A 57,671-nucleotide genomic window follows, 5' to 3' on the forward strand; every position below is an offset into this window, starting at 1 on the left:
GCCCGGCCGGGGTCGGCGCGGCGCCAGTGCGGGTCCCCCCCGCGCCGGCCCCCCGGGCGGTGCCCCCCCAGGTGGTGCCGACGCGCCCCGGGGGGGCCCCCCCCCCCGCCCCCGGGGGGGGGGCCGCCCCCGTTTTCCGTGCCCGAGCGGCCGCTAGGCGGCGACGGGAGCCTTCGCCTTGGGCTTGGCGGTGGTGGTGGCGTTGGTGAACGCCTCGTACTCCTTGAGGACGTCCTCGGTCGGCCCGTCCATCCGCAGCTCGCCGCGCTCCAGCCACAGCACCCGGTCGCAGGTGTCGCGGATGGACTTGTTGCTGTGGCTGACGAGGAAGACGGTGCCCGCGCGCTTGCGCAGCTCCTTGATGCGCTGCTCGGACCGCTTCTGGAAGGCCCGGTCGCCGGTCGCCAGCGCCTCATCGATCAACAGCACGTCATGTTCCTTCGCGACGGCGATGGAGAACCTCAGCCGAGCGGCCATGCCCGACGAATACGTCCGCATCGGCAGCGTCACGAAGTCGCCCTTCTCGTTGATCCCGGAGAAGTCGACGATCTCGTCGTAACGGTCCCGCACCTGCTCGCGCGACATGCCCATCGCGAGGCCGCCGAGCCGCACGTTGCGCTCGCCGGTGAGGTCGTTCATGAGGGCCGCGTTCACGCCGAGCAGGGAGGGCTGGCCGTCGGTGTAGATGTGCCCGTTCTCGGTGGGCAGCAGCCCGGCGACGGCCTTCAACAGGGTTGATTTACCCGACCCGTTGGTCCCGATCAGCCCGATTGCCTCACCTCGGTAGGCGGTGAAGGACACGTTCTTCACGGCGTGCACCTTCCGCACCCCCGCCCGCTTCTCGGCCTTCTTCCGGCCGCCGAGGATGCGGCTCAGGGCGGCGGTCGCGGCGCCACGGCCCGCGCCGGTCCCGTTGACGCGGTAGACGATGTCGACGCCGTCGGCGATGACGGTGGGAATCCGCTGGTCGTTGATGTGCTCAGCCACGTCCGTACGTCTCCTCGGCCTTCCAGAAGTAGATGAACCCGCCGACCCCGACGAGCAGTGCCCAGCCGGCCGCCAACGCCCAGATGTGCGGCGGCAGTTGATCCGCGGTGAAGCTGTCGATGAGCGCGAAGCGCATCAGGTCGATGTAGGCGGCGGCCGGGTTGAGCTGGAGCAGCGTCCGTACGAACGACGGGATGTCCTGCCCCTCCGTCAGCCGCGTCAGGCTCCACATCACGCCGGACGTGTACATCCACGTACGCAGCAGGAACGGCATCAGCTGCGCGAGGTCCGGGGTCTTCGAACCCATCCGCGCCATGATCAGCGCGAGCCCCGTGTTGAACACGAACTGAAGCGTGAGAGCGGGCACCACGAGCAGCCAGGACGGCGCCGGCGGCACGCCCGTCGCCAGCAGGATGACCACGAGCGCGCACATCGAGAACAGCAGCTGCTGGAGCTGTTGCAGGCAGAACGAGACCGGGAGCGAGGCCCGCGGGAAGTGCAGGGCCCGGACGAGCCCGAGGTTCCCGGAGATCGCCCGCGTCCCCGCCATCACCGACGACTGCGTGAACGTCCACACGAACACGCCCGTGACCAGGAACGGGATGTAGTCCGGCACGCCCCTGCTGGTGCCCATGAGCTTGCCGAAGATGAAGTAGTACACCGCCGCGTTCAGCAACGGCGTCAGCACCTGCCAGAGCTGCCCGAGCTTCGCCCGGCTGTACTGGGCGGTGAGCTTGGCGGTCGAGAAGGACGAGATGAAGTGCCTGCGCTGCCACAGCTGGCGTACGTACGCGGACAGCGAGGGCCGCGCGCCGCTGACGCTCAGCCCGTACCGGGCGGCGAGGGCCGCCGGATCCTCGGGGGTGGACCGCGGTGCCTCCTGCGGGGGAGGCGTGTCCAGGACCTGGCTCACATCCGCTGCTTTCGGTCGGGGGCGGGGCGACGGCCGGCGTTCACCCGCCGTTTACGTCGGGACGGGTCCGTATCGTCGTGACGTGAGCGTAGGGCGGAGCGACGTCGGAACGCAACCGTTTCGTCGTCGCGCGCCTATGCTTTGCCATATGACGACCAACGCCGACTCCCCCAAGCCGACGCGCCGCAGGGCCCCCGCCGGCGCGGCCGTGCTGCGCGAGGACGTGACGGAAGCCATCCGCGCGGCCGTCTTCGAGGAGCTGGCCTCGGTCGGCTACGCGCGCATGTCCATCGAGGGCATCGCGCGCCGCGCGGGCGTCGGCAAGACGGCGGTCTACCGCCGCTGGAAGTCCAAGCTCCACCTGGTCCTCGACCTGGTCTCGGCGATCGCCGTACAGGGCCTGCCCGCCCCGGACACGGGCTCCCTGGAGGCCGACCTCCGCCTCCTCTACGAGGTCACGTCACGCGCGCTGCGCCACCCGGTGGCCGGCCAGATCATCCCGGACCTCCAGGCGGAGGCGGCCCGCAACCCGGAGATCGCGGAGGCTTTGCAGAAGGCGCTGCGCGAGGGGCAGCACGGGGTGGCGAGCGGGATCGTACGGGCGGCGGTGGAGCGCGGGGAGCTGAGCTCCGGGCTCGACGAGGAGCTCGCGCTGGACCTCATCTCGGGCCCGCTGTACTGGCGCACGCTGGTGGTGCGCACGCCGAAGCTGCCGAAGGGGCATCTGAAGAAGCTGTCGGTGGCGACGGCGGCGGCGCTGAAGGCGCTGTGAGGAAGGCGCTCTGAGGAGCGGCGCGAAACTCTTAAGTCGTTTAAGTGTGATGTCCGTTACGCTCCATTTGTATGCCTTCGAGGACCCGTCCCGCCGCCACCTTCGACCGCGCCGACCCCTGGCTGACCAAAGCGCTGCCCCGGCTGCGTGGCATCGAGCCGACCAGAAGTTACGGGTACGGCGGCGAGCTGCTGCACGACGACGGGCGGGCCGACATGGAGGCCTACGGCGCCCGCGTCGCCGAGCTCGCGACGCGGCTCGGGGAGGCGCTCCTGTCGTACGGGGCTTCTGCCGAGGAGGCGGTCGCCGGGATGCTGGTCGTCGCCGAGACGTACGGGCTCAGCTACTGCGAGCCGGGCGTCACGCTCGCCTCCGTGTCGCTGTCCGCGCACGCGCCCGGTGAGCTCACGCCGCTGCACGCGAACCGGGTGATCCGTAAGCACGCCACCGACTTCCGTACGTTGGGGCGCATTCACGCCCTCGTCGAGCGGATCAGTGCCGGGCAGCTCGGGCTCGATGAGGCGCGGGCCGCGATCGCGCGGATCCTCGACGTGCCGGCGGAGCGCGGGCGGTGGGCGGTGTGGCGGGTGCCGGTGCAGACCGGGTTCGTGGCCGCGGGCGGTGGAATCGCGTTCGGTGGTGGTGCGCTCGCGTCGGTGTGCGCGTTCTTCGCCGGGCTGCTCGGGGCGCTGCTGAGCGGCTGGTTGGGGCGCAACGGCGTGCCCGCGTTCTACCGGTCGGCCGTCGCCGCGATGCCGACCGCCGTGCTGGCCGTCGCGATCAGTCACGGCGCGCCGCCGACGACCGTGCAGTCGGTCGTGGTCGCCGGGGTGCTGGGGCTGCTGCCGACCGTGACCTTCGTCAGTGCCGTGCAGGACGCGCTCACCGGGCACTATCTGACCGCGCTCGGGCGGCTCTTCGACGCGTTGCTGGTGTTCGCCGCGGTGGTCACGGGCGTGGTGGCCGTGCTCGGTGTGGGGCGGCTCGTCGGGTTCGAGGCGCCGGTCGTGCCGACGGCGGAGCGGGCCGAGTATCTGGGGGCGCCCGTCGTGGGTGCCGCGGTGTTCTCGGTGGCCGTGGCGGCGCGGGCGCGGACGCCGCGGCGGGACTGGTTGCCCGCGGGGCTGCTCGGGCTCGTCGGGTTCGTGGTGGCGGCCGAGTTCGCGGTCCTCGGGCTTCCCTCGCTCGTCGGTACGGCGGTGGTGGCGGCCGGGGTCGGGTGCGCCGCGCATGCCGTGGCCCGGCGGAGGCGGGAGTCGGCGCTGCCGATGGTCGTCCCTGGGATCGCCCCGTTGCTGCCGGGCAGTGCGTTGTACGTGGCGTTGGCCGCGCTTGCCTCCGGGCGGACCATGACGGGGATCGGGGGGCTTGTGCACGCGGCGGCGGTGACGCTGGCGATCGCGGTGGGGGTGGGGTTGGCGGGTGAGGCTGCGCAGCTGGGGCGGAGGGTTCGGGGGGCGGGTGGTTCTCGTGCGCCGCGACGGGGGCCACGTCACGGGGCTCCGCCCCGGGCCCCGCGCCTCAATCGCCGGCGGGGCTTGAGTTCGCCCACCCGTCCAGCGCGCTCGTCAAGTGCTCCAGCCGTTTCCTCAGGCTTTCGATCTCCTCCAGGTCGAAGCCTGTTGCGGCCGCGATCCGGCGCGGGACCTCGGCCGCGCGGTCCTTCAGGGCCGCGCCGGAGGGCGTGAGGGCGATGGTCACCGAGCGTTCGTCCGTGGCGCTGCGTTCGCGGCGGACGAGGCCGTTCGCCTCCAGGCGCTTGAGGAGCGGGGAGAGGGTGCCGGAGTCGAGGCGGAGGCGTTCGCCCAGGCGCTTGACCGGGAGCGGGCCCTCCTCGGGGGCGGCCTCCCAGAGCACCAGCATGACCAGGTACTGCGGATAGGTGAGGCCCAGGTCCTTGAGCAGCACCCGGTAGACGCCGCCGAAGGCGCGCGACGCCGCGTTGAGCGAGAAGCAGATCTGGCGGTCGAGCCGGAGGTACTCGTCGGTGCTGGGAGTGCTGGGGGTGCTGGGCGTGGCCATGGCTCCAGGGTAGCGCTCGCGCGATTGAGTTGTGCGCAATTGAATTGTGTGCTCTATTGGTGGAGTACAGAGACAGTCGCGAAGAGATTCACGTAAACGAGAGGCAGGTCCTTCCATGGACGCCATCTACACCGCCGTCGCCACCGCCACCCACGGCCGCGACGGGCGTGCCGTCTCCTCGGACGGCGTGATCGACCTTCAGCTCGGCATCCCGACGGAGATGGGCGGCAACGGCCAGGGCTCCAACCCGGAGCAGCTCTTCGCCGCCGGTTACGCGGCCTGCTTCGGCAGCGCGCTCGGGCTCGTCGGCCGCGGCGCCAAGGTGGACGTCGCCGACGCCGCCGTCACCGCCGAGGTCTCCATCGGCAAGCAGGGCGAGGGCTTCGGGCTCGCCGTCGTGCTCCGCGTCGAGCTGCCCGAGTCGGTCGACGCCGAGACGGGCCGCAAGCTGGTCGAGCAGGCGCACCAGGTGTGCCCGTACTCGAACGCGACGCGCGGCAACATCGACGTGCAGATCGTCGTCGAGTAGGCATCGATCGGGCCTGCGTCAATCAGGCCTGGACGTACCCCCGTTGATCCGCGCGAGCGCCTCGCCCGTCCGCGGGCTCCACGCCACCAGGACCGCCTCCGGCGGCAGCCGCTCGCCCCGGTCGAGCAGCAGCCAGCGGACGCGGTAGCGGTCGGCGACGGCCTCCCGTTCCGCGCGGGTGGACGTGGGGGAGAGGTAGGCGCGCACCGCCGCCCGGCGCCGGTCCCAGTCGGCCCTGTCGACGACCGGGTCGGGGCGGGCGGGCGCGACCAGCGTCGGGCCGTAGCCCGGCAGCGCCCGGATCGGACGGTGGCCGCTGGTGAGGACCGTGTCGCCGGGTGGAATGTGCTGCGCCGCCCAGGTGTACGCGGGCCAGCTCGGTGGCGGGTCGAGGGCCGTGGCCAGGAAGCCGAGCGCCGCGCCCGTCGCCGCCAGCGCGCCGAGCGCCCGGCGCCGTCGTGGCCAGGGGCGGGGCGCCGCGAGGGCGATCGCCAGCGCGAGCTGGAGCGGCACCACCGTGAGGACCATGGCCGCGCCGTACGCGGAGGGGTGGACCACTGCGGCGTACGCGAGGGCCGCGATGCCCGCCGCGCACAGCAGTACGAGCGGGTCCCTGCGGTCGAGGCGCCATCGCAGCCACAGTGGCGGGAGGCCGATCAGCGCGAGCCACGGGACGTGCGGCTGCGCGTGGTCCGCGTCCGGCCACAGCCATACGAGTCCCACCGCCGCGACCCCCGCCACGGCCCAGCGCACGCCTTCTCGCCGCAGTCGCCACGCGCCCGCCCACACCCACAGGGCGATCCCGATCGCGAACGTCGACGGGTAGCCGAGGTCGATCATCAGGGAGCGCAGCGCGAGCGGTTCGGTCCGCCAGTCCGTGCTCGTTCCCCAGAGCAGCGTCAGCGTCAACAGGGCGACAACCGGGGCCCATTGGCGTGATGTGAGGGTGCGGACAAAGCGGTTCAGGCCCGTCAGCAGAACCAGCAGGTTGGCGGGGCCCGCGAGCTTCATGACCTCCCAACCTGTCAGTCCCGTTGCCCGCGCGAACGCTCCCTCCGCCATCGCGTACGGGGACGAGACGTACGGGTTGCCCGCGCCCGGCAGGTCGACCAGCGGGTGGCGCGGGTGCAGCAGGCTCACCTTCAGGCGTTCGATCACCGCCGCGTGCAGCCCGTAGTCGTAGGCCATCGGCACCCACCAGTACGCGAGCGTCAGCAGCAGCCAGCACAGGCCGCCGAAGACGAAGAACGGGGTCGGGCGCCAGAAGTGGCCGCCGTGCAGCGCCGTCGCGCCGCGCGCCGCTCCCCGGGCGAGTGCGGTGGTCGTCAGATACGGCATGGGGCATGCGTGCCCCGCCGGAGCGGCCCGCCCCGCCTTTCGTGGGCCGTGCGGGTGAGCGCCACGGTCCACGAAGGGCGGGGCCGGGGTCCGGGACTCCGGCAGGATCCGCCGGAAAGGCCCTGGGCCGTCAGCGGCCCAGCAGGGAGCGCAGCAGGCCCTTCGGGCGCGGGCCCTGCGTGGGCACGGCCGAGGCGGTCGACTCGTAGCGCGACACCGGCTGGGCCGGGCGCTTCGCCTTCTTGCCGTCGATGCGGATCATCGAGTGCCCGGCGACCTCCTCCGCGCCGTGCCAGAAGTCCTTGCGTCCCGCGAGCATCGCGCCCAGCTCGGTGCGCACCGGCTCGAACGAGCCCCACGTCCCGTAGAACTTGGTCGCCGTGATGCACAGCGGCTTCAGCCCTGTCGTGGCGACGGCGCCCCACGTCGCGGCCGCGACCCCCGGGCAGTGCTCGGCGCGGAAGTCGTCGAGCACGACGATGCCGTCCTCGCCGAGGAGTTCGCGGGAGGCCTCGATGTCGCCGTGCACGTGCTCGTACAGATGCGAGGCGTCGACATGCACGAAGCGGCAGCTGCCGGGGGCGACCAGGGACGTGATCACGTGCGAGGGGCCCTGCACCACCTCGGGCAACTCGTCATGGAACGCTTGGTAGTTGGCCTCGAAGGCGGTTCGCGTGAGGGTGCTGTAGGACTTGTTCATCTCCTTGTCATTCGCCATGTCGTCGGCGGGTGAGTCGAACAGGTCGCAGACCGTGAAGGTCTCCTTCTCCTCCAGGTACTGGCCCATGAAGATGGCGCTCTTGCCCATGTAGACGCCGAGTTCGAGGAGATCCCCGTCCTGGCCGAGCGCGCGCTGCCGGCTCAGGAACCAGTCGAAGAGCACCTGGTCGATGTTGTGGAACCAGCCTTTGACGTCGTCGAGCGCGGCCGGGCGGGGCAGTTCGGCGGGCGCGGTGCGGGACTCGTGCTGCATGTCAGCTCCAGTACGGATGACGTGGGTGCGGGGCCGGCGGACGACGCGCTCGCCGGCCGGCCCCGGGAGGCCATCAGCTCTGGGTAGGTGCACGGGGTGTCCGCGCAGTGGCCGGGAGGGAACGAAAGGCCTTCTCGCTCGACAAATCCCGGTTGTAAGGCTAATTCCGATCTTCCTACTTCACGGCGCCCGCCATCACGCCGGACACGAACTGACGCTGGAACGCGAAGAACACGGCCAGCGGGACGACCATCGAGATGAACGCGCCGGGACCGAGCACATCGATGTTGTTGCCGAACTGCCGTACCTGGGTCTGAAGGGCGACCGTGATCGGCTGGCTGTCGGTGTCCGTGAAGATGAGCGCGACCAGCATGTCGTTCCACACCCACAGGAACTGGAAGATGCCGAGCGAGGCGATCGCGGGAGCGCCGAGCGGCAGCACGACCCGCAGGAACAGGCGCAGTTCACCCGCGCCGTCCAGGCGGGCCGCCTCCAGGAGTTCGCGCGGGATCTCCGCGAAGAAGTTCCGCAGCAGGAACACCGCGAACGGCAGCCCGAACCCGACATGGAAGAGGATCACGCCGAAGATCGAGCCGAAGATGCCGAGGTCTCCGAAGAGGCGGGCGATCGGCACGAGCGCGACCTGCACGGGAACCACGAGCAGCCCGACCACGATCAGGAACCACCAGTCGCGGCCCGGGAACTCCATCCACGCGAACGCGTAGCCGGCCAGCGAGCCGACCACGATCACGAGCAGGGTCGCGGGCACCGTGATCAGGGCCGTGTTGACCAGGGAACGCGTGATGTCCGAGTTCTCCAGGAGGCTGCTGTAGCTCTCGAAGGTCAGCTGCGCCGGCTTGCTGAACACCGTCCACCAGCCGCTGTCCGCCATGTCCTCGGGCGAACGCAGCGAGGAGAACAGCAGGCCGATCGTCGGCACCAGCCACAGCACACCGATCAGCAGCAGCACGAACTGGACGAACCCGCCGCTGACCCGGTCGCCGATCCGGCGCGCGAGCGAGCGCGGTGCCTTGACGGTCTCGTGGAGAGTGGTCATCGCCTTGTCTCCCGCCGCAGCCGCCGCATGTTGAACCACATCACCGGGATCACGAGCAGCAGGAGCAGCACCGCGATCGCGCTGGCCAGGCCCTCGTTGCCCTCGCTGAACGCCGAGCTGTACAGCTGCAGGGCCAGCACGTTTGCGTCGTCCTGCGAGGATCCCGGCGCGATGATGAAGATCAGGTCGAAGATCTTCAGTACGTTGATCATCAGCGTGACGAGGACGACCGCGAGCACGGGCGCCAGGAGCGGCACCGTGACCCGGCGGAAGACCTGCCACTCGGAGGCGCCGTCCACGCGGGCGGCTTCGAGGAGTTCGCGGGGGATGCCGGCGAGGCCCGCCCCGATGAGCACCATCGCGAACCCGGCCCACATCCATACGTACGCGACCATGATCGAGGTCGTCACGATGTTGAGGTACAGATCGAATCCGCCGAGGTGGATCGTGAAGAACTTCTTGTCGCCGAGCCAGTCGGCGCCGTTGTACGGCTCCTTGAAGTTGGCTGCGGGCAGCCGGAGTTGGGCGCCGTCGGCCTTGGCCGGAAGCGCGAACGTGCCGTCGGCGGCGGCCGTCGTGGAGGCCACGACCTTGCCGCCCTTGACGGCCTCGACGCGCATGCCGGGGTAGCCGACCTCGGTCGCGTCGACCTTGTTCAGGCCGCCCGCGCCCTTGCCGAGGGTGAAGTCCTGCCACACCGTGCCGGTGACCCCGGCCTTCCCGGCGGCGGGCTCCTTCGCGGGTTTGGCGCCCTCGGGCATCTGGTCGGCGGCGACGCCAACCAGTGGCAGCAGCACGGGAGTTCCGGCCTGCACCGGTTCCTTGGTGAGGAACGGTCCGCCGCTCTTCCCTTCGAGCTCGCCGTTCCCGCGCGGATGCGCCTTCGGGAACGCGGAGGAGTCGGCGAACGTGTCGTGCACCCCGACCATGACCGCGTTCACCGCGCCCTTCTCCGGGTCCTGGTCGTAGACGAGCCGGAAGATGATGCCCGCGGCCAGCATGGAGATGGCCATCGGCATGAAGACCACCAGCTTGAACGCGGTGGCCCAGCGGATCCGCTCGGTGAGCACGGCGAAGATCAGGCCGAGCGCCGTGGCGACCGTCGGGGCCAGCACCACCCACCAGATGTTGTTGTTGATCGCGGCCTTGGTGTCCTCGCGCGTGAACAGCGTCTCGTAGTTGTCGAACCCGATGAACGAGCCGCCCGAGGCGTTGAAGAAGCTGCGGAAGAGCGAGTAGCCGATCGGGTACACGACCAGGGCGCCGAGCAGGATCAGCGAGGGCAGCAGGAAGAGCCCGGCGACGGACTTGCGGGTGCCGGTGACGCTCTTGCGGTTGCGTGGCGGCGTCGCGGCGGCAGCCCCGGGATCCGGGGTGCCGCCGCCGGTGGCGGTGGTCATCGCCGCGTCAGTCCTTGAACGCCTTGGCCGCTTCGGCCTCCAGGGTCTTCTGGGTGCCCGCGATGTCCTTGGGGTTCATCAGGAAGTCCTGCAGCGCCTTCCACTCGCCCTTGCCGGGCGTACCGCCGAAGGCCTGTGGCATCTGGTCCGACATGTCGAAGCGGAAGTCGTTTCCGGCCCCCACGAGCGCCGTGGCGATCTCGCGCTGCACCGCGTTCGGGTACGAGGCGAGGTCCACGTTCTTGTTGGGGGAGAGGTAGCCGCCCAGCTTGGCCTGGATGGTCGCCGCCTCCGGCGAGGCCAGCCACGTCACCAGCGCCTGCGACGCCTCGGAGTCCTTCAGGATCACCGCGGCGTCACCGCCACTGACCACCGGCTTGTCACCGGAGCCGACCGCGGGGAACGGGAACACCTTCGCGTCCGTGCCGACCTTCGCCTTGGTCTGCTGGATGTTCACCTGCGCGAAGTCGCCCTCGTAGACCATGGCGCCCTTGGGCTGATCGCCGCCGGTGAAGGTCTGCTCGACCGACTTCGTGAACTCGGTCCCGACGGCCCCCTTGTTGCCGCCGGCGAGGAAGTCGCTCTTGCCCCACAGCTGGGCGAGCGTGGTGAGCGCGTCCTTCACGGACGGATCGGTCCACTTGATCTCGTGCTTGGCGAGCTGGTCGTACTTCTCGGGGCCCGCCTGCGACAGATAGATGTTCTCGAACCAGTCGGTCAGCGGCCAGCCGTCGGCCCCGCCGACGGAGAACGGCGTGACACCGGAGTCGTAGATCGCCTGTGAGGTGGCGAGCAGTTCCTTCCAGGTCTTCGCTTCCTTGGCGGCCGCGTTCTCGAAGACCTTGGCGTTGTACCAGACCAGGGACTTGTTGGCCGCCTTGTAGTACGCGCCGTACTGCTTGCCGTCGACCTTGCCGAGGTCCTGCCAGCCCTGGGAGTAGTTCTTGGCGAGCTGCGCCTCGGCGTCCTCGCCCAGCGGTTTGGCCCACTTCTTGTCGACGGCCTGCTTGATGGCGCCGGGCTGCGGCAGCATCGCGACGTCCGGCGGGGCGCCGCCGGCGACCTTCGAGCCGAGGAAGTTGATGATCGGGTCCTGGGCGGGGACGAAGGTGACCTTCGCGCCCGTCCGCTTCTCGAACTCCGTGAGCACCTGCTTGAAGTTCTTCTGCTCCTCGCCGGTCCATACGGCGGCTATCTCCACCGACTTCCCGTTCAGCTTCGGCAGCTTGACCGAGGACGCGGGCGTCTTGTCGCCGTTCCCGTCGGACGTGCCGTTGTCGTCATCGCCTCCACAGGCGGTGAGCGTGAGCGCGAGGGAGCCGATGGCTATGCCCACGAGGGTCGTGCGGAAGGTGTGGGTGCCGCGGGTCCTGCGGGTGCTGGGGGTGCGTGTACGAAAAGTGCTGCGAGTGCTGCCCATCACTGCCCCGTTCTCGTCCTGAACGCTGAACGTACGTACTGAGCGCTGTCCCGTGCGCACTGGTCTACGCCCGGCCAGGGAGAACCGGCAAGGGTGCCCGTGCTGTAAACCGGGTGATCGTGACGGGGTCGTGATACGTCAACTCCTCAAGCCCCTGCGGCGATTGAGCAGCGGCGGGGCTTGATGTGGTCACAGGAGGGACGGGACCTCGGTTGCTGAGACGGAGCGGGCCGCGCGTTCCAGGGCGCTGGCGAGGAGGGCCAGGTCCGTCGGGCCGTTGCCCAGTTCGCGGACCGGGCGGCGGTCCGGCGGGTCGCCCATGCGGGCCCACTCGAGCGCCACCACGGTGGGCCGCTGCGTCGCCGTACGCGGGATGCGCCCGGTCACCCGCCCCGCCTGCACCTCCACGTCACGCCCGTCCGCCCCGTGCAGCACCCCGCGCCCCGGCGCCGGATCCTCGCTCCCGGTCCCCGGCGCGTCGAGCACGACTCGCGGCCGGGCCGCCCACCCCTCGGCCCCGCCGGAGGCGAACGCCGCGACGAGGTGCACCCCGAGCCGCTCCCCGTCCCGCACCACAGCCTCCAGGGCCCGCACCACCGACCCGGCGGCCGGCCGCCCCGGCGAACCGAGCGGCGGCGAGAGCAACGCGTCCAGGTCGTCCACGACCACTACGAGCCGCGGCAACGGAGGCCCGGCCTCCGCCCGCTCCCGCGTCGCACCGGGACGGAGCCGCATCGTCGAACTCGGCGGCACGTCCACATCCCCGGCGCTCTCGGCGGACGGCGCGCCGCGCTGCGACACGACCCGCCCCGCCACGGCCCGCTGCGTGTGCCACTCCGAGAAGTGCGTACGCCCTATGAGCTCGGCCCGCCGCTTCAGCTCGGTGCTCAGCGCCTGGGCGAACTCCCGCATCCGTACCGGGTCGTTGGCGGCGAGGTGCGTCGTGACGTGCGGCAGGTCCGTGCAGACCCGCAGCCCCTCCGCGCGCTCCCCGCCCGACGTCCCGTCGACCAGCACCATCCCGAGCCGGTCGGGACGCTCGGCCGCGGCGAGCGACGCGGCGACCGAACGCAGCAGCTCCGTCCGGCCACTGCCCGCCGGCCCCTCGACCAGCAGATGCGGCCCTTCGGCGGCCAGGTCCACGGTCAACGGACCGCGAGGACCGGCCCCGAGCACCGCCCACACCCGCCCGCCGAGCGAGTCCGGATCGTCCCCGGCCGCAGCCCAACGCGCCATCAGGGACGCCGGGGTGGCACGCGCGAGCCCCAACTCGTCCAGAAGGCGGGAGGTTTGAGGAAGCGGCGCCGACACACGCGAGCCCGGCCGGTCATCGGAACCGCCCACCGCGTCCGTGCGCAACGGCGCGAGCGCCCGCGCGAACCGCTCCGCCCAGGCCAGCGACACCGCGTCGGCCGTGCCGACCGTCCCGTGCCCGACGAGCTGTCCCTGCGCCGCCCGGTGCAACCGCAGCGTCGTCGCCACATCACCGCTGAGCAGCGCCACGGCCCCGCACGCGCGGAACGCCGGGCTCTCCGCGCACGCCGCCTCGTAGCTCTGCGTGGCCGGGGAGGCGGGCGAGGCGGCGGGCGCCTCGGCCAGGCACACGACGTGGATCCCGGCCGCGGCCCCTTCGGCGGCGAGCCGCACCGTGGCCTCCCGCAGCGAGGCGCTTCCGGGGTCGCCGTCGACCACGACGACCGTGGCGGCGAGGGGCTCGTCGGGTGCCTGCGCCGAGGGCCTGAGCCCCGCCGCGTGGTCGTCGAGGCGGCGCAGCAGCTCGTTCGTACGCGCCGCCGCCTGCTCCCGGTCGTACGCGAGCAGCAGCCGGCAGTCCTGGCCGTGGGCGGGCCGCACCTGGGGCAGCCAGCCGAGCCAGGACCAGTCGGCGACCCGCTCCTCCAGGGAGCGCGCCCGGTCGGTCGAGATCAGTACGAGTTCCAGGCTCTCCGGCGCGTGCAGCGTCGTGAGCTGGGCGACGGCGCAGCGCGCCAGACCCGCGAGCCGCGCGCGCGGCCCCGCGAGCCCCAGCGCCCCGGCCTCTGCGAGGCCCACGGTCACCGGCACAGCGGGCAGCAGCCCCACCCCGCCGGGGCCCGGCCGGTCGACGCTGCCGAGCCGCACCGCGAGCGCCTCCGGGTGGCCGGGACCGCGCTCCCACAGCCGCGGCCCGGGGCCGAGCGCGGTGAGGAGCAGCGCGGCCGCGTCGGGCCATGTCTCGGCGGCGCCGGCGACGGGCCTCGGCTCCTCCTCGTAAGCGGGGGCCGCAGGGGGCGCGGCCGGTCCCGCGACGGGCTCGGAGCGCTGTGGGGTCCGCAGTACGTGCGGCTCATGGATCTCGTGGTGCTGGTCGTCCATGTCGAAGCCGTCGCGCTCGTCGCGCTTGCCGCGGCGCAGCAGCCGGGAGAGCCCGCCGCGCTTGCGCGGGGCGCGTGGCAGCGCGGTGCCGCGCGCGGGGGTGCCCACACGCGTGTCGTCCGCCTCTTCGTCCGCCTCCGGCTCGGGCACCAGTGACCGCGCGCCCCCTTGAGCGGCATCGCTGGCCGCGCCCCAGGCGGAGTCCCCGTACGCGTGCCGGGTCTCCTGCTCGGGGTCGGTGACAGCAGCGGTCTGCGCGGGCGCGTCCACCGGCTTCTCGGCGAACAGCACCCGTACGTGTCCCTCCCCGTCCGGCGCCGTCCGCAGCGGACCGGGGCGGGCGGCGTCGCCCGCGACGGAGACCCGCAGCGCCGATTCCCCGAGGCGCACCAGCGAACCGGGGGACAGGCGGACGGGGCGGGAGTCGAGGGGGCGGCCGTCCACCGACGTCCCGTTCGTCGACTCCAGGTCCTCCACCGAGATCCGGCCGTCGTCGCCGAGCGTCACCGCGCAGTGCAGACGGGACACGTCCGGGTCGTCGAGGGAGACGTCCGCGTCGGCGGAGCGGCCGATGCGGATCTGCCCGCCGTGCAGCAGATGGACGCCGCCCGCGTCGGGACCCGCCACCACATGGAGTTGGGCCGCCGCGTCGTCCGGCTCCGGGCCCGGGTCCACGGGGGCGCCGAGCGCGATCACCGCGCCGTCGATCAGCGGGGGCTCACCGATGACGCAGCGCTGCGCGTCGAGCCGCTCCGTGCCCGCGAACAGGGTCGTGGACCCCGCCTCACCGCCCGCGACGGCCGTGGCCAGGCCGGAGGCGACCGCGGCGAGCGCCGTGCCCGCGGGGGCCGTGACCAGTACGTCAACACCGCGCGCGAGTGTGTCGTCACCACGTGCGAGCATGTCGGGGCGCGTGCCCAGGGGGTCTACGACGGTAAGCCGGATCTGCATCGCCGCCTGCGGTCCCTTCTGCGCGGGCGCCCGGAGACAGAGGGGCTGCCCCGCGGTCCCCCACCGCAGATTCCCCCCACCGCCACGGGCACGTCAGCCAGTGCTGGAGGCATCCTTGCACTTGCCGCTGACAACACGCCCGTCAGCCACCCGTAAGTGATCTTGATTGGTCGGCTCTGCCCGTAAAAGTGCCTGCTCGTTGCCTGCTTGAGATCGGTCACGTCGCCACTCGGCAACCAACGGCACCAGACGTGCGTCTTTCCGTCGAACACGGGTAGGTTCCGGGGCCGTGCACGGGTGGGACGACCGATGCGGAGCCGAACCCGAAGCCACAGAAGATCGACAGTCGGTACCGGGGAATCCGCCACTAGAGTGGGTCGGAACACCCGGAACCAGGTGACCCAAGCAAGTACCGATGCAGGGAGCGCATGACGTGCGGCCGGTAGGCAGCAAGTACCTGCTCGAGGAGCCGCTCGGACGCGGCGCCACGGGCACCGTCTGGCGAGCCCGCCAGCGCGAGACGGCGGGCGCGGAGGCGGCTGTCGCCGGGCAGCCCGGCGAGACCGTCGCGATCAAGGTCCTCAAGGAAGAGCTCGCCAACGACGCGGACGTGGTGATGCGCTTCCTCAGGGAGCGCTCCGTCCTGCTGCGGCTCACCCACCCGAACATCGTGCGGACCCGGGACCTGGTCGTCGAGGGCGAGCTGCTCGCCCTCGTCATGGACCTCGTCGAGGGCCCGGACCTGCACCGCTACCTGCGCGAGAACGGCCCGTTCTCGCCGGTCGGCGCCGCGCTGCTCACGGCCCAGATCGCCGACGCGCTCGCCGCGTCGCACGCGGACGGCGTGGTGCACCGCGACCTCAAGCCGGCGAACGTCCTGCTCAAGTGGGACCCCGACGGTGGCGCCGAGATGTACCCGATGCTCACCGACTTCGGCATCGCCCGCCTCGCCGACTCCCCGGGCCTGACCCGGACCCACGAGTTCGTCGGCACGCCCGCCTACGTGGCGCCCGAGTCCGCCGAGGGCCGCCCGCAGACCAGCGCCGTCGACATCTACGGCGCGGGCATCCTGCTGTACGAGCTGGTGACCGGCCGGCCCCCGTTCTCCGGTGGCTCGGCCCTCGAGGTCCTGCACCAGCACCTCAGCGCCGAACCGCGTCGTCCGTCGACGGTCCCCGACCCGCTGTGGACGGTCATCGAGCGCTGCCTGCGCAAGAACCCGGACGAACGGCCGAGCGCGGAGAACCTCGCGCGCGGCCTGCGCACCGTCGCCGAGGGCATCGGCGTGCACGCGAGCAGCGCGCAGATCGCCGCCGCCGAGGGCGTCGGCGCGCTCCTGACGCCGGACCCCGCCCCGGCCCAGGTCCCGGGCACCCCCGGCACCTCGGACGCGGACCCGACGCAGGTGCTGCCGAACAACGCGGCGGCCGCGGGCCTCGCGGGGGCGGCAGGAGCGGCGGCCGGCGCCGCCGCGGCATCGGCGTACGACCCGAACGCGGCCACCAGCGTCATGAACCAGCAGGGCCACCAGCAGGGCGGCGACCAGAACGCCGACGCGGCCGATCCGACGGCCGTGATGCCGCCGATGCCGCAGGGCCCGCCGCAGCAGATGCCCGACGCCTGGGGCGACCAGCTGCGCGCCGCCCGCGACCGCAACGAGCAGACGCAGGTCCAGTACCTCGACCCGAACGAGGACCCGCTGCGCCGCCGCCCGCAGCGCCAGGTCGCGCGCCCGCAGCAGCAACAGCCCCAGCAGCAACAGCCCCAGCAGCACCAGCCGCAGCAGTACGCGCAGCGGCAGCAGCCGCAACAGCAGCCCCAGCAGTACGCACCGCCGCAGCAGCCGCCCCGCCAGGCCCCGCGCCCGGCACCGGAGCCGCGTGAGCCCCGTGAACCGCGCCGCCGCAGCCCCAACCGGATGCGGATCCCGGGTCTCGGCTGCCTCAAGGGCTGCCTGTTCATGATCGTGATGCTCTTCGTGGTCAGCTGGCTGGTCTGGGAGTTCACCCCGCTCCAGGACTGGATCGGTACCGGCAAGGGCTACTGGGCCCAGATCTCCGACTGGTTCTCCACGGTGTCCGGCTGGATCGGCGATCTGGGGAGCAAAACCGGCAACTAGTCCGTCTTGACGGGCTGTCACGACCGGCCACCGAAGGGCAACTGGTCGGTGACGTTGGAGATTTGTCGACACCCAGCGGGTGAATTCCCCCTCTGATGCGTAGGTTGGCGCCCGAGCCGCGTAGCTTGGGCGCCAACACGCGTCTGTAGGAGCAGCCTTGGCACGGAAGATCGGCAGCCGGTACACCGCACACCAGATCCTGGGGCGCGGCAGTGCGGGCACGGTGTGGCTGGGTGAGGGACCCGAGGGTCCGGTCGCCATCAAACTGCTGCGCGAGGACCTCGCAGCGGACCAGGAACTGGTCGGCCGGTTCGTCCAGGAGCGCACCGCCCTGCTGAGCCTCGACCACGCGCGCGTGGTGGGCGTGCGCGACCTGGTGGTGGACGGCAACGACCTGGCGCTCGTCATGGACCTCGTACGCGGCACGGACCTGCGCACGCGGCTCGACCGCGAGCGCCGGATGCCGCCCGAGGCCGCGGTCGCCGTCGCCGCGGACATCGCAGAGGGCCTCGCCGCAGCGCACGCCGCGGGCATCGTGCACCGCGACGTCAAGCCGGAGAACGTACTCCTGGACATGCAGGGCGAGCTCGGCCCCGGCGGCTCCCACCCCGCGCTGCTCACCGACTTCGGCATCGCCAAGCTGATCGACACCCCGCGCCGCACGCGCGCGACGAAGATCATCGGCACGCCCGACTACCTCGCCCCCGAGGTCATCGAGGGCCTGCCCGCGCGCGCGGCCGTCGACATCTACGCGCTCGCGACGGTCCTGTACGAACTCCTCGCCGGCTTCACGCCGTTCGGGGGCGGCCACCCCGGCGCCATCCTGCGCCGGCACGTCACGGAGACGGTGGTCCCGCTCCCCGGCATCCCCGACGAGCTGTGGCAGCTGCTCATCCAGTGCCTCGCCAAGGCCCCGGCCTCCCGCCTGCGCGCCTCCGAGCTGGCCGCGCGCCTGCGTGAACTGCAGCCGATGCTCACGGGCCTGCCCCCGCTCGACGTGGACGAGCCGGAGACGGAGCCCGCCCCCGACGAACCGGAGCAGCGGACCGAGACGCCGCAGGAGCCCCCGGAGCGGCCCCGCCGCGGCGCCGTCTCCCTGATCCCCGGCTCCGCGCCCAAGGACTCCAACCGCGACACCCATACGTCGATGAGGGTCCCGGCCCCGGACGAACTGGCCGGCGGCGCCCGCGGCACGGCCCGCGCGCCCCGCGCCCACGGTTCGCCCCGCCCCGGCTCGGCCCGCAACCGGCACTCCGCGCGCCGTAGACGCATCACGCTCGGGGTGGCCGGGCTCGTCCTGGTCGCGGCGGTCGGCGGCGGCGTATGGGCGGCCACATCCTCCGGCTCCGACGAGGCACCCCCCTCGGGCAGCAACAATTCCGCGCCCACCGAGCCGTAGGACAGGCGGCGAGGACGGCCGGGGCGGATCACTTGCACCAGCCGTTAGGCTGGTGCTGTGGCAGTCGTCGATGTATCCGAAGAGCTGAAGTCCCTCTCCTCGACCATGGAGTCGATCGAGGCCGTCCTGGACCTCGACAAGCTGAGGGCAGATATCGCCGTTCTCGAGGAGCAGGCGGCCGCGCCGTCCCTGTGGGACGACCCGGAGGCGGCGCAGAAGATCACCAGCAAGCTGAGCCACCTCCAGGCGGAGGTCCGCAAGACCGAGGCGCTGCGCAGCCGTCTCGACGATCTCGGCGTGCTGTTCGAGATGGCCGAGGAGGAGGACGACCCGGACACCCGTGCCGAGGCCGAGTCCGAGCTCACGGCCGTCAAGAAGGCGCTGGACGAGATGGAGGTCCGCACCCTCCTGTCCGGCGAGTACGACGCCCGCGAGGCGGTGGTCAACATCCGCGCGGAGGCCGGTGGCGTCGACGCCGCGGACTTCGCCGAGCAGTTGCAGCGCATGTACCTGCGCTGGGCCGAGCGCCACGGCTACAAGACCGACGTCTACGAGACCTCGTACGCGGAAGAGGCCGGCATCAAGTCGACCACCTTCGCCGTCCAGGTCCCGTACGCGTACGGGACGCTCTCCGTCGAGCAGGGCACGCACCGCCTGGTGCGCATCTCGCCGTTCGACAACCAGGGCCGCCGCCAGACGTCCTTCGCGGGCGTCGAGGTGCTCCCGGTGGTCGAGCAGACCGACCACGTCGAGATCGACGAGTCGGACCTGCGCGTGGACGTCTACCGCTCCTCGGGCCCCGGCGGCCAGGGCGTGAACACGACGGACTCCGCGGTCCGCCTGACGCACCTCCCCACCGGCATCGTGGTCTCCTGCCAGAACGAGCGCTCGCAGATCCAGAACAAGGCCACGGCCATGAACGTTCTGCAGGCCAAGCTCCTCGAGCGCCAGCGCCAGGAGGAGCGCGCCAAGATGGACGCCCTCAAGGGCGACGGCGGCAGCTCCTGGGGCAACCAGATGCGTTCGTACGTCCTGCACCCGTACCAGATGGTCAAGGACCTGCGTACGGAGTTCGAGGTCGGCAACCCGCAGGCCGTTCTCGACGGCGAGATCGACGGCTTCATCGAGGCCGGAATTCGCTGGCGCAAGCAGCAGGAGAAGTAACTCCGGGATTCAACGAATAAGAGGCAACTGCCGTTCGAAGAGCGGCAGTTGCCTTTCGTTTTTCCCCGCACTCGATTCCAAATGTGCCGCACTTGTGAAGACTGAACTGGCATTTACGTCACAGTCACATGTTCGTATGGCGGTCAACTCCCCTCAAGTGTGGACATAGCGTGCGCAACGCCCTTGACGTTGATCCCAAAAGTGGAAAGGCTGGCGCGCGGCATGCGTATTAGTGGGACGCGTGTGAACGGGGGAGGGGTGAACGAGGCCTCTGATGTCTCCGGTTGAACGCGGTCCCTGGCGCTGCTCCATTGACGATTGGCTACTGGGGGTAGCAGACAGATGACCAAGAAGACGCGGATCCGCGTTGCGCGGATAGCGGCCGGTGCGGTGATTGCGGCCGGCGCCTCGCTGACCGCCGCGGGTGCGGCATCCGCCGCCACCGTCGACGAGAAGAGCGGCGAGACCTGTGGCCCGCTCGGCATTATTTGCTGGCCCACCGAGGACGACGGTGCGGACGACGAGCCGCCGGCCGAGGACGACCCGGGCAACGGCATCGCCGGTGTGACCGAGGGCAACACCAACGGTGGCGTCGCGGGTGTCACCGAGGGCAACACCAACGGTGGCGTCGCGGGTGTCACCGAGGGCAACACCGGTGGCGGCGACGAGACCACCGGCGGTGCCACGACCGGTGGCGACGACTCCACCGGCGGCAACGGCAACTCGGGTGGCAACGGCAACTCGGGCGGCAACGGCAACGGTGGCGCCACGACCGGCGGCGACGACTCCACCGGCGGTTCCTCCACCGGCGGTTCGTCCTCCACCGGTGGCGGCTCCTCGACCGGCGGCGACGCCTCCACCGGTGGCTCGTCCACCGGCGGTGGCGACAACACCAACCCCGACGGCAACAACAGCCCCGTCGAGCAGGGTCAGGGCAAGGACAGCCTGCAGGACACCGGTTCCGCTCCCGTCGAGCAGACCGGCACGGGCTCCGGCAACGCCAAGGCCACCGGTGAGCTCGCCGAGACCGGTTCCTCCGGCACCACGTTCCTGGTGATCGGTGCGGCCACGATGATCGCGGGCGGTGTCGGCTTCCGACTCCTGCCGCGTCTCGCGAACAACCGCGGCGGCGCCGCCGCGTAGCACTGCGCACAAGCAAAGGGCCCGGAGCCGATCGGCTCCGGGCCCTTTCGCATGTCTGTGTGCGGCGGCTACACCGTCTGATGCGCGAGGAGCGCCATCGCTGCCACGAGCACCGCCACCAGAGCGACCAGCGCCATGGGGCTGAGCGCGGACAGCGGGTTCTGCTGCTGAAGCCGATCGCGATTCGCCCGGCACACCGGGCAGCGGCCCTCGCTCACCGGGGCCGCGCAGTTCGCGCACACCAATCGGTCGTAGGTCATGCGCTTCTCCTCCTCCCGCGCGGCGGAGCTTGCCACCGGGCACCCCTGGGGTTCTCTCCGCTCAACGCTCCGGGAAACGCAACCGTTCCCCCTACCACTGTGCCAGCTTCCCGGAAATTCGGCGCGTCCCCCTGGAAGTAGCGCCCCTGACCAGGTACGGGGCGGACAATTCCGGCCCCGTATGCGGCATCACAGCGGGACAAAACGCTCAACGGGGGACGGCGCCTGCGCTCCGTGCGCGGCTTCGCGTATGGTCACGCACACCTACCTCCGACGCCCCCCGATGCACCGAGGCGCACCCGTGATCCGATTCGACAACGTCTCCAAGGTCTATCCCAAGCAGACCCGGCCCGCCCTCAGGGATGTCTCCCTGGAGGTCGAGCGTGGTGAGTTCGTCTTCCTGGTCGGCTCGTCCGGCTCCGGCAAGTCGACGTTCCTGCGCCTCGTGCTGCGCGAGGAGCGGGCCAGCCACGGCCAGGTGCACGTCCTGGGCAAGGACCTCGGTCGCGTATCCAACTGGAAGGTCCCGCAGATCCGCCGCCAGCTCGGCACGGTCTTCCAGGACTTCCGACTCCTGCCCAACAAGACGGTCGGTGAAAACGTCGCCTTCGCGCAGGAGGTCATCGGCAAGTCCCGCGGTGAGATCCGCAAGTCCGTGCCGCAGGTCCTCGACCTCGTCGGCCTCGGCGGCAAGGACGACCGCATGCCCGGCGAGCTCTCCGGTGGTGAGCAGCAGCGCGTGGCCATCGCGCGGGCCTTCGTCAACCGGCCCAAGCTGCTGATCGCGGACGAGCCGACGGGCAACCTCGACCCGCAGACCTCGGTCGGCATCATGAAGCTGCTCGACCGGATCAACCGGACGGGCACCACCGTGATCATGGCGACCCACGACCAGAACATCGTGGACCAGATGCGCAAGCGCGTCATCGAGCTGGAGCACGGCCGCCTCGTGCGCGACCAGTCGCGCGGCGTGTACGGATACCAGCACTGAGAAGCGCGGAACCGCGGGAAGTACCGAGAAAAGAAAGCTGCGAAAGGCGTTAGTGACGCTATGCGTGCCCAATTCGTTCTGTCGGAGATCGGCGTAGGCCTCCGCCGTAACCTCACGATGACCTTCGCCGTGATCATCTCGGTTGCCCTCTCGCTCGCCCTGTTCGGCGGCTCGCTGCTCATGAGCGACCAGGTCAACCAGATGAAGGGCTACTGGTACGACAAGGTCAACGTCTCGATCTTCCTGTGCAACAAGGGAGATGCCGACTCCGACCCGAACTGCGCCAAGGGCCCGGTCACGACCGAGCAGAAGAACGAGATCCAGCGGGACCTCAAGAAGCTGCCCGTCGTCGAGTCCGTGGCCCACGAATCGCAGGACCAGGCGTACAAGCACTACAAGGAGCAGTTCGGCGACTCCCCGCTGGCCAGCTCGCTCACGCCGGACCAGCTCCAGGAGTCGTACCGGATCAAGCTGAAGGACCCGGAGAAGTACAACGTCATCGCGACCGCGTTCAACGGGCGGCCCGGCGTGCAGTCCGTGCAGGACCAGAAGGGTGTGCTCGACAACCTCTTCCGGCTGCTCGGCTACCTGAACTACGCGGCCAGCGCGGTGATGGCGGTGATGCTCGTGGTCGCGCTGCTGCTGATCGTGAACACCGTCCGGGTGTCCGCGTTCAGCCGGCGACGCGAGACCGGCATCATGCGGCTCGTCGGGGCGTCCGGCTTCTACATCCAGGCGCCGTTCATCATGGAGGCCGCGGTCGCCGGACTCATCGGCGGCGGCATCGCCTGTGTGTTCCTCGCGGCCGGCCAGTACTTCGTGATCGACAACGGAGTGGCGCTCTCCGACAAGCTGCAGCTCATCAACTTCATCGGCTGGGACTCGGTGTTGACGAAGCTGCCGCTCATCCTCGCCGTGAGTGTGCTGATGCCGGCGCTTGCCGCGTTCGTCGCGTTGCGCAAGTACCTGAAGGTGTGACGAGAGTCCTTTCGCGCCACGGGGCGTCGTGCGGGTCAACGGCCCGTACGGCGCCCCTGGTTGTCCTAGACTCACCGACATGTCAGGTCCGGAGCTGTACTCCAGGCCCCGCCGCATCGGCCGCGGGGCGAGCCTGACATTGATCTTCATGACGGTCCTCGCGGCGGGCGCCGCGACCGGCTCCTGGCCGGGGGAGCATCGAAAACCCACGGAGAACGCGGACAGTTCGCTCGTCGCCGCGCACGAGAAGCCGATCGCGGGACCGACCGATCCGAGCGACGCGGCGGCCGAGGCGATGGCCGACGGGAAGTCGCCCACGAAGGCCGCCCAGGAGGCCGTCAGCCGCAGCGGCGACCGCTGGGGCTCCGTCTACTCGCGGGGCGAGTACGAGGAGTTCGAGCAGGCCCTCGACGGCGAGTACACCGGCATCGGCCTGCGGGCCCGCCGCACCGCCGACGGTTCGGTGAAGGTCTCCAAGGTCCGGCAGGGATCGCCCGCGCAGCGCGCCGGCATCCGCGAGGGCGACCGGATCGCGGCGGTGGACGGCGAGCCGGTCACAGGACACCCCGTCACCGAGGTCCTCGCGCTGCTGCGGGGCAAGCACGCGGGCACCCCCGTCCACGTAGGCCTTCAGCGCGGCACGCGCGCGTGGAGCGAGACGCTGCGCCGCGCCAACCTGTCGACCGACTCCGTCACCTCCGCACGGCTGCCCGACGGCGCGACGCTCGTGAAGGTGAGCGCCTTCACCAAGGGCGTCGGCGACCAGGTGCGCACGGCGGTCGACGCGGCACCCGCGCGCGCGGGCGTCGTGCTCGACCTACGGGGCAACTCCGGCGGACTGGTCACCGAGGCGGTCAGGGCGTCCTCCGCGTTCCTCGACGGCGGGCTCGTGGCGACGTACGACGTCCGCGGGGCGCAGCGGGCCCTGCACGCGCAGCGAGGGGCCGACACGTCCAGACCGGTGGTCGTGCTCGTCGACAGCGGGACGATGAGCGCGGCCGAACTGCTCACCGGCGCCCTGCAGGACCGCGGCCGCGCGGTCGTCGTGGGCTCCAGGACCTTCGGCAAGGGTTCGGTCCAGATGCCGAGCCGACTGCCCGACGGCTCCGTGGCGGAGCTCACCGTCGGGCACTACCGCACCCCCTCGGGCCGCGCGGTCGACGGCCGGGGCATCACCCCCGATCTGGAGACCGAGGCGGACACCCTGCGGCGGGCGGAGACAGTATTGACTGGCCTCGGGACCCCCTCGTAGTGCGAAAATGGTCAGCACTATGGCCAAGGCAATGTATGTACCGAAGGAGTCCCAGCCCAAGCAGGGCAAAAAGGGGGCGTCGTCCGACAAGAAGGACGGCAAGCGCAAGATGGTCGCGCAGAACAAGAAGGCGCGCCACGACTACCTGATCATGGACACCTACGAGGCCGGCATCGTGCTGACCGGCACGGAGGTCAAGTCGCTGCGGCAGGGCCGCACCTCGCTGGCCGACGCCTTCGTCCAGATCGACAGGGGCGAGGCCTGGCTGCACAACGCCCACATCCCCGAGTACAACCAGGGCACCTGGACGAACCACGCGGTGCGCCGCAAGCGCAAGCTGCTGCTGCACCGCGAGGAGATCGACAAGCTGGAGTCGAAGTCCGAGGAGACCGGGCACACGATCGTGACCCTGGCGATCTACTTCAAGGACGGCCGGGCGAAGGCCGAGATCGCGCTCGCCAAGGGCAAGAAGGAGTACGACAAGCGGCAGACGCTGCGCGAGAAGCAGGACCGGCGGGACTCGGACCGGGCGATCGCGGCGGCGAAGCGGCGCCAGCGGAACAACGAGCGGATGGGCTGACGCCCGTCCGTCAGGAATACGCTGGCATCGTCGTGCGTTGGTCACGTACGATGGGGTTGTTCCTCACGCAGGGACGCCGGATCGAAGGATCCACGGGTCGCAAGGTCCGGCTTTGAAAAATCCACATGGGGATGATCGGTTTCGACAGCGGATGTCGAAGCAGGGGAAGCGTGTCGAGGAAGCGGCAATGATCTCGTTAACCATATGTCGCAACCAATAATCGCCAATTCTAAGAGCGATTCCCAGTCCTTCGCCCTCGCTGCCTAATAACAGCGACTGAAGGACCCTAAAAGGGTGTCAGCCCGGGAGTGTTCCCGACCCGGATCCTGGCATAATCTAGGGAACTAAACTTTTCCGTCCGGCCACGGGGCGGAAAAGGAAATCAAACAGTGGCTGGGCCCGTCGGTGACTTGTTCGCGTGATCACCGGGGCCGAGAAAATCGAAGCGAACTGCACACGGAGAAGCCCTGCTGCTGCACCGTTGGACGCGGGTTCGATTCCCGCCATCTCCACCATCGTTTCATCCCATGCGATACGGGCCCGACTGTTCACACAGTCGGGCCTTTGTCGTTGGCCCAGTGGCTCAGTAGTGGGTCTTGGCGGGGCCCTGCGCTTCCGGGATGCTCCTGTGGCATGAGGAGACGTAAGGGATCGAGATGGGCCCTGCCCGCCGTAGCCGTCTGCGTTGCCGCCACGCTGAGTTGGGGAGCGCCCGCCGGCGCGGATTCCACCCCCGGCGGGCTGCCGGAGGCGATCGACACGATTCTCGGGGACGCGCGGATGGAGGGCGGCGCGGCGAGCGTCGTCGTGGCCGACGCGAAGACCGGGGAGACCCTGTACCAGCACAATCCGACCGGGCGGTTGATGCCCGCCTCCAACACGAAGCTCGCCACCTCCGCCGCGGCGATGGGCGTCCTCGGCTCCGACTATCGGTTCGCCACGGACGTGCTCGCGGGTGGGCGGGTGCGGAGCGGGGTGCTCGACGGGGACCTGTATCTGCGCGGCACCGGGGATCCGACCACCCTCGCCGCCGACTACGACAAGCTCGCCGCCGATGTCGCCGCGGCCGGTGTGAAGCGGGTGAGCGGGCGGCTCGTCGCCGACGACACCCGGTTCGACGACCACCGGATCGGTGACACCTGGGGCGGCGACGACGAGTCCTCGTACTACGCAGCCCAGATCAGCGCGTTGAGCGTCGCCCCGGACACCGACTACGACACCGGGACCGTCATCGTCGAGGTGAAGCCCGGCGCCAAGGCGGGGGACAAGCCCGCCGTCAGCGTCACGCCGAAGAACCGCTACGTGCACATCGACATGGAGGCGTCCACCGTAGGGGCCGGGGGCGAGGACACCGTCGCCGTCGAGCGGCGGCACGGGACCAACACCATCGCCGTGAGCGGCACCGTGCCGGTGGGCGGGGACACCACCAAGGAGTGGGTGACCGTGTGGGAGCCGACCGGGTACGCGGCCTCCGTGTTCCGGGACGCGCTCGCCGCGCACGGCGTGAAGGTCGGCGGGTCCACCAAGCTGGGGCAGGCCACGCCCGCGGGCGCGAAGCGGCTCGCCGCGCACGAATCCATGCCCCTGAAGGACCTGCTGATCCCGTTCATGAAGCTCTCCAACAACATGCACGCCGAGTCCCTCACCAAGGCCATGGGGTACAAGGCGACGGGCAAGCCCGGGAGTTGGGGTGACGGCATCGACGCCGTCGCCGACTATCTGAAGGGCGCCGGGGTCGACGCCACCAAGCTGCGGCAGGTCGACGGGTCCGGGCTCTCGCGCAAGGACAACTTCGCCGCCCGCCAGCTCGCCGACCTCCTCCTCTCCGTACAGGACGAGCCCTGGTACGCCGACTGGTACAAGTCGCTGCCCGTGGCCTGCGACCCGGACCGGTTCGTCGGCGGGACGCTGCGGAGCCGGATGTGCGACACGCCCGCCGCTCTCAACGCCCGTGGCAAGACGGGGTCGTTGACAGGTGCGTCGGCGCTGTCCGGGTACGTGAAGGACGCCGACGGGCGGCTGCTCGTCTACAGCGTCGTGCAGAACAACTACCTCGTCGACTCCGTGAAGCCGCTCGAGGATGCCATCGTCGTGACCCTCGCGAAGTCGACCGCTAAGGAGGCGACAGCCGCCGTGCCGAAGTCCACGCGCGCCGTTCCGGCCGCCGAGCGGGACGGCGACCTGGAGTGCTCGTGGCGCAAGCCCGCCACGTGCTGAGCGGCTACGGCTGCGCCTGTCGCGGACGTCGTACGTAGCCGTAGAGCGCCGGCAGCAGTGCCGTCGCCGCCGCCGTGACCGGCACCGTGTACGCCGCGGTGGGGCCCCAGTGCTCCACCGCGGCCCCGCCCGTCGCGGAGCCGCACGCGATGCCGGCGAGGATGCCGGTCACGGCGAGCGTCATGCCCTCGTTCAACTGGCCCTCGGGCGTGCGCTGTTGGACCAGCGTCATGCCCGTCACCATCGTCGGCGCCGTCGCCATTCCGGCGATCAGGAGCGCGCCACCGAGGACGTACAGGGAGCCCGTGAGCCAGGCCGCGAGCAGCGGGAGCGTCATGAGAGCCGCCATCGCCGCGACGCACAGGGGGTGGCGCCGGGCGGCCGGGCCCGACAGCTTCAGCGTTCCGTAGACGAGGCCCGCCGCGCCCGAACCCGCCGCCTGCAGGGCGAGGACGAGGCCCGCGCACGGCTTGAGGCCCTGCGCGTCCGCGAACGCGACCGTGACCACCTCCAGCGAGCCGAAGATCGCACCCGTCGCGAGGAACGCGATCAGCAGCGGTGGCATCCCGGGGGCGCGCAGGGGTGTTCTCGTGGCCGCTGTACGCGGCCGGGCGGGCGGCTGAGTCGAGCGTTGGGCGGCGAACAGGAGCATGCCGCTCACCATCAGCACCACTCCGGTGATGGCGCCCGCCTCCGGGAACAGCGCGCTGCACAAGAAGGCGGCGACCACGGGGCCGAGCATGTAGCAGAGCTCGTCGGCAGCCTGCTCGAAGGAGTTGGCGGTGTGCAGCGCCTCCGGATCGCCCTTGAGCAGATGCGACCAGCGTGCCCGCGACATGCCTCCCGTGTTCGGCGTCGCGGCCGTCGGCAGATAGGCCACGAACAGCGCCCAGTCGGGAGCGTCGAAGCGTACGCACAGCAGGAGGGCGAGCACGCCGCCGGCCGCCACCAGGGTCGCGGGCACGGCGACCTGGGCCTGCCCGCGCCGGTCGACCTGGCGCGCGAGCCAGGGGCCGACGAAGGCGCCGGCCACCAGTCCGGTCGCGCCGAGCGCCCCGGCGAGGGCGTACGAACCGCGGGCGCCGGATATCAGCATCACGGCGCTGATGCTGAACATCCCGGACGGGAAGCGGGCGATGAGGTTGCCGAGGGTGAAGGCGCGGGCGCCGGGGACGGCGAACAGGCGGGTGTAAGCGGCGACAGAGGTGGCGGTGGGCATGCGAAGAGCGTCGCCGCAGGTCACGTGCGGGGTCCAACACCTGCTCGGCGCCGATTCACGCTCCTGTGTTGTTAATTTTCACGCGCCTGCGTTGTAGGTTCGCCCGATGCCTCCCGCGAACGTCGAACCCCGCCTGCTGCGCGCCTTCCTCGCCGTCGCCGACGAGCTGCACTTCACCCGCGCCGCCGCCCGGCTCTACGTCGCCCAGCAGGCGCTCAGCCGCGACATCCGGCGCCTGGAGCGGGAGTTGGGCGTCGACCTCTTCGGTCGCACCACCCGGCAGGTGACGCTCACCGCGGACGGGGCCCGGCTGCTGCCGCACGCGCGGCGCGTGATCGCGGCGCAGGACGAGCTGCTCACGGCCTTCACCGGGCCCGTCGCCACCGACCGGCCGCTGCTCGTCGACGTCAACAGCCCGGGGCTCGCGCACGAGCGGGTGCTCGCGCGCGCCCGCGAACTCGCCCCGGACCACGAGCTGATGGCCCGCTACGAGAGCGGCCTGACCGGCGCCGCAGCCGAACTCCTCGCCGGGCGGCTCGACGTGTCCTTCGGCCGGTTCGCCGGGCTCGACCCGGCCGTGCGCGCGCGGCTCTCCCAACAGCCCGTGCGCTACGAGCCGATGGCGATCATGCTGCCCGAGGACCATCCGCTGGCGGCGCTCGACGCCGTGCCCCTGGGGCGGCTCGCCGGTGAGACGGTCTACGCGGGCGCCGGCAACCCCCGCACGCCCGAATGGACCGATCTGGCCCGACTGTTGTTCGAGGGCCGGGGCATCCGCGTCGCGCCGCCCGCGCCGCTCGCGATCGGCAAGGAGGAGTTCCGCCGGATCATGGACAAGTACCGAAATCCGGTCCTCACCGGAGTGGATTTTCCGGCCATGCCGGGGTCGGTGCTGCGCCCGCTCGTCGACCCGGTGCCGCTGTCTCCTGTGTCACTTGTGTGGCGAAAGGGGCGTAAACACCCCGGAATCACGGCACTTCGGGCCGCCGCGACCGCCGTCGCGGCGGAGAGTGGATGGCTTGAAAGGCCCCCGGAGGCGTGGATTCCAGCCACAGATGTGCAGATTATGTTGAGTCGTGAATGAGGTGTGTGCCTGGGTGTCACTGGTGTGCGCTACATTCTGGGTTTGGGTGCGATGTGATAGTGGGGGCGCTCGGATCGGGTGGGGGCCCGGTTCGGCCGGTGAAAGCCCCGCTGCGTCGCCCACGCACTCATGAACGTGTCCTTGGGGGGATGTGCGTACGGTGGAGAACTCGCGAGAAGACGGCCTGTCCGGGCCGACTCATGACCCGCACGAGGTGACGGTCCAACTCGACGTCTCAGGGCGCCAGTTGGGCGGCCTGGTCGGCGCGAGACCGGGCGCGGGCGGGAGCGACGCGGCGGACGGTGAGGGCCGGGAGGCCCGAGCGGGCGCCGACGACAAGGAACTCCCCGTCTTCGTCGACGACTCGGGGCGGCGCGGCCGCAATTTCCGCCGTTTCGGCGTGGCCGCGGGCCTGGCCATCGCGGTCTACGCGGTCGTCATCGTGGTCACCGTCTTCTCCGGCAACTCCGCCGCGCCGTGGCTGCCGATGCCCGCCGAGGGCAAGGGTGCGGGCAAGGTCGGCACCGAGTCGTCCGAGCCCACCCCGGCCCTCTCGTCGCCCGCGTCGACGGGCGCCACCGAGCAGCCCAGCGCCTCCGACAGTGCCGCCCCGAGCACCTCCGCGGCGCCCGGCGCGGGCCTGTCGCCGTCCGCCGGGTCCAGCACCTCCGGGAAGCCGTCCACGGGGACCTCGCCGTCCGGCAGGCCCACGGGCGGCAACACGTCGCCGACCGTGAAGCCCACGAAGCCCGACGAGAGCGACGAGCCGACGACGGACCCGCCCGGGGGCGGCTCGCCCGACCCGTCGACCGACCCCGGCGGCCAGCCGAGCGGCCCGGCCGAAGGGTCCGGGGCCGACGGCTCGGGCACCCTCGCCGACGGCGTCCTCGGACGCCTGCTCGTAGCGCCCCTGGTGGCGCCCCTCGTCCCGCCCCTGGAAAGCAGCGTTCTGTAGATGTCCGACCGCTCACGTTCCGCGCGGGCCGGTGCCCGCAGGCGCCGCCTTCCGCTGCGCTATCTGCTGCCCTCACTGCTGCTCGTCGCCGTGATCGCGATGCTGATGCTGCGCGGCTACGTCCACAGCGAGATCCTCGCCGACCACCGCATCCGCCCCGAGGCGGCCACCGACAAGGTGCCGGACAAGATCCTCGACGGCGGCCCCGTCATCGACACCAGGGGCGGCCACGAGACCAGCCGTTCCATAGGCAAGCACCAAATGGTGCTCACCTTCGACGACGGCCCCGACCCGGAGTGGACCCCGAAGGTCCTCGACGTCCTCAAGAAGCACGACGCGCACGCCGTCTTCTTCGTCACCGGCACCATGGCCTCCCGCTATCCCGACCTGGTGCGCCGCATGGTGGACGAGGGGCACGAGATAGGCCTGCACACCTTCAACCACCCCGATCTCTCCTACCAGTCGAAGAAGCGGATCGACTGGGAGCTGTCGCAGAACCAGCTGGCCCTCGAAGGCGCGGCAGGCGTGCGCACCTCCCTGTTCCGGCCGCCGTACTCCTCGTTCGCCGACGCCATGGACGACGCGTCGTGGCCGGTGACCAAGTACATCGGCTCGCGCGGCTACATCACGGTCGTCAACAACACGGACAGCGAGGACTGGAAGCGTCCCGGCGTCGACGAGATCATCCGCCGTGCCACGCCCAAGGGCGGCAAGGGCGCGATCGTCCTGATGCACGACTCCGGTGGCAACCGCTCGCAGACCGTCGCCGCGCTCGACCGCTTCCTGCCCGGACTCCAGGGCGAGGGCTACAAGTTCGCGAACCTCACCGAGGCCCTCGGCATGCCCAGCGCGCACACGCCCGTCAGCGGCGTGGAGCTGTGGAAGGGCAAGGCGTGGGTCTACGCCGTGGGGGCCGCGGACAACATCACGGGCGTCCTCGTCGTCGGCCTCGCCGTCATCGGCGTCCTCGTCATGTCCCGCTTCGGCCTGATGCTGATCCTGTCCGGGGTGCACGCGCGCCGGGTGCGCCGCAAGGGCTTCGCGTGGGGGCCGCCGGTCACGGAGCCGGTCTCCGTCCTCGTACCGGCCTTCAACGAGGCCAAGTGCATTGAGAACACGGTCCGTTCGCTGACGCTGAGCGAGCATCCCATCGAGGTCGTCGTGATCGACGACGGGTCGACGGACGGCACCGCGCGCATCGTGGAGAACATGCGGCTGCCCGGCGTCCGCGTCGTCCGGCAGCACAACGCGGGCAAGCCCGCGGCCCTCAACAGAGGCGTGGCCAACGCCCGTTTCGACCTCGTCGTGATGATGGACGGCGACACCGTCTTCGAACCGGCCACCGTGCGCGAGCTGGTCCAGCCGTTCGGCGACCCGAGCGTCGGCGCCGTCGCGGGCAACGCGAAGGTGGGCAACCGGGACTCGCTGATCGGCGCGTGGCAGCACATCGAGTACGTGATGGGCTTCAACCTCGACCGCCGCATGTACGACGTCCTGCGCTGCATGCCGACGATCCCCGGCGCGGTCGGAGCCTTCCGCCGCAGCGCCCTGGAGCGCGTCGGCGGGATGAGCGACGACACGCTCGCCGAGGACACCGACGTCACGATGGCGCTGCACCGCGACGGCTGGCGCGTCGTCTACGCCGAGAAGGCGCGGGCCTGGACCGAGGCCCCGGAGACCGTCCAGCAGCTGTGGTCGCAGCGTTACCGCTGGTCGTACGGGACGATGCAGGCCATCTGGAAGCACCGCAGGGCCCTGGTCGACCGCGGCCCCTCGGGACGCTTCGGCCGGGTCGGCCTCCCGCTCGTCTCGCTCTTCATGGTGCTGGCCCCGCTGCTCGCGCCGCTCATCGACATCTTCCTCCTCTACGGACTCGTGTTCGGCCCGACGGAGAAGACGGTCGGCGCCTGGTTCGGCGTGCTCGCGGTCCAGGCGATCTGCGCGGCGTACGCCTTCCGGCTCGACAAGGAACGCATGACGCACCTGATATCCCTCCCGCTCCAGCAGCTCCTGTACCGGCAGCTGATGTACGTCGTGCTGCTCCAGTCCTGGATCACCGCGCTCACCGGCGGTCGGCTGCGCTGGCAGAAGCTGCGCCGTACCGGCGTGGTGGGCGCGGGCCCCGGCGGCCGGGTGCCGCACCAGCGGACGAGCTCCGTCTCCGGTGACGAGCGGAGGCCGGTGGCATGACGCAGCCGACGAACGGCGGGAGCGGCGAGGGAGCGGACGGGCCCTCGGCGCAGGGAAGTTGGTTCGCCAAGCCGGAGGGCCGCCCCGTGGGCGTCTCCGAGGCCGGATGGCCGGCCGTGCCGCCCGCCAGGACCGGCGCGACGCCGCCCCGCGGGCCCGGCGGCGGCCCGGTGCTCACCGATGCCGTGTCCACCGGGGGAGTGGCGGCCGAGGCCACCGCCCGGTTCCCCGAGGTGCTCCCGCAGGCGGACGCGACCAGCCCGCTGCCGAAGGCGGAGAGCCCGCTGCCGGAGGCGGCACCCGCGCCCAAGAAGCCCGGCCGGGACCGCTACCTCGACCTGCTGCGGTCCGTCGCGCTCGTCCGGGTCATCGCCTACCACCTGTTCGGCTGGGTCTGGCTCTCCGTCGTCTTCCCCTCCATGGGCGTGATGTTCGCGCTCGCCGGATCGCTGATGGCGCGCTCCCTGAGCAGGCCCGCGCTGAGCGTCGTACGAGGGCGGCTGCGGCGGCTCCTCCCGCCGATGTGGCTGTTCAGCGCGCTGGTGCTGCCGCTGCTCTTCGTAAGCGGCTGGAACCCGGGCAGCGACCCGGACACCGGCGGCGGCACCTGGGGCTGGCTCGATCTCGTCGACTACGTGATCCCGTTCGCGTCCCCCTCCTACCCGTGGGAGATCGCCAACCCGCCGGGCTTCCTGGAGACCACATGGGCCGAGCAGGGCATCGGCCCGCTCTGGTACCTGCGCGCCTACCTGTGGTTCGTGCTCGCGTCCCCGCTGCTGCTCAAGGCGTTCCGCAAGCTCCCGTGGGCGACGCTGTGCGCGCCGCTCGCCCTCACGGCCGTGATCGGCACGGGCCTGGTGGAGATCCCCGGCCGCACCGGGGAGGCCGTCACCGACTTCGCCGTGTACGGCAGCTGCTGGGTCCTCGGCTTCGCGCACCAGGAGGGCGTGCTGCAGAAGGTGCCGCGCTACGCCGCGGTGTCGGGCGCCGCACTACTGATGGGCTTCGGCCTGTGGTGGGCCTCGGGCCACCTCTCCGAGGAGGGCTGGGACCTGAACGAGATCCCGCTGGCCCAGGCGACCTGGTCCCTCGGGTTCGTCGTCATCCTGCTCCAGTACGCGCCGTCCTGGCAGCGGCTGCCCGGCAGGCTCGCCCGCTGGGACCGGCTGGTGACGTTGGCCAACAACAGGGCCGTCACGATCTATCTGTGGCACAACCTGCTCATCATGGCGACGTTCCCGCTGATCGACCTGCTTTACGAACTGCCTTTCATGGACGACAAGTTGAGCTCGGCGCTCGACTCGACGTACATGCTCTGGTCGTTCGTCCTCATCTGGCCGCTCATCGGCCTCGCGATCGTCGCCACCGGCTGGGTCGAGGACCTGGCCGCGAAGCGCAGACCGCGCCTGTGGCCGGACGGCCGCCGGACCGGCGGCTCGGGGAGCCGGCGCAAGTAGGACGAGGAGGGTGAGGCTCAGGGAGGAGCCTCACCCCCGCCCCGCCCTCCAGGTGAGCGCAAAGTTCCCCCGTGGTCACTTCGCGCCACGAACCGGAAATCCCGCCTCCCTACCTTCGGTCACACAGACGCGAACCGTGACCTGGAGGCGTGAGATGCCTGGCCCCAAGGAACAGACCCGGAGCCGGAACTGGATCGATCGATGGGATCCCGAGGACGAAGTGTTCTGGGAGGAGACGGGGGCGAAGGTCGCCCGGCGCAACCTCGCCTTCTCCATCCTCTCCGAGCACATCGGATTCTCCATCTGGACCCTGTGGTCGGTGATGGTCCTGTTCATGGGCCCCGAGTACGGGATCGACCCGGCGGGGAAGTTCTTCCTCGTGTCGATGGCGACGCTGGTGGGCGCCTTCGCGCGCGTGCCCTACACGTTCGCCGTCGCGGTCTTCGGCGGCCGCAACTGGACGATCATCTCGGCGAGCATGCTCCTTGTGCCGTCGATCGCCGCGTTCGCGGTGATGGAGCCGGGCACCTCGTACACCACCTTCATGTGGTGTGCGGCGCTCACCGGTGTCGGCGGCGGCAACTTCGCCTCCTCCATGACCAACATCAACTCCTTCTTCCCGCTGCGGAAGAAGGGCTGGGCGCTCGGCCTGAACGCGGGCGGCGGCAATATCGGCGTCCCCGTCATCCAGCTCGTCGCGCTCGCCGTGATCGGAGCGAGCGGCGGGCCGCGCGTGCTGCTCGGCATCTACATCCCGCTGATCGTCGTCGCGACGATCTGCTCCGCGCTGTTCATGGACAACCTGGCGACGGTGAAGAACGACACCGGCGCCGCGAAGGAGGCCGTGCGCGACGCCCACACCTGGATCATGTCGTTCCTCTACGTAGGGACGTTCGGCTCCTTCATCGGCTACTCGTTCGCCTTCGGCCTCGTCCTGCAGACCCAGTTCGGCCGTACGCCGCTCCAGGCGGCCGGAGTCACCTTCATCGGCCCGCTGCTCGGCTCGCTCATCCGGCCCGTCGGCGGCAAGCTCGCCGACAAGTACGGCGGCGCGCGCATCACGCTGTGGAACTTCGTCGGCATGGCCCTCGCCACGGCCGTCGTGATCCTGGCCTCGGTCGAGAAGTCGCTCGCCCTGTTCACCGTCGCGTTCATCGCCCTGTTCGTGCTGAGCGGGCTCGGCAACGGGTCGACGTACAAGATGATCCCCGGCATCTTCCAGACGAAGGCGCTGGCGAAGGGGCTCACGGGCGAGGAAGCGGCCGCGTACGGGCGGCGGCTCTCCGGCGCCTCCATGGGGCTGATCGGCGCGGTCGGCGCGCTCGGCGGGCTCGGCATCAACCTGGCGTTCCGGCAGTCCTTCCAGACGGCAGGCACCGGCACCGGGGCGTTCGTCGCCTTCCTCGCCTTCTACGCCGTGTGCTTCGCCGTGACCTGGGCCGTATACCTTCGCCGCTCGGCGTCGCGTACCGTCGCGAGTTCCGCGGCCGAGAAGAAGCCGCAGCTCAGCTACGCGGAGGTGTGACATTGGCTCCCGTAACACGTACGCAATAACGTTGATCCGGGGCCGACACGGAGCGTTGACAGGCTCGTACGACGCACCGGTGGACCTGGTGCACGGAAGAACGTCGAGCGGGGCGAGAACCAGCATGGACGAGGAACAGCAGGCCACGAGGCCGGAGCAGGCCCACGGGCCGCTCGCCGGCTTCACCGTGGGCGTCACCGCGGCGCGCCGCGCCGACGAACTGGGCGCGCTGCTCCAGCGGCGCGGGGCCTCGGTGCAGCACGCGCCGGCCCTGCGGATCGTGCCGCTCGCGGACGACAGCGAACTCCTCGTCGCGACGAAGGAGTTGATCGACCACGCCCCGGACGTGGTGGTGGCCACGACCGCCATCGGCTTCCGGGGCTGGGTCGAGGCCGCCGACGGCTGGGGCCTGGGCGAGGATCTGCTCGGGCGCCTTCGTGGCGTCGAGCTCCTCGCGCGCGGCCCGAAGGTCAAGGGTGCGGTGCGTGCGGCCGGCCTCACCGAGGAGTGGTCGCCCTCGTCCGAATCGATGGCCGAGGTCCTGGAGCGGCTGCTCGACGAGGGCGTCCAGGGGCGGCGCGTCGCGGTGCAGCTGCACGGCGAGCCGCTTCCGGGGTTCGTCGAGGCGCTGCGCGAGGCGGGTGCCGAGGTGGTCGGTGTCCCCGTCTACCGCTGGCTCCCGCCGCAGGACATAGGGCCGGTCGACCGCCTCCTCGACGCCACGGTGTCGCGCGGCGTGGACGCGCTGACGTTCACCTCGGCTCCCGCCGCGCAGGCGCTGCTGCGTCGCGCGGAGGAGCGGGGTCTGGAGGCGGAGCTGCTGGCGGCCCTGCACCACGACGTGCTGGCGGCCTGCGTCGGCCCGGTGACGGCGCTGCCGTTGCAGGCGCGGGGCGTGGACACGGTGCAGCCGGAGCGCTTCCGGCTCGGCCCGCTGGTGCAGCTGCTGTGCAAGGAACTGCCCGCACGCGCGCGTACGTTGCCGATCGCGGGCCACCAGATGCAGATCCGCGGGCAGGCCGTGGTGGTGGACGACGAGCTGCGCCCGGTGCCGCCCGCAGGCATGTCCCTGCTGCGGACGCTGGCGCGGCGCCCCGGGTGGGTGGTCTCCCGCGCGGAGCTGCTGCGGGCGCTGCCGGGTGCTGGCCGCGATGAGCATGCCGTGGAGACGGCGATGGCGCGGCTCAGGTCGTCCCTGGGGACGCCGAAGCTGATTCAGACGGTGGTCAAGCGGGGGTATCGGTTGGCGTTGGACCCGGCGGCGGATGCGAAGTACGCGGACATTTAGAGCCCCTGCGGCGATTGAGCAGCGGGGTCCGGGGGGGCGCCCCGGGAGCGAGCGCCGGACGGGCCGAAAGATTGGGGCTCTGCCCCATACCCCGCTGCTCAATCGCCGCAGGGGCTTGATCGGACCAGCCCCCGTACCAAGCACCCCACCGCCCCCGTGCACAGCACCGCCCGGACCACGTTCCACGTCACCCACGGGCCCTCGAAATCCTCCCGGACCCGTGCCGGGTCGGAGATCCTCGCCGGGGGGCCGGCCGCGGCCAGCGCGTCGTTCAACGGCACGTTCACCGTCATCGTCAGCAGGAACACCACCGCGTAGCAGGCCAGCGCCGCGAACACCCAGCCCCGCGGCCCCCGTTGACGTCGCACCCGCCAGGCCGCGTATCCGGTGAACACCAGCGCTCCGATGAAGCTCAGGAAGAACACCGGGTTCTGGATGACGTCGTTGATGCTCTGCGTCACCTCGATGTACGTACGGTCGCCGCTGCGCGCCACACCGGGCATCACGGCGCACGCGAACACGTAGAACGAACCTGCCGCCAGGCCCATGGCGACCGTGGCCGCCCCCAGTACCCATCCCGTGAAACGCGTCGATGTCGTCATGGCCCCAGTCAAGTCGCGGGCCGTGCCGCCCGACATCGTCGATCCGCGCAACCCCATGCGCGAGCGTCCAGGGGCCCGCGTACCGTACGGGCATGTTGATCAGCCCCGACATGGAACTCCGCCGCGCCGTCCCCGAGGACGCCCAGGCGCTGGCCGACGCCGTGGTCCGGAACCGGGAGTTCATGAAGACGTGGGAGCCGTACCGCTCCGAGGAGTACTACACGGCGCGGGAGCAGGCCGAGCGGATCGCCGAGCCGGCCGGGGCGTTGTGGCTGTTGTTCGACCGGGCCGCCGACGGGCGCGTGGTCGGCCGTGTCGCGCTCAACGGCATCCACCTCGGCCCCCTGTGCAGCGCCAACCTCGGCTACTGGGTCGACGCCGACTACCGGGGCCGGGGGCTGATCCCAGCCGCCGTGGAGGAGGTCTGCCGGGCCGCCCGCGACGACATGGGCCTGCACCGCGTCGAGGCGGGCACGCTCACGGACAACGAGGCGTCCCAGCGCGTCCTCGCCAAGTGCGGCTTCGTCCGGTACGGGCTCGCGCCCAAGTTTCTCCACATCAACGGGGATTGGCGCGACCACGTCCTGTTCCAGCGGATCCTGCACGACGATCCTCCGGCGTACGGGCGCGCCTAAGCCGTCAACTCCGTTTCCGGCAGCGGGGGTTCCGGCCGCGCCCGTGGGCGGGCACTGTAGAGGGCATGGCAGCAGTACCCACAGGGCCCCACCCGCCTGCCCCTGCCCCCTACGAGTTGCGGTTCGACTCCGGGCGTCTCTGCCTGGACCTCGTCGCGACCGCGCACCCCGAAGAACGCCTCACGAGCCCCGACCTGCTGCGCGCCTGGCTGGTCGGTGCGGGGCTCGTCCCGAGCGCCGCCGCGCTGGCGGACCGCTCACCCGCCTGGCTCGCCGCGTTCCGCGAACTGCGCGCCCACATAGCCCATTTGGTGCGCGGCGAACTCTCCGGCCGACCGGTCCCCGGCGCCCTGGAACGGGTCAACCTGCTCGCCCGCGCGGCCCCGCCCGCACCCCGCGCCGTACGCGCGGCCGACGGCACCCTCGTCCGCGCCCTGCACATCGAACCCGGCTGCCCGGCCCTGCTCGCGGCCGTCGCGCGCGACGCCATCGACCTCCTCACCGACCCCACCGTGCGCGACTCCCTCCGCCAGTGCGAGGGCGACAACTGCCCCATCATCTACTTGGACATGTCGCGCGGCCGCAGGCGCCGTTGGTGCTCCAGCGAGGTGTGCGGCAACCGGGAGCGGGTGGCCAGACATCGGCGGCGGGCGGCCGCTCTGGCCAGGGCGTGAGTCGACTTCTGTAACTCCCTTTGAACATCCGTGAGTTCGTGTGCGTATCCCTCCCGTGAGCCCAGCCGAGAGACATGGCCGAACAGGGGACACCGGAGGTAGGCGTGCGCAAGGATTCCGCCGTGGCCGATGAACGCCCGCCCCGGGCCCGACATCGCGCTCCCCGGCCCCCCGAGCCGGACGAGGAGCTGATGCGCGCGCTCTACGCCGAGCACGCACGGCCGCTTCTGGCCTATGTGCTCCGTTTGGTGGCGGGGGACCGGCAGCGCGCGGAGGATGTCGTACAGGAGACGCTCATCCGTGCCTGGAAGAACGCCGGACAGCTCAACCGAGCGACCGGTTCGGTACGCCCCTGGCTGGTGACGGTCGCCCGGCGCATCGTCATCGACGGCCACCGCAGTCGGCAGGCCCGGCCGCAGGAGGTCGATCCGTCGCCGCTGGAGGTCATCCCCGCGGAGGACGAGATCGACAAGGCGTTGTGGCTGATGACCCTTTCCGACGCGCTGGAGGACTTGACCCCGGCCCACCGGGAAGTACTCGTGGAGACGTACTTCAAAGGACGTACGGTCAACGAGGCGGCCGAGACGCTCGGCATCCCCAGCGGCACCGTGCGCTCGCGGGTCTTCTACGCGCTGCGCTCGATGAAGCTGGCGCTTGAGGAGCGGGGGGTGACGGCATGACGACGGGCCACGGATCGTACGGTCCCTTCGGCCATGAGCAGGCGGGCGACGTGCACGAGACCGTCGGCGCCTACGCGCTCGGCATCCTCGACGACATCGAGGCGAGCGCCTTTGAAGCACACCTGGCGACGTGCGAGCGGTGCGCGCGGAACCTCGAGGAGTTCGCGGGCATGGAGCCGATGCTCGCCGCCCTCGCCGACCTGCCGCCCGAGCGCGGCGCACCCCGCGAGCCGACCCCGCAGATCGGCGACTCCCTCGCGGCCCGCCCGAGCCCCCGCCTCGCGGAGTCCCTCGCGGACGAACTGGGGCGCCGCCGCGCGAAGAAGCGCAGGCGCGGCCTCTACCTGGTCGCGGCCGCCGCGGCCCTGATCATCGGCGGCCCGCTGACGGTGATGGCGGTGACGGACGACGGCGGCAAAGACACCGTCGCGGAGCCGCACTCGACCAGCCCCGCCAAGGACGCCTTCTTCAACCACATGACCGACAAGGTGAAGGCCACCGACGCCACCACGAACGTCACCGCGACGATCGGCATGGAGAAGAAGGCCTGGGGCACCCACACCGTCCTGGAACTGAAGAACGTCAAGGGCCCACTGAAGTGCTCCCTCGTCGCGGTCGGCAAGAACGGCGAGCGCGAGACGGTCACCACCTGGGCCGTCCCGAAATGGGGCTACGGCATCGACGACAGTGCGAACGCGAACGCGAAGAAGCCCCTGTACGTGCACGGGGGCGCGGCCTTCGACCGGCGCCAGATCGACCACTTCGAGGTCGAGACGCTCGACGGAAAGCGGCTCGTGGAGGTGAACGCCTGACCGCACGGCGCCGCACGTAGCCCTACGGGGCCCCTTTCGCGTACCTTTGACGGCTGCCCAGCACGTCAGAAGGGGGCCCGGTGGCCGCTCAGGCTCCGCACGATTCAGCGGTGAAATCGGATACGAACCCAGGTGGGGACGAGTCCGCGGATTCGGTCCGCGACCGCGAGCTCGGCGTCGAACAGAACCATCTCGACGCCGTCTACCGACGCCTCGAAGAGAAGATCCACGAGGCCGAGTTCCTGATGGAGGACGCCACCAAGCGCGGCCAGGTCGGCACGCCCGGCGCGCTCGCCGAGCGCGACGCGCAGGTCTTTCGCGCGGGCATCCATCTGAACCGTCTCAACAACGAGTTCGAGGACTTCCTCTTCGGCCGCATCGACCTGCTCCAGGGCAAGGACGGCAAGAAGGGCCCGGACGGCGCGTACACGGCGATCGAGCCGGCCGACGGCGCCGTCCGCGAGGACAACACGGCCGACATCGCCGAGACGCTGCACATCGGCCGGATCGGTGTGCTCGACGCGGACTACTCGCCGCTCGTCATCGACTGGCGCGCCCCGGCCGCCGCCCCCTTCTACCGTTCCACCCCGGTCGATCCGGGCCGCGTGGTGCGCCGCCGCGTCATCCGCTCCAAGGGCCGCAAGGTGCTCGGCGTCGAGGACGACCTGATGCGCCCGGAGCTGACGGCGTACCTGGAGGGCGAGCGGCTGCCCGCCATCGGCGACGGCGCGCTGATGGCCGCCCTCGGCCAGGCCCGCAGCCACTCCATGCGCGACATCGTGGCCTCCATCCAGGCCGAGCAGGACCAGGTCATCCGGGCGCCCGCCGCGTCCGTGACGTACGTGGAGGGCGGCCCCGGCACCGGCAAGACGGCGGTGGCGCTGCACCGCGCCGCGTACCTCCTGTACCAGGACAGGCGCCGCTACGCGGGCGGCATCCTGATCGTCTCGCCGACCCCGCTCCTGGTCGCCTACACCGAGGGCGTGCTGCCCTCGCTCGGCGAGGAGGGCCAGGTCGCGATCCGCGCGGTCGGCTCGCTGGTCGACGGCGCGGAGGCCACGGTCTACGACTCCCCGGCGGTGGCCCGCGTCAAGGGCTCGTCGCGGATGCTGAGGGTGCTCAGGAAGGCCGCACGGGGAGCCCTGGAGAGCGGGCGCCCGAAGCAGCCCGCCCAGGAGCAGCTCGCGTTCGGGGACTTCGGTGACGAGGAGCCGGAGACCGCCACGGGGGAGACCCCCACCCGGCTCCGCGTCGTCGCCTTCGGCCGCCGCCTGGAGCTGGACGCGGACCGGCTGAACCGGATCCGGCAGGCCGCCCTCGGCGGCACCGCCCCCGTCAACCACCTGCGCCCGCGCGCCCGCAAGCTCCTCCTGGACGCCCTGTGGGACCAGTCGGGCGCCGGGAGCCGGCACTCCGACCCCGAGCTGGCGGCCGAGCTGCGCTCCTCCTTCGACGACGACGTCACGAGCGAGGACGAGTTCATCCACTTCCTCGACGCGTGGTGGCCGGAGCTGACGCCCCGCGCGGTCCTGTCCGCCATGTCCGACGAGCGGCGCCTGGGTCGCTGGGCCCGCCGCATCCTCAACCCCGGCGAGGTCCGCAAGCTCGCCAAATCGTTGCGCCGCGACGCCCTCTCGGTCCACGACGTCGCCCTCCTCGACGAGCTGAACGCCGTGCTCGGCTCCCCGGCCCGCCCGAAGAAGAAGCGCGAGTACGACCCGCTCGACCAGCTCACCGGCCTGGAAGAGCTGATGCCGCAGCGCGAGGAGTCCCAGCGCGAGCGCGCCGAGCGCCTCGCCCAGGAGCGCACCGAGTACGCGCACGTCATCGTCGACGAGGCGCAGGACCTCACGCCGATGCAGTGGCGGATGGTCGGCCGCCGCGGCCGGCACGCGACGTGGACGATCGTCGGCGACCCCGCCCAGTCCTCCTGGTCCGACCCGGACGAGGCGGGCGCCGCCCGCGACGAGGCCCTCGGCTCCCGGCCCCGCCGCCGCTTCACCCTGACCGTGAACTATCGCAACCCCTCCGAGATCGCCGAGCTGGCCGCGAAGGTCCTGGCGCTCGCGATGCCCGGCTCCGAATCCCCTTCGGCGGTCCGCTCGACGGGCGTGCGGCCGCGCTTCGAAGTCGTACGGGACAGGGTCGGGGACACCGTCAGGGCGGAGGCCGCCCGGCTCCTGGAGCAGGTCGACGGCACGGTCGGCGTCGTCGTGGCGATGAACCGCCGCGAGGAGGCCGCCCGTTGGCTGTCCGGGCTCGGCGAGCGCGTCGTGGCGCTCGGCTCCCTGGAGGCCAAGGGCCTGGAGTACGACGCCACGATCGTGGTCTCCCCGGCCGAGATCGCCGACGAGTCCCCGGCGGGCCTGCGCGTCCTGTACGTGGCCCTGACCCGGGCCACGCAGCAGCTCACGGTGGTCTCCGGAGAGCGGGACGAACCGGACGCGAACGGGGTGCCGGATCTGCTCCGCGACTGACTCTTGCCCCCACTGTCTCCGGTGTTACCGTTGATGACGGCACCGGCTCGATCCAAGCCCCCGGGCCCAACCATCGTCCCTTAGAGGGACCACTTGCCGCGAGGCGAGCATGGCGGGTCGGTGTCATGAACGTGAGGCGAGGCCCACGTCACTTCCGTGACGTGGGCCTCGTTCTGTTCCCTCTTCCCGTTTCCCCCGAGTTCTCGTATGGTGGAAACTACTTTCCAAAAGGTGAATGAACGTTAGCTTCAAAACCCGATGCGACTACCACGTACTCACCGGTAGGTGGGACCATCGGACAGCAATAGCTACACGGTGAAAGCAGAGGAAGTCGGCCATGGCAACGGCGCCCAGCGTCTCCTACTCGATGACGGTCCGGTTGGAGGTCCCCGCGGGCGGTAACGCCGTCTCGCAGCTGACCACCGCCGTGGAGTCCTCCGGCGGCTCGGTGACCGGCCTGGACGTCACCGCCTCCGGTCACGAGAAGCTCCGGATCGACGTCACGATCGCGGCTTCGTCGACGTCCCACGCGGACGAGATCGTCGACAAGCTCCGCGGCATCGAGGGCGTCACGCTCGGAAAGGTCTCCGACCGTACGTTCCTGATGCACCTCGGCGGCAAGATCGAGATGCAGTCCAAGCACCCCATCCGCAACCGTGACGACCTCTCCATGGTCTACACGCCGGGTGTGGCCCGCGTCTGCATGGCGATCGCGGAGAACCCCGAGGACGCCCGGCGTCTGACCATCAAGCGCAACTCCGTGGCGGTCGTCACGGACGGCTCCGCGGTGCTCGGCCTCGGCAACATCGGCCCGAAGGCCGCGCTGCCGGTCATGGAGGGCAAGGCGGCCCTCTTCAAGCGCTTCGCCGACATCGACGCCTGGCCGATCTGCCTGGACACCCAGGACACCGACGCCATCGTCGAGATCGTCAAGGCCATCGCCCCGGGCTTCGCGGGCATCAACCTCGAGGACATCTCGGCGCCCCGCTGCTTCGAGATCGAGGCCCGGCTGCGCGAGGCCCTCGACATCCCCGTCTTCCACGACGACCAGCACGGCACCGCCATCGTCGTGCTCGCCGCGCTGACCAACGCGCTGCGCGTCACGGGCAAGGACATGGGCGACACCCGCGTCGTCATGTCGGGCGCCGGCGCCGCCGGTACGGCCATCCTGAAGCTGCTGCTCGCGGCGGGCATCAAGAACGCCGTCGTGGCCGACATCCACGGTGTCGTGCACGCGGGCCGCGAGGACCTCAAGGACGCCGACAGCGACTCGCCGCTGCGCTGGATCGCCGACAACACCAACCCCGAGGGCCTCACCGGCACGCTGAAGGAAGCGGTCGTCGGCGCGGACGTGTTCATCGGCGTCTCGGCCCCGAACGTGCTGAACGGCGACGACGTGGCCGCGATGGCCGAGGGAGCCATCGTGTTCGCGCTCGCGAACCCGGACCCCGAGGTCGACCCGGCGATCGCCCGTCAGACGGCCGCCGTGGTGGCCACGGGCCGCTCCGACTTCCCGAACCAGATCAACAACGTCCTCGTCTTCCCCGGCGTCTTCCGCGGCCTGCTCGACGCCCAGTCGCGCACGGTGAACACGGAAATGATGCTGGCGGCCGCGACGGCCCTGGCCGACGTGGTCACCGAGGACGAACTCAACCCGAACTACATCATTCCGAGCGTCTTCAACGACAAGGTGGCCGGAGCGGTCGCCGGAGCCGTCCGGGACGCCGCGAAGGCCGCTGGAGCGGCTGTGACGGCGGCCACGACCGCCTGATTACCGGCGCGTCGCGGTTTACGGGGCCCTCGGGCCCCATAGGCTGGCCGGGAAACAGGCCCCCCGGGCCCGCCCCTGCAACCGGCGCGGTGGCGCTTTCCGTGTGACCCCAAGGGGTGCCGGATTGGCTTTACCGCCGTGGGTAGGGGCAGGATGCCTCTTCAGGCGCAAGGGTCTGGAAGACGGACCCGGGTCCTGGGCCTGACCGAGACCCTGGCAGCATCAACTTTGCTGTTGCCCAACACGCGGCCTGGCCGCGTGGCACGCCTCAACGGCAAGAAGAACACGGGAGTACAAACATGAACCGCAGTGAGCTGGTGGCCGCGCTGGCCGACCGCGCCGAGGTGACCCGCAAGGACGCCGACGCCGTGCTGGCCGCGTTCGCCGAGACCGTCGGCGAGATCGTTGCCAAGGGCGACGAGAAGGTCACCATCCCCGGCTTCCTGACCTTCGAGCGCACCCACCGTGCCGCTCGCACCGCTCGTAACCCGCAGACCGGCGAGCCGATCAACATCCCGGCCGGCTACAGCGTGAAGGTCTCCGCGGGCTCGAAGCTCAAGGAAGCGGCCAAGGGTAAGTAAGTCCTAGGCGCAACGAACAAGGGCGGCCCCCCGGATTCCTTCCGGGGGCCGCCCTTGTGCTTTTAGGGGCGCGGGGAACTGCGCAAACGCAACCACACCAAAAGCCGCGACGGCCACAGAGCTGAACCTTGTCGGCAGACACGCCCGACCGTGGCTGGGCGCGCAGTTCCCCGCGCCCCTAAAAGCAATGGGCCGCCCCCGGTCGACCGGGGGCGGCCCTTGCCTACGTGGAGCGAGTGGCGGCTAGCCGAGGGCCTTGCCGGGGAGTTCGACCTTCGCGCCGAGTTCGACGAGCTTCTCCATGAAGTTCTCGTAGCCGCGGTTGATCAGGTCGATGCCGTGGACGCGGGACGTCCCCTGGGCCGCCAGCGCCGCGATCAGGTACGAGAAGCCACCGCGCAGGTCGGGGATGACCAGGTCGGCGCCCTCCAGCTTCGTGGGGCCGGAGACGACCGCCGAGTGCAGGAAGTTGCGCTGGCCGAAGCGGCAGTCGGAGCCACCGAGGCACTCGCGGTAGAGCTGGATGTGCGCGCCCATCTGGTTCAGCGCGGACGTGAAGCCGAGGCGCGACTCGTAGACCGTCTCGTGGACGATCGAGAGGCCCGTGGCCTGCGTGAGCGCCACGACGAGCGGCTGCTGCCAGTCCGTCTGGAAACCGGGGTGGACGTCCGTCTCGAGCGCGATCGACTTCAGCTGGCCGCCGGGGTGCCAGAAGCGGATGCCGTCGTCGTCGATCTCGAAGGCGCCGCCGACCTTCCGGTACGTGTTCAGGAACGTCATCATCGAGCGCTGCTGCGCGCCGCGGACGTAGATGTCGCCGTGCGTGGCGAGCGCCGCCGACGCCCAGGAGGCCGCCTCCAGGCGGTCCGAGAGGGCGCGGTGCGTGTAGCCGCCGAGCTTGTCGACGCCGGTGACGCGGATGGTGCGGTCGGTGTCCATCGCGATGATCGCGCCCATTTTCTGCAGGACGCAGATCAGGTCCTCGATCTCCGGCTCCACCGCCGCGTTCGAGAGCTCCGTGACGCCCTCGGCGAGGACGGCCGTGAGCAGGACCTGCTCGGTGGCGCCCACGGAGGGGTACGGGAGGCGGATCTTCGTGCCGCGCAGGCGCTGCGGGGCCTCCAGGTACTGGCCGTCCGCGCGCTTCTCGATGGTCGCGCCGAACTGGCGGAGCACCTCGAAGTGGAAGTCGACCGGGCGGCCGCCGATGTCGCAGCCGCCGAGACCCGGGATGAAGGCGTGGCCGATGCGGTGCAGCAGCGGGCCGCACAGCAGGATCGGGATGCGGGAGGAGCCCGCGTGCGCGTCGATGTCGGCCACGTTCGCCGACTCCACGTGCGAGGGGTCCATCACCAGCTCGCCCGGTTCCTCACCGGGGCCGACCGTCACGCCGTGCAGCTGCAGCAGGCCGCGGACGACGCGCACGTCGCGGATGTCCGGGACATTGCGCAGTCGACTCGGCGCACTGCCGAGGATGGCGGCAACCATGGCCTTGGGCACGAGGTTCTTCGCGCCGCGGACACGGATCTCGCCCTCCAGCGGGGTTCCGCCGTGGACAAGGAGGACATCGTCGGTGACGGTCATGAATCTCGCGTTCCGAAGAGAAGGGCAGGGCCAGGCTCAAGGGTAAGGGCGGTGCGCCCCTTATTCGTATGCCTGCGGGGGTCAGGGAGCGTCATGAGTTCGCTACAACACGAAGCGCGCCGGAAAGAGCACAAAGCGTGACGGTTTTGTGAAGTGCGGGTCTTCCACTTCCCTGCGCGCTGAGCTGCGTTCACGCGGTTGTTGCGCTTGGCTCCCCGTACGGCGGGCAGATGCGGGATCATGTCACGCATGACCGAGGTGTCCTCGCTCACAGGGCGGCTGCTCGTGGCCACACCCGCCCTCGCGGACCCGAATTTCGACCGGGCGGTCGTGCTGCTCCTCGACCACGACGAGGAGGGCTCGCTCGGCGTCGTGCTGAACAGGCCGACACCGGTGGACGTCGGAGACATCCTGGAGGGCTGGGGCGATCTGGCCGGCGAGCCGGGTGTCGTGTTCCAGGGCGGCCCGGTCTCCCTCGACTCGGCGCTCGGCGTCGCGGTGATCCCCGGGGACGACGAGCGGGAGGCGCCGCTCGGATGGCGCCGGGTGCACGGGGCGATCGGCCTCGTCGACCTGGAGGCCCCGCCGGAGCTGCTCGCGGCGGCGCTCGGCTCCCTGCGGATCTTCGCCGGCTACTCGGGCTGGGGCCCGGGGCAGCTGGAGGACGAACTGACCGAGGGTGCCTGGTACGTCGTGGAGTCGGAGCCGGGTGACGTCTCGGCCACCCGTCCCGAGGGGCTGTGGCGCGCGGTGCTGCGGCGCCAGCGGGGTGAACTGGCGATGGTGGCCACGTATCCGGACGACCCCTCGCTCAACTGACGTCGTTCCGGGACCGGGCGGGCTTAAGTACCCTTGGCGGTTATGAGCACTCTTGAGCCCGAGCGCGGGACAGGTACGGGGACCCTCGTAGAGCCGACGCCACAGACGTCGAACGGCGACGGCGATCACGAGCGCTACGCCCACTATGTCCAGAAGGACAAGATCATGGCGAGCGCGCTGGACGGCACGCCCGTCGTCGCGCTCTGCGGCAAGGTGTGGGTGCCGGGCCGTGACCCGAAGAAGTACCCCGTGTGTCCCATGTGCAAGGAGATCTACGAGTCCATGGGCGCCGGCGGCGACAAGGACAAGGGCGGCAAGGACGGCGGCGGCAAGGGCAAGTAGTCGGCCCTTCCTCCCCTTTCCCGGTGGACCTTCCCGGAGGCCCGGCCTTCCGGTGAACCCCGACTTTCCCGGTGAACCCCGGGCGTGCGGCGACGCATGCCCGGGGTTTCGCGCGTCCGCCCCACCATTGCGCGAATTGGTCCAGTCCTCTTAGCCTCCCGCCATGGAACTCATCCCCGCCCCACGTCGGCTGACGCGCTCGGGCGAAGGACACCACGCGCTCGGCGAGCGCACCGGCATCGCCGCGGGGGAGGGGACCGAGGACACCGCGCGCTGGCTGCGCACGACACTCGGCACGGCGACCGGTCTCGCCCTGCCGCTCAAGGCCGCGGATGAGGACGACGTCATCGGCCTGCGCATCGACCCGTCCCTCGAAGCGGAGGGCTACCGGCTGCGTGCGACGGACGCGGGCGTCACGATCGAAGGCGGATCCGCGGCAGGCGTCTTCTGGGGCGCCCAGACGCTGCGTCAACTCCTGGGCCCCGACGCGTACCGCAGGGCCCCGCTCCCCGGGCGCACCTGGACCGTCCCGCACGTCAGCGTCGACGACGCGCCACGCTTCCGCTGGCGCGGCATGATGCTCGACGTCGCCCGCCACTTCACGCCGAAGGCCGGGGTGCTGCGCCAACTCGACCTGATGGCCGCGCACAAGCTCAACGTCCTGCACTTCCACCTCACCGACGACCAGGGCTGGCGCGTCGAGATCAAGCGCCATCCGAAGCTGACGGAGTCCGGCTCCTGGCGGCCACGGACGAAATTCGGCCACCGCGCCTCGGAGTTGTGGGAGGACAAACCGCACGGCGGCTTCTACACCCAGGACGACATCCGCGAAATCGTCGCGTACGCCGACGCGCTGCATATCGCGGTCGTCCCCGAGATCGACCTGCCCGGCCACTCGCAGGCCGCCATCCACGCGTATCCGGAACTCGGCAACAGTGATGTCGTCGACACGGCTTCCCTCCCCGTCTGGGACACCTGGGGCGTCAATCCGAACGTACTCGCCCCCACTGACAACACCCTCCGCTTCTACGAGGGCGTCTTCGAGGAACTCCTCGACCTGTTCCCGTCGACCTTCATCCACGTAGGGGGCGACGAGTGCCCCAAGGACCAGTGGGGGCAGTCGCCCACCGCCCAGGCGCGCATCAAGGAACTGGGGTTGGCCGACGAGGACGAGCTCCAGTCCTGGTTCATCCGGCACTTCGACACCTGGCTCGGCGCGCGCGGCCGGCGCCTCATCGGCTGGGACGAGATCCTCGAAGGCGGCCTCGCGCCCGGCGCCACGGTCTCCTCCTGGCGCGGCTACGAGGGCGGCATCACCGCGGCGAGGGCGGGCCACGACGTCGTCATGTGCCCCGAGCAGCAGGTCTACTTGAACTACCGGCAGGCCCCCGGCGACGAGGAGCCGGTCCCCATCGGCTACGTACGCACCCTGGAGGACGTCTACCGCTTCGAACCGGTTCCTCCGCAGCTGAGCGAGGAGGAGGCGCGACACGTCCTCGGCACGCAGGCCAACGTGTGGACCGAGGTGACGGAGACCGAGCAGCGCCTCGACTACCAGGTGTACCCGCGGCTTTCGGCCTTCAGCGAGGTCGCGTGGAGCGAACTGCCCGCACCCGGTGCGCGCGACTTCGCGGACTTCGAGCGCCGAATGACCGCGCACTACCGGCGACTTGACGCCCTCGGCGTCGCCTACCGGCCCCCGGGTGGCCCGTTGCCGTGGCAGCGGCGACCGGGTGTGCTCGGACGCCCCTTCGAAGGGGAACCCCCGAACGTGTGAGCTTGCGCTGCGGTGGGGTTCGCGCGACGCCGCGCACCTCACCTCATACGTAGGCACAGAACGGCAATTCGCTCCCTCAGGTGATCTGGTGCGATATCGGTCATCTATGAGGTGGAAGGGGCGAATGCCTCCTACCGGACCCCCTATCCAGGCCGGAAGGAAGATGTGCCAGAGTTGCCACGTCCGGCCTGTCAGCACGTACCGTACGGCGGAACAGGCGTAACGGCGGGAACGGCGGTCACGCGCGGACCACGCGGGGACCGGCGCCGTTGCCAGGCACGCGGCCGGACATCGGGAAGGGGCAGCCGGTTTGACCACGCACGCACCGCAGGCGACGACACAAGCCGCGGTACTTCCGGGTTCGCTGGACGAGGCCGTCGCGGCGCTCGCCGCCATGCCCGCCGCCGTACCGGTGGCCGGGGGCACGGACCTCATGGCCCAGGTCAACGCGGGGGGACTGCGCCCCGCCGCCCTCGTCGGGCTCGGCCGGATCAGCGAGATCCGCGGCTGGCAGTACCAGGACGGGAACGCGCTGCTCGGCGCGGGCCTCACCCACGCGCGCATCGGCCGCCCCGACTTCGCCGCGCTGATCCCCGGCCTCGCCGCCGCCGCGCGGGCCGCGGGCCCGCCCCAGATCCGCAACGCCGCCACGCTCGGCGGCAACATCGCCTCCGGCGCCCCGGCGAACGACACGCTGCCCGTACTGGCCGCGCTGGAAGCCACGTTGATCATCGCCGGGCAGGGCGGCGCGAGACGCGAAGTGCCGGTCTCGCATCTGCTGGCCGGCATGGAGATGCTCGCTCCGGGCGAGTTGATCGGGTTCGTACGGGTCCCGTTGCTGCACGCGCCGCAGGTCTTCCTGAAGGCGACCGGGCGTACCGGTCCCGGCCGTGCCATGGCCTCCGTCGCGCTCGTCCTCGACCCGGCGCGGCGCGGGGTGCGCTGCGCCGTCGGGGCCATCGCGCCGATGCCGCTGCGGCCCCTCGAGGCCGAGCAGTGGGTGGCCTCGCTCATCGACTGGGACGGCAACCGCGGCGCCCTCGTGCCCGAGGCCGTGCACGCCTTCGGCGAATACGTCGCCGCGGCCTGCGTCCCCGACCCGGAACCCGCGCCGGACGGCACGCAGCAGCAGTTGCCGCCCGCCGTACTGCATCTGCGGCGCACCGTCGCCGTGCTGGCCCGACGTGCACTTGGGAGGGCGCTGTCGTGACGAACGAGTACCCCGGACCCGACGGCTGGGAGCCGGTTCCCCAGGGTGAGTACGACTCCGACGCCACGGCCTTTGTGCAGCTGCCCCCCGAGGGCTTCCCGGACGCGGCGCCGCTGGAGGCGCCGGGTCATGGCTATGTGCCGCCGCAGATAACGGTGAGCCCGGCCACGGGTGCGGCCGCGACCGATCCTGCGGCGACCGGGGTGTGGGTGCTGCCGGAGAACCTGGTCGGACCGGGTGCCTCCGGCGGTGGGGCGGAGTCCGTGCCGGTCGAGCCCGTGGAGCAGGCGCCGCATCACGGGCAGACCGGGGAGTGGTCGATTCCGCTGGCGGGGGGTGAACTCCCGGACGAATCCGGGGAGTTCACCGCGTCCACGATGGCTCAGCAGTGGGGTGGGCACATGCCGCCGGCGACGTTGCCGGGCGGTGCGGCTGCGCCGTGGGCGGCGGTACCGGGTGTTGAGGCGAAGCCCTCGCTCGTCTCCCCGGAGCGGTCGGCCGAGCCTGCGTCGCGGGGCTCTGCCCCGGACCCCGCGCCTCAATCGCCGGCGGGGCTGGAATTGCAGGACTCCGCGTCTCGGCCGCCGGCAGAGATTGATGTGCCGAGCGCTGATGTGTCGGCTGAGCCCGTTGGGCACGAGGCCGTCGTCCCGGAGGCCCCCGAGGCGGAGGTCGGCGTCGCTCCGGAGGCCCCCGAAGCAGAGGTCGACGGCGCCTCGGAGGCTCCCGAGGGCGAGGTCGTCGGCGCCCCGGAGGCTCCCGAGGCAGAGGTCGGTGCCGAGGCGGAGGTGTCGGAGGGCGACGCTGCCGTCCGGCCTCCGCTTCACGACGATCACCCCCTCGCCAGTTACGTCCTGCGGGTCAACGGTGCGGATCGGCCCGTCACGGACGCGTGGATCGGAGAGTCGCTGCTGTACGTGCTGCGGGAGCGGCTCGGGCTCGCGGGGGCCAAGGACGGCTGCTCGCAGGGCGAGTGCGGCGCGTGCAACGTGCAGGTGGACGGCCGTCTCGTCGCCTCCTGCCTGGTGCCCGCGGCGACCACCGCGGGCAGCGAGGTCCGTACGGTCGAGGGGCTCGCCACCGACGGCCGGCCCTCGGACGTGCAGCGGGCGCTGGCCGCGTGCGGGTCGGTGCAGTGCGGCTTCTGCGTACCCGGCATGGCGATGACGGCGCACGACCTCCTGGAGGGCAACCCGAACCCGACCGCTCTGGAGACCCGCCAGGCGCTGTGCGGCAACCTGTGCCGCTGCTCCGGCTACCGGGGCGTCGTGGACGCGGTGCGCCAGGTGGCCGAGGAGCGCCGGGCGGCGGCCGATGCCGCGAGCGAGTCCTCGTCTGCCGAGGGCGGTGCGGGCGGCGCGGAAGAGCCGCTGATCCCGCGCCAGGCGGGCCCGGTGACGAACGAGGACATCCAGGGCGACGCGAAGCCGCGGAACGACCAGGCCACGCAGGGCTTCCAGAGCCCGCAGGGTTTCCAGAACCCGGTGGACCTCCCGCGTCCCCAGGGTTTCCAGAACCCGGCTGACGTCCCCCGTCCCCAGGACTTCCAGAACCCCCAGAACCCGCAGGACTTCCCGGACGGAGGCCAGGCATGACGAACGAGACGGCCACGACCTCCACGGCCCCCGCCGCTCCGGAAGCGGAGAGCTTCCCGCACGGCCTCGGCATGTCGCTCCCCTCGGCGGAGGCGCACGCCAAGGCGGAGGGCACGTTCCCGTACGCCGCCGATCTGTGGGCCGAGGGCCTGCTCTGGGCGTCGATCCTGCGCTCCCCGCACGCGCACGCGCGCGTGGTGAGCATCGACACCAGTCACGCGCGCGAGATGCCCGGCGTCCTCGCGGTCGTCACGCACGAGGACGTCCCCGGCGGCCCGTTGGCGGGGCACCGCGCGTCGGACCGCCCGCTGTTCGCCTCCGAAGTGGTGCGTCACCACGGAGAGGCGCTCGCGGCCGTGGCGGCCGACCACCCGGACACGGCGCGCATGGCCGCGGCCGCGATCATCGTCGAGTACGAGGTCCTCGACCCGGTCACGGACCCCGAGCAGTCGTTCGGCGCGGAGCCCCTGCACCCCGACGGCAACCTGATCCGCCATATCCCGCTTCAGCACGGTGACGCCGAGGCGACCGGCGAGGTCGTCGTCGAGGGCCTCTACCGCATCGGCCGCCAGGACCCGGCGCCGATCGGCGCGGAGGCAGGACTCGCGGTGCCCCGCCCCGACGGCGGCGTCGAGCTCTACATCGCCTCCACCGACCCGCACGGCGACCGCGATCTGGCCGCCGCCCGCTACGGCCTGGAGCGCGAGCGCGTGAAGGTCGTCGTCACCGGCGTGCCCGGCGCGACGGCCGACCGGGAGGACCCGAGCTTCCACCTCCCGCTGGGCCTGCTCGCCCTGCACACCGGCTGCCCGGTCAAGCTGGCGGCGTCCCGCGAGGAGTCCTTCCTCGGCCACCCGCACCGCCACCCCACCCTCCTGCGCTACCGCCACCACGCCGACGCGGACGGCCGGTTGGTCAAGGTGGAGGCCCAGATCCTGCTCGACGCGGGCGCCTACGCGGACACGTCGTCCGACGCGCTCGCCGCCGCGGTCTCCTTCGCCTGCGGCCCCTACGTAGTGCCGCACGCCTCCATCGAGGGCTGGGCGGTACGGACGAACAACCCGCCCTCGGGCCACGTACGGGGAGAGGGCGCGCTGCAGGTCTGCGCCGCGTACGAGGCGCAGATGGACAAGCTCGCGAAGAAGCTGGGCGTCGACCCGGCCGAACTGCGCCTGCGCAACGTCCTGGCGACCGGCGACATCCTCCCGACGGGGCAGACGGTGACGTGCCCGGCGCCCGTGGCCGAACTGCTCACCTCAGTAAGGGACTTCCCGCTGCCGCCGCTGCCCAAGGACTCGCCGGAGGAGGACTGGCTGCTCCCCGGCGGACCCGAGGGCGTCGGTGAACCGGCCGCGATCCGCCGTGGCGTCGGCTACGGCGTCGGCATGGTGCACATGCTGGGCGCGGAGGGCACGGACGAGGTCTCCACGGCCACGGTGAAGGTCCACGGCGGCGTCGCGACGGTCATCTGCGCCGCGGTGGAGACGGGCCAGGGCTTCGCCACGCTCGCCCGCCAGATCGTCCAGGAGACGCTCGGCGTCGAGGAAGTCCACGTGGCGCCGGTCGACACGGACCAGCCGCCCGCGGGCCCCGGCTGCCGGGGCCGGCACACATGGGTGTCGGGCGGAGCGGTCGAGCGGGCGGCCAAGATGGTCCGCACCCAGCTCCTCCAGCCCCTGGCGCACAAGTTCGGCATGTCCACGGAGCTGCTGCAGATCGCGGACGGCAAGATCACGTCCTACGACGGTGTGCTCTCGACGACCGTCGAAGAGGCCATGGACGGCAAGGAGTTGTGGGCCACGGCGCAGTGCCGCCCGCACCCCACGGAGCCGCTCGACGCCTCGGGCCAGGGCGACGCCTTCGTCGGCATGGCCTTCTGCGCGATCCGCGCGGTGGTGGACGTGGACATCGAGCTCGGCTCGGTGCGCGTGGTCGAACTCGCGGTCGCCCAGGACGTCGGCCGCATCCTCAACCCCGCCCAGCTCGCGGCCCGTATCGAAGCGGGCGTCACCCAGGGCGTGGGCGCGGCCCTCACGGAGAACCTCCGCACCCCGAAGGGCATCGTCCGCCGCCCCGACCTGACCGGGTACGCCCTGCCCACCTCGCTCGACGCCCCCGAGATCCACATCGTCAACCTGGTCGAGGAGCGCGACGTGGTCGCCCCCTTCGGCGCGAAGTCCGCGAGCGCGGCCCCGGTGGTCGCGTCCCCCGCGGCGGTCGCTTCGGCGGTCCGCGCGGCGACCGGCCGCCCGGTCAACCGGCTGCCGATCAGGCCGCAGGCGGCGGTGGTCACGGACGCGCCGGCTCCGGGAGCGGTCGTGGCGGACGCGACCGGCTGAGGCCGCACCCCGTGCACGACGAAGGGGCGCCCCGCATTCTGCGGGGCGCCCCTTCGTGCGTGGAGGCCGTGACCGGAATCGAACCGGTGTGCTTCGCTTTGCAGGCGAATCCCTAAGCCACTCGGGCACACGGCCAAGCTGCGCCTCACGCTACGGGCACGTGATCACCGGCCTCAAGGCTTCCCGGCACCCTGCAATGCGACTGCCATACGCCGTTCATGATGCGGCGCCCGCGGCGCCCGGACCTACGACCAACGGCCGACCCGAGAACCCGCCTCCCGACAGGGGCCACCGCCCCATACGCCCCTTACTCTGAACCGCATGGCCGCCCTCGAAGACGTCACAGACGACGCCCCCGCCCACCCCGTCCTCTCCGAGACCGAAGGTGTCCTCGGCCGCACCTATCGCGCGCTCAGCATCGGCATCGTCACCGTCGTGCTGCTCATCGCCTTCGAGGCCACCGCGGTCGGGACGGCAATGCCCGTCGCGGCACGGGAGTTGGACGGGGTGTCGCTGTACGCGTTCGCGTTCTCGAAGGCGGCATCTTTCACTACAGGAGTCTAGCCGCCCTCGGTCGGCGGCACCCTGGCCACGGCTTTACCCGATGACGCGAATATTGGCCCGGCCGCATAGACGCTGCTCACGGGCCCCTCGTACCGTCGTGGCAGACGCCCCAACAGGGGCCAGCCGAAGGGGAGTTCACGTGGCACGCGAGGAGCTACAGCGACTGACCGGGAACGGCAACGGCACGTGCGGCAAGGACGATTGCGCGAACGTCTACCGCACCGCCTCAGGCTCGTTCGTCGTCCAGGGGGACGTGTCGACGGCGTTCCGGCCGCCCGAGGGGGAAGGGCTCGTGGAGATCCCCGAAGAGGTCTTGAAGGAGGCAATCCGTGCTCTTGGCTGGTGAGCAGTGGGCAGCGAAGTTCGAGGCGACACAGCGGGAGGCGTGGCGGCTGGAGACCCTGCCGCAGTACCTCATGCCCCAAGAGGCAGGAGAGTTCGAAGCCTTCAAGGCCGGGGCCCGTATCGACCCTCAGACGGTCCAGAACGAGTACACCGACCGCCTACGCCGTCATGCCTCTGAGGGGCGCCCACAGGGGCGCGTACACGTCCTGACACGGCCTCTGTCTGACTACCTCCGGTTCGAGTTCCACCAGTACTACGCGCCTCACTCGCTGGCCGGTGAACAGATCCGGATTCTCGACGTGACCGACCGGGAAAACCCGCTCGCCGGTGTCCAGGATTTCTGGATGTTCGATCACGCCGAAGTGGTGCTGATGAACTACCACCCCGACGGAGAGCAGATCAACCGCGAGGTATTCGAGGGTGACGTGACCCCGTACATCGAGTACCAGCGAATCGCGGTAGCTGAGTCCGTGCCCTTCGAGGAGTACGTGAAGGGCCTTGACCTTTGAACCTGAGAGGCTAGGTCAGTCCAGGTCAGACCTAGCAGAAGCAATGCGCACACTGCGGAAGCGGGCCGGGAAAACTCAAACCTGGCTCGCTCGCCGCTGCACCATGTCTCAAACCAAAATCAGCAACATCGAGAGCGGAAAGCTAACCCCCGCCCTGGTCGACGTTGAGCTGATATTGGATGCGCTCGGGACCGAGGGGCCGGAAGCCGAAGAACTCCTGTCCCTTGCTCGCACCGCAAACACTGAGTGGCAGGATCATTGGTCATCCCGTCGCAGAGGACTGGACAAGAAGCAGAACGAGCTAGCACGGCTCGAATCGTCCTCCACTGAGTTCCGGTACTTCATGCTGTCAGCCGTTACCGGACTACTGGCCACACCTGAATACGTTCGGGCCAGCATTGCTGACGTATCCGGCGACCAGTCCAAGACTGTTGCCAGGAAGCTAGAGCGCCAAAGCGTTCTGCGCGACGACTCCAAGTCGTTTACCTTCATCCTCACAGAGCAAGCCGTTAGGTGGCCTTTCCTGCCTCCAGTCGGCATGGCTATGCAGCTCGATTGGCTGGCCTCTGTCTCCAGGATTCCGAACGTGAGTATCGGAGTAATCCCGATGAGCGGCCACATCCCAGAAATGCCGCTCAACACCTTCACGGTCTACGACCGGCGGCTAGCCACTGTGGAGACAGGTACCGGGGCTTTGATCCTCAGGGACCACCGTGACGTGAACGCCTACCGCGAGGACTTTGATCGCTACTCGACTTACGCCAAGTTCGGGGACGAATGCCGGGAACTCCTGTCCGACTGGTCAGAGATCTTTACCCGACAACGCGAATATTGACCCTGACTGCCCCTGCTCCGAGAGACCATGAATCCTCAGCGAGAGGAGTCGGGGATGGCAACTACAGCAGAGACCAACGCGGGTCGGGGTGAGTACGTGACCTTCGCCCCCAGGGGCGAGAAGTGCGTCGACTGTGGGCAGGAACTGGAAAGCCTCGACCGCGTGTGGCGGGTCACTTATGAACGAGTCTCGGGGCCCCCGGCCCTTGGCCCGTACCGGCATTACGAGAAGTGCCCCGAGTAGTTCAGGTGATGGCACCTATTTCCCCTGCCATGCTTGCCCAAGAGTTTCCGAGGCACCGCGACGGCGAGCAACAAGAGCAGTGCCCCGGAAAGGGGACGGCCAACGAACCAACGGCAGCCGTCCCCACCAAATGAAGAAGAGGCCCCCTACCGAGTGAACCGGTAGGGGGTTTCCCTTGCTGTCAGAGAGCCAGCCACACAGGAGTACTGGCGTCCAACTCAATCGCTCCGTCAATGGGGGACCAATCTCCATTGGGGTTCAGTCCGCCCTTTCCGAGATAAGCGCTATCAACCGGAGTGCCGGTCCCCTCAGGTGCGCCGTAGCTATCCGGCAAGCCCCTCTGCCGGTTGCGATACGCCCGGACCAACTCCCTTGCCTCTTTCATCGATTGGCTATCGGTCACTTGAGCGTCCCGCCGTTGTCCAGGTAGCCGAAGTAAGAGGCGTCGTGTGCCGCCTGCTTCGCCGTCTCTCGCTTCTCCTCAGGAGTACGGGTGTCGTTGCGCTCGACCTCGGCCCGCGCGGCACGGTCCGCGTAATTCTCCTTCTCCGATTCGTCGAGCTGACTCTTAGACCACTTCCGAATACCGTCACCGGGGATAGTCGCCGACTCGACCTTGGCGAGTGCGTCAGCCAGAGAGAAGGACGGATTGTCGGAGGCGTACGGGTCCATGCCGCCGAAGCCAAGAGAATTGCGGCGCTGGGCTACCGAAACAAACTCCACACCGTTGATATCAGCG

The 57,671-nt window shown here is 70.7% G+C and carries 47 protein-coding genes, 1 tRNA gene, 1 other RNA gene and 2 pseudogenes (1 of these 51 running past the window's edge); 36 read left to right on the top strand and 15 right to left on the bottom strand.

Going from position 1 to position 57,671, the window contains the following annotated elements; all coding sequences use genetic code 11:
- Window positions 1-153: 153 nt before the first annotated feature.
- On the bottom strand, window positions 154-987 hold the full coding sequence (locus ACYSUO_RS25455; protein WP_461778570.1) for an ABC transporter ATP-binding protein: 834 nt from the start codon (window positions 985-987) through the stop codon (window positions 154-156).
- Window positions 980-1,900 (bottom strand): ABC transporter permease, encoded by a 921-nt coding sequence (locus tag ACYSUO_RS25460; protein ID WP_461778571.1) that lies wholly within the window; start codon window positions 1,898-1,900, stop codon window positions 980-982. Before ACYSUO_RS25460 ends, ACYSUO_RS25455 begins: the two co-directional genes overlap by 8 nt.
- A gap of 148 nt (window positions 1,901-2,048) precedes the next feature.
- Here ACYSUO_RS25460 and ACYSUO_RS25465 point away from each other — a divergent pair, with 148 nt between their 5' ends.
- Together ACYSUO_RS25465 and ACYSUO_RS25470 are read left to right on the top strand one after the other, a co-directional pair.
- On the top strand, window positions 2,049-2,672 hold the full coding sequence (locus ACYSUO_RS25465; protein ID WP_266710904.1) for a TetR/AcrR family transcriptional regulator: 624 nt from the start codon (window positions 2,049-2,051) through the stop codon (window positions 2,670-2,672).
- 215 nt (window positions 2,673-2,887) lie between these two features.
- Window positions 2,888-4,081, top strand: a pseudogene (locus ACYSUO_RS25470) (threonine/serine exporter family protein); the annotation flags it as partial.
- A 112-nt stretch (window positions 4,082-4,193) separates the two neighbouring features.
- Here ACYSUO_RS25470 and ACYSUO_RS25475 read toward each other — a convergent pair.
- A complete protein-coding gene (locus tag ACYSUO_RS25475) occupies window positions 4,194-4,694 on the bottom strand; it encodes a MarR family winged helix-turn-helix transcriptional regulator (protein WP_461778572.1) in 501 nt (166 codons plus the stop codon).
- 115 nt (window positions 4,695-4,809) lie between these two features.
- Here ACYSUO_RS25475 and ACYSUO_RS25480 point away from each other — a divergent pair, with 115 nt between their 5' ends.
- Window positions 4,810-5,223, top strand: a complete 414-nt coding sequence (locus tag ACYSUO_RS25480; RefSeq protein ID WP_389283201.1) for an organic hydroperoxide resistance protein — start codon at window positions 4,810-4,812, stop codon at window positions 5,221-5,223.
- A gap of 18 nt (window positions 5,224-5,241) precedes the next feature.
- Here the strand turns inward: ACYSUO_RS25480 and ACYSUO_RS25485 are convergent, their stop codons facing one another.
- From ACYSUO_RS25485 to ACYSUO_RS25510, 6 genes are all read right to left on the bottom strand, one after another.
- Complete coding sequence (locus ACYSUO_RS25485; RefSeq protein ID WP_461778573.1) at window positions 5,242-6,561, bottom strand: hypothetical protein; 1,320 nt, start codon at window positions 6,559-6,561, stop codon at window positions 5,242-5,244.
- 130 nt (window positions 6,562-6,691) lie between these two features.
- Window positions 6,692-7,534, bottom strand: a complete 843-nt coding sequence (locus tag ACYSUO_RS25490) for a class I SAM-dependent methyltransferase (RefSeq protein WP_461778574.1) — start codon at window positions 7,532-7,534, stop codon at window positions 6,692-6,694.
- Window positions 7,535-7,709: 175 nt separating this feature from the next.
- A complete protein-coding gene (locus ACYSUO_RS25495; RefSeq protein WP_461778575.1) occupies window positions 7,710-8,591 on the bottom strand; it encodes a carbohydrate ABC transporter permease in 882 nt (293 codons plus the stop codon).
- Complete coding sequence (locus ACYSUO_RS25500) at window positions 8,588-9,991, bottom strand: carbohydrate ABC transporter permease (protein ID WP_461778576.1); 1,404 nt, start codon at window positions 9,989-9,991, stop codon at window positions 8,588-8,590. The genes ACYSUO_RS25495 and ACYSUO_RS25500 overlap by 4 nt, the downstream gene beginning before the upstream one ends.
- 7 nt (window positions 9,992-9,998) lie before the next feature.
- Window positions 9,999-11,411 (bottom strand): ABC transporter substrate-binding protein, encoded by a 1,413-nt coding sequence (locus ACYSUO_RS25505; RefSeq protein WP_461778577.1) that lies wholly within the window; start codon window positions 11,409-11,411, stop codon window positions 9,999-10,001.
- Window positions 11,412-11,600: 189 nt separating this feature from the next.
- Window positions 11,601-14,717: an FHA domain-containing protein gene (locus ACYSUO_RS25510; RefSeq protein WP_461778578.1), complete on the bottom strand. Its 3,117-nt coding sequence runs from the start codon at window positions 14,715-14,717 to the stop codon at window positions 11,601-11,603.
- 433 nt (window positions 14,718-15,150) lie between these two features.
- On the opposite strand from ACYSUO_RS25510, the gene ACYSUO_RS25515 reads away from it, so the two are divergent.
- The 4 genes from ACYSUO_RS25515 to ACYSUO_RS25530 all read left to right on the top strand — a co-directional run bounded on the left by ACYSUO_RS25515 (window position 15,151) and on the right by ACYSUO_RS25530 (window position 20,542).
- Window positions 15,151-16,836, top strand: a complete 1,686-nt coding sequence (locus ACYSUO_RS25515; RefSeq protein WP_461778579.1) for a serine/threonine-protein kinase — start codon at window positions 15,151-15,153, stop codon at window positions 16,834-16,836.
- 157 nt (window positions 16,837-16,993) lie between these two features.
- Entirely contained in the window at window positions 16,994-18,235 is a 1,242-nt protein-coding gene (locus tag ACYSUO_RS25520) for a serine/threonine-protein kinase (RefSeq protein WP_461778580.1), read from the top strand.
- Between the two features lie 57 nt (window positions 18,236-18,292).
- Complete coding sequence (gene prfB / locus ACYSUO_RS25525) at window positions 18,293-19,399, top strand: peptide chain release factor 2 (protein WP_461778581.1); 1,107 nt, start codon at window positions 18,293-18,295, stop codon at window positions 19,397-19,399.
- 342 nt (window positions 19,400-19,741) lie between these two features.
- Window positions 19,742-20,542: a hypothetical protein gene (locus ACYSUO_RS25530; RefSeq protein ID WP_461778582.1), complete on the top strand. Its 801-nt coding sequence runs from the start codon at window positions 19,742-19,744 to the stop codon at window positions 20,540-20,542.
- A 68-nt stretch (window positions 20,543-20,610) separates the two neighbouring features.
- Here ACYSUO_RS25530 and ACYSUO_RS25535 read toward each other — a convergent pair whose 3' ends face one another.
- The gene (locus tag ACYSUO_RS25535) at window positions 20,611-20,802 is read right to left on the bottom strand and encodes a hypothetical protein (protein WP_426903325.1); all 192 of its coding nucleotides are present in this window, start codon (window positions 20,800-20,802) and stop codon (window positions 20,611-20,613) included.
- Window positions 20,803-21,103: 301 nt separating this feature from the next.
- On the opposite strand from ACYSUO_RS25535, the gene ftsE reads away from it, so the two are divergent.
- The 6 genes from ftsE (at window position 21,104) to dacB (ending at window position 26,820) form a co-directional block, all read left to right on the top strand.
- Window positions 21,104-21,793, top strand: coding sequence for a cell division ATP-binding protein FtsE (ftsE, locus tag ACYSUO_RS25540; RefSeq protein ID WP_266710884.1), 690 nt, complete (start codon window positions 21,104-21,106; stop codon window positions 21,791-21,793).
- 60 nt (window positions 21,794-21,853) lie between these two features.
- The gene (gene ftsX / locus ACYSUO_RS25545) at window positions 21,854-22,771 is read left to right on the top strand and encodes a permease-like cell division protein FtsX (protein ID WP_461778583.1); all 918 of its coding nucleotides are present in this window, start codon (window positions 21,854-21,856) and stop codon (window positions 22,769-22,771) included.
- A 79-nt stretch (window positions 22,772-22,850) separates the two neighbouring features.
- Entirely contained in the window at window positions 22,851-24,023 is a 1,173-nt protein-coding gene (locus ACYSUO_RS25550; protein ID WP_461778584.1) for a S41 family peptidase, read from the top strand.
- 31 nt (window positions 24,024-24,054) lie between these two features.
- Complete coding sequence (smpB, locus tag ACYSUO_RS25555; protein WP_399233573.1) at window positions 24,055-24,603, top strand: SsrA-binding protein SmpB; 549 nt, start codon at window positions 24,055-24,057, stop codon at window positions 24,601-24,603.
- 127 nt (window positions 24,604-24,730) lie between these two features.
- Window positions 24,731-25,118, top strand: a transfer-messenger RNA (tmRNA) gene (gene ssrA, locus ACYSUO_RS25560).
- Window positions 25,119-25,236: 118 nt separating this feature from the next.
- Window positions 25,237-26,820 carry a D-alanyl-D-alanine carboxypeptidase/D-alanyl-D-alanine endopeptidase gene (gene dacB / locus ACYSUO_RS25565; protein WP_461778585.1) on the top strand — a complete coding sequence of 528 codons (1,584 nt, stop codon included), beginning with the start codon at window positions 25,237-25,239 and terminating at the stop codon, window positions 26,818-26,820.
- A gap of 4 nt (window positions 26,821-26,824) precedes the next feature.
- Here dacB and ACYSUO_RS25570 read toward each other — a convergent pair whose 3' ends face one another.
- A complete protein-coding gene (locus ACYSUO_RS25570) occupies window positions 26,825-28,039 on the bottom strand; it encodes an MFS transporter (protein WP_461778586.1) in 1,215 nt (404 codons plus the stop codon).
- Window positions 28,040-28,145: 106 nt separating this feature from the next.
- Between ACYSUO_RS25570 and ACYSUO_RS25575 the strand changes: the two genes are divergently transcribed.
- The 6 genes from ACYSUO_RS25575 to ACYSUO_RS25600 all read left to right on the top strand — a co-directional run bounded on the left by ACYSUO_RS25575 (window position 28,146) and on the right by ACYSUO_RS25600 (window position 36,538).
- Window positions 28,146-29,123 (top strand): LysR family transcriptional regulator, encoded by a 978-nt coding sequence (locus tag ACYSUO_RS25575; RefSeq protein ID WP_461778587.1) that lies wholly within the window; start codon window positions 28,146-28,148, stop codon window positions 29,121-29,123.
- A gap of 160 nt (window positions 29,124-29,283) precedes the next feature.
- On the top strand, window positions 29,284-30,078 hold the full coding sequence (locus ACYSUO_RS25580; RefSeq protein WP_461778588.1) for a hypothetical protein: 795 nt from the start codon (window positions 29,284-29,286) through the stop codon (window positions 30,076-30,078).
- Window positions 30,079-32,268 carry a polysaccharide deacetylase family protein gene (locus tag ACYSUO_RS25585; RefSeq protein ID WP_461778589.1) on the top strand — a complete coding sequence of 730 codons (2,190 nt, stop codon included), beginning with the start codon at window positions 30,079-30,081 and terminating at the stop codon, window positions 32,266-32,268.
- Entirely contained in the window at window positions 32,265-33,725 is a 1,461-nt protein-coding gene (locus ACYSUO_RS25590; protein ID WP_461778590.1) for an acyltransferase family protein, read from the top strand. The genes ACYSUO_RS25585 and ACYSUO_RS25590 overlap by 4 nt, the downstream gene beginning before the upstream one ends.
- A gap of 154 nt (window positions 33,726-33,879) precedes the next feature.
- Window positions 33,880-35,250 carry a nitrate/nitrite transporter gene (locus ACYSUO_RS25595; RefSeq protein ID WP_461778591.1) on the top strand — a complete coding sequence of 457 codons (1,371 nt, stop codon included), beginning with the start codon at window positions 33,880-33,882 and terminating at the stop codon, window positions 35,248-35,250.
- 124 nt (window positions 35,251-35,374) lie between these two features.
- Entirely contained in the window at window positions 35,375-36,538 is a 1,164-nt protein-coding gene (locus ACYSUO_RS25600; protein WP_461778592.1) for a uroporphyrinogen-III synthase, read from the top strand.
- A gap of 98 nt (window positions 36,539-36,636) precedes the next feature.
- Here ACYSUO_RS25600 and ACYSUO_RS25605 read toward each other — a convergent pair whose 3' ends face one another.
- Window positions 36,637-37,140 (bottom strand): anthrone oxygenase family protein, encoded by a 504-nt coding sequence (locus ACYSUO_RS25605; RefSeq protein ID WP_461778593.1) that lies wholly within the window; start codon window positions 37,138-37,140, stop codon window positions 36,637-36,639.
- Between the two features lie 92 nt (window positions 37,141-37,232).
- On the opposite strand from ACYSUO_RS25605, the gene ACYSUO_RS25610 reads away from it, so the two are divergent.
- From ACYSUO_RS25610 to ACYSUO_RS25640, 7 genes are all read left to right on the top strand, one after another.
- Window positions 37,233-37,775, top strand: coding sequence for a GNAT family N-acetyltransferase (locus tag ACYSUO_RS25610; protein WP_461778594.1), 543 nt, complete (start codon window positions 37,233-37,235; stop codon window positions 37,773-37,775).
- 65 nt (window positions 37,776-37,840) lie between these two features.
- Window positions 37,841-38,449, top strand: a complete 609-nt coding sequence (locus ACYSUO_RS25615; protein ID WP_461778595.1) for a CGNR zinc finger domain-containing protein — start codon at window positions 37,841-37,843, stop codon at window positions 38,447-38,449.
- Between the two features lie 74 nt (window positions 38,450-38,523).
- A complete protein-coding gene (locus ACYSUO_RS25620) occupies window positions 38,524-39,129 on the top strand; it encodes a sigma-70 family RNA polymerase sigma factor (RefSeq protein WP_266710860.1) in 606 nt (201 codons plus the stop codon).
- A complete protein-coding gene (locus ACYSUO_RS25625; protein WP_461778596.1) occupies window positions 39,126-39,941 on the top strand; it encodes an anti-sigma factor family protein in 816 nt (271 codons plus the stop codon). The genes ACYSUO_RS25620 and ACYSUO_RS25625 overlap by 4 nt, the downstream gene beginning before the upstream one ends.
- Window positions 39,942-40,021: 80 nt before the next feature.
- Window positions 40,022-42,418, top strand: coding sequence for a HelD family protein (locus tag ACYSUO_RS25630; protein WP_461778597.1), 2,397 nt, complete (start codon window positions 40,022-40,024; stop codon window positions 42,416-42,418).
- A 337-nt stretch (window positions 42,419-42,755) separates the two neighbouring features.
- Complete coding sequence (locus ACYSUO_RS25635; protein WP_461778598.1) at window positions 42,756-44,189, top strand: malic enzyme-like NAD(P)-binding protein; 1,434 nt, start codon at window positions 42,756-42,758, stop codon at window positions 44,187-44,189.
- Window positions 44,190-44,488: 299 nt separating this feature from the next.
- Window positions 44,489-44,770 carry an HU family DNA-binding protein gene (locus ACYSUO_RS25640; RefSeq protein ID WP_016645140.1) on the top strand — a complete coding sequence of 94 codons (282 nt, stop codon included), beginning with the start codon at window positions 44,489-44,491 and terminating at the stop codon, window positions 44,768-44,770.
- Between the two features lie 243 nt (window positions 44,771-45,013).
- Here ACYSUO_RS25640 and murA read toward each other — a convergent pair whose 3' ends face one another.
- Window positions 45,014-46,354, bottom strand: a complete 1,341-nt coding sequence (gene murA / locus ACYSUO_RS25645; protein WP_266710853.1) for a UDP-N-acetylglucosamine 1-carboxyvinyltransferase — start codon at window positions 46,352-46,354, stop codon at window positions 45,014-45,016.
- A gap of 249 nt (window positions 46,355-46,603) precedes the next feature.
- Here murA and ACYSUO_RS25650 point away from each other — a divergent pair, with 249 nt between their 5' ends.
- The 6 genes from ACYSUO_RS25650 (at window position 46,604) to ACYSUO_RS25675 (ending at window position 54,436) form a co-directional block, all read left to right on the top strand.
- Window positions 46,604-47,173, top strand: a complete 570-nt coding sequence (locus ACYSUO_RS25650; protein WP_389283253.1) for a YqgE/AlgH family protein — start codon at window positions 46,604-46,606, stop codon at window positions 47,171-47,173.
- A 42-nt stretch (window positions 47,174-47,215) separates the two neighbouring features.
- Window positions 47,216-47,515, top strand: a complete 300-nt coding sequence (locus ACYSUO_RS25655) for a DUF3039 domain-containing protein (protein WP_426903342.1) — start codon at window positions 47,216-47,218, stop codon at window positions 47,513-47,515.
- Window positions 47,516-47,678: 163 nt separating this feature from the next.
- Entirely contained in the window at window positions 47,679-49,292 is a 1,614-nt protein-coding gene (locus ACYSUO_RS25660) for a beta-N-acetylhexosaminidase (RefSeq protein WP_461778599.1), read from the top strand.
- 310 nt (window positions 49,293-49,602) lie between these two features.
- The gene (locus ACYSUO_RS25665) at window positions 49,603-50,502 is read left to right on the top strand and encodes an FAD binding domain-containing protein (protein ID WP_426903344.1); all 900 of its coding nucleotides are present in this window, start codon (window positions 49,603-49,605) and stop codon (window positions 50,500-50,502) included.
- Window positions 50,499-52,097, top strand: a complete 1,599-nt coding sequence (locus tag ACYSUO_RS25670) for a (2Fe-2S)-binding protein (protein WP_461778600.1) — start codon at window positions 50,499-50,501, stop codon at window positions 52,095-52,097. Before ACYSUO_RS25665 ends, ACYSUO_RS25670 begins: the two co-directional genes overlap by 4 nt.
- Complete coding sequence (locus ACYSUO_RS25675) at window positions 52,094-54,436, top strand: xanthine dehydrogenase family protein molybdopterin-binding subunit (RefSeq protein ID WP_461778601.1); 2,343 nt, start codon at window positions 52,094-52,096, stop codon at window positions 54,434-54,436. The genes ACYSUO_RS25670 and ACYSUO_RS25675 overlap by 4 nt, the downstream gene beginning before the upstream one ends.
- Window positions 54,437-54,496: 60 nt before the next feature.
- Here the strand turns inward: ACYSUO_RS25675 and ACYSUO_RS25680 are convergent.
- Window positions 54,497-54,571 (bottom strand) — tRNA-Cys (locus ACYSUO_RS25680).
- Between the two features lie 186 nt (window positions 54,572-54,757).
- On the opposite strand from ACYSUO_RS25680, the pseudogene ACYSUO_RS25685 reads away from it, so the two are divergent.
- From ACYSUO_RS25685 to ACYSUO_RS25700, 4 genes and pseudogenes are all read left to right on the top strand, one after another.
- Window positions 54,758-54,997, top strand: a pseudogene (locus tag ACYSUO_RS25685) (MFS transporter); the annotation flags it as partial.
- A gap of 142 nt (window positions 54,998-55,139) precedes the next feature.
- Entirely contained in the window at window positions 55,140-55,346 is a 207-nt protein-coding gene (locus tag ACYSUO_RS25690) for a hypothetical protein (protein ID WP_461778602.1), read from the top strand.
- Entirely contained in the window at window positions 55,330-55,854 is a 525-nt protein-coding gene (locus tag ACYSUO_RS25695; protein ID WP_461778603.1) for a DUF6879 family protein, read from the top strand. Before ACYSUO_RS25690 ends, ACYSUO_RS25695 begins: the two co-directional genes overlap by 17 nt.
- Window positions 55,844-56,689 carry a helix-turn-helix domain-containing protein gene (locus ACYSUO_RS25700; RefSeq protein ID WP_461778604.1) on the top strand — a complete coding sequence of 282 codons (846 nt, stop codon included), beginning with the start codon at window positions 55,844-55,846 and terminating at the stop codon, window positions 56,687-56,689. The genes ACYSUO_RS25695 and ACYSUO_RS25700 overlap by 11 nt, the downstream gene beginning before the upstream one ends.
- Window positions 56,690-57,331: 642 nt before the next feature.
- On the opposite strand, the gene ACYSUO_RS25705 is transcribed toward ACYSUO_RS25700, so the two are convergent.
- Window positions 57,332-57,671: the 3' portion of a hypothetical protein gene (locus tag ACYSUO_RS25705; RefSeq protein ID WP_461778605.1), read on the bottom strand. It continues 665 nt past the right edge of the window; only the last 340 of its 1,005 coding nucleotides appear in the window; the start codon falls outside the window, past its right edge — the gene reads right to left on this strand; it ends in the stop codon at window positions 57,332-57,334.

This window comes from Streptomyces sp. UC4497, assembly GCF_054871485.1.

Coding starts and splice junctions, on each gene's coding strand:
- ACYSUO_RS25465 (WP_266710904.1), top strand. CDS start 2,049: ATGACGACCAACGCCGACTCCCCCAAGCCGACGCGCCGCAGGGCCCCC.
- ACYSUO_RS25475 (WP_461778572.1), bottom strand. CDS start 4,694: ATGGCCACGCCCAGCACCCCCAGCACTCCCAGCACCGACGAGTACCTC.
- ACYSUO_RS25480 (WP_389283201.1), top strand. CDS start 4,810: ATGGACGCCATCTACACCGCCGTCGCCACCGCCACCCACGGCCGCGAC.
- ACYSUO_RS25485 (WP_461778573.1), bottom strand. CDS start 6,561: ATGCCGTATCTGACGACCACCGCACTCGCCCGGGGAGCGGCGCGCGGC.
- ACYSUO_RS25490 (WP_461778574.1), bottom strand. CDS start 7,534: ATGCAGCACGAGTCCCGCACCGCGCCCGCCGAACTGCCCCGCCCGGCC.
- ACYSUO_RS25495 (WP_461778575.1), bottom strand. CDS start 8,591: ATGACCACTCTCCACGAGACCGTCAAGGCACCGCGCTCGCTCGCGCGC.
- ACYSUO_RS25500 (WP_461778576.1), bottom strand. CDS start 9,991: ATGACCACCGCCACCGGCGGCGGCACCCCGGATCCCGGGGCTGCCGCC.
- ACYSUO_RS25505 (WP_461778577.1), bottom strand. CDS start 11,411: ATGGGCAGCACTCGCAGCACTTTTCGTACACGCACCCCCAGCACCCGC.
- ACYSUO_RS25510 (WP_461778578.1), bottom strand. CDS start 14,717: ATGCAGATCCGGCTTACCGTCGTAGACCCCCTGGGCACGCGCCCCGAC.
- ACYSUO_RS25530 (WP_461778582.1), top strand. CDS start 19,742: ATGACCAAGAAGACGCGGATCCGCGTTGCGCGGATAGCGGCCGGTGCG.
- ACYSUO_RS25535 (WP_426903325.1), bottom strand. CDS start 20,802: ATGACCTACGACCGATTGGTGTGCGCGAACTGCGCGGCCCCGGTGAGC.
- ftsX (WP_461778583.1), top strand. CDS start 21,854: ATGCGTGCCCAATTCGTTCTGTCGGAGATCGGCGTAGGCCTCCGCCGT.
- ACYSUO_RS25550 (WP_461778584.1), top strand. CDS start 22,851: ATGTCAGGTCCGGAGCTGTACTCCAGGCCCCGCCGCATCGGCCGCGGG.
- smpB (WP_399233573.1), top strand. CDS start 24,055: ATGTATGTACCGAAGGAGTCCCAGCCCAAGCAGGGCAAAAAGGGGGCG.
- dacB (WP_461778585.1), top strand. CDS start 25,237: ATGAGGAGACGTAAGGGATCGAGATGGGCCCTGCCCGCCGTAGCCGTC.
- ACYSUO_RS25570 (WP_461778586.1), bottom strand. CDS start 28,039: ATGCCCACCGCCACCTCTGTCGCCGCTTACACCCGCCTGTTCGCCGTC.
- ACYSUO_RS25575 (WP_461778587.1), top strand. CDS start 28,146: ATGCCTCCCGCGAACGTCGAACCCCGCCTGCTGCGCGCCTTCCTCGCC.
- ACYSUO_RS25585 (WP_461778589.1), top strand. CDS start 30,079: ATGTCCGACCGCTCACGTTCCGCGCGGGCCGGTGCCCGCAGGCGCCGC.
- ACYSUO_RS25590 (WP_461778590.1), top strand. CDS start 32,265: ATGACGCAGCCGACGAACGGCGGGAGCGGCGAGGGAGCGGACGGGCCC.
- ACYSUO_RS25595 (WP_461778591.1), top strand. CDS start 33,880: ATGCCTGGCCCCAAGGAACAGACCCGGAGCCGGAACTGGATCGATCGA.
- ACYSUO_RS25600 (WP_461778592.1), top strand. CDS start 35,375: ATGGACGAGGAACAGCAGGCCACGAGGCCGGAGCAGGCCCACGGGCCG.
- ACYSUO_RS25605 (WP_461778593.1), bottom strand. CDS start 37,140: ATGACGACATCGACGCGTTTCACGGGATGGGTACTGGGGGCGGCCACG.
- ACYSUO_RS25610 (WP_461778594.1), top strand. CDS start 37,233: ATGTTGATCAGCCCCGACATGGAACTCCGCCGCGCCGTCCCCGAGGAC.
- ACYSUO_RS25615 (WP_461778595.1), top strand. CDS start 37,841: ATGGCAGCAGTACCCACAGGGCCCCACCCGCCTGCCCCTGCCCCCTAC.
- ACYSUO_RS25620 (WP_266710860.1), top strand. CDS start 38,524: ATGGCCGAACAGGGGACACCGGAGGTAGGCGTGCGCAAGGATTCCGCC.
- ACYSUO_RS25625 (WP_461778596.1), top strand. CDS start 39,126: ATGACGACGGGCCACGGATCGTACGGTCCCTTCGGCCATGAGCAGGCG.
- ACYSUO_RS25635 (WP_461778598.1), top strand. CDS start 42,756: ATGGCAACGGCGCCCAGCGTCTCCTACTCGATGACGGTCCGGTTGGAG.
- ACYSUO_RS25640 (WP_016645140.1), top strand. CDS start 44,489: ATGAACCGCAGTGAGCTGGTGGCCGCGCTGGCCGACCGCGCCGAGGTG.
- murA (WP_266710853.1), bottom strand. CDS start 46,354: ATGACCGTCACCGACGATGTCCTCCTTGTCCACGGCGGAACCCCGCTG.
- ACYSUO_RS25650 (WP_389283253.1), top strand. CDS start 46,604: ATGACCGAGGTGTCCTCGCTCACAGGGCGGCTGCTCGTGGCCACACCC.
- ACYSUO_RS25655 (WP_426903342.1), top strand. CDS start 47,216: ATGAGCACTCTTGAGCCCGAGCGCGGGACAGGTACGGGGACCCTCGTA.
- ACYSUO_RS25660 (WP_461778599.1), top strand. CDS start 47,679: ATGGAACTCATCCCCGCCCCACGTCGGCTGACGCGCTCGGGCGAAGGA.
- ACYSUO_RS25675 (WP_461778601.1), top strand. CDS start 52,094: ATGACGAACGAGACGGCCACGACCTCCACGGCCCCCGCCGCTCCGGAA.